The sequence below is a fragment of the Pseudarcicella hirudinis genome, assembly GCF_900115665.1.
GTDB classification, from domain to species: Bacteria; Bacteroidota; Bacteroidia; order Cytophagales; family Spirosomataceae; genus Pseudarcicella; species Pseudarcicella hirudinis.
This window is the reverse complement of the sequence record NZ_FOXH01000006.1, coordinates 1-57,671: the sequence shown is the minus strand read 5'-3', so window position 1 is coordinate 57,671 and position 57,671 is coordinate 1. Positions and strand designations below refer to the sequence as shown.

Annotated in this window: 49 protein-coding genes (1 of these 49 running past the window's edge); 36 read left to right on the top strand and 13 right to left on the bottom strand. The window is 40.2% G+C overall.

The window, feature by feature from the left end; translation table 11 throughout:
- The 6 genes from BM179_RS12115 to BM179_RS25305 all read left to right on the top strand — a co-directional run.
- A protein-coding gene (locus BM179_RS12115; protein WP_092017148.1) for a peptidase domain-containing ABC transporter crosses the window boundary here: on the top strand, window positions 1-1,057 show its final stretch. It extends 1,238 nt beyond the left edge of the window; 1,057 of the gene's 2,295 nt are visible here — the last part of the coding sequence; its start codon lies off the left edge, out of view; it ends in the stop codon at window positions 1,055-1,057.
- A 93-nt stretch (window positions 1,058-1,150) separates the two neighbouring features.
- Complete coding sequence (locus BM179_RS12110; RefSeq protein ID WP_092017146.1) at window positions 1,151-1,864, top strand: HlyD family secretion protein; 714 nt, start codon at window positions 1,151-1,153, stop codon at window positions 1,862-1,864.
- A 126-nt stretch (window positions 1,865-1,990) separates the two neighbouring features.
- Window positions 1,991-2,188, top strand: coding sequence for a hypothetical protein (locus BM179_RS12105; protein WP_092017144.1), 198 nt, complete (start codon window positions 1,991-1,993; stop codon window positions 2,186-2,188).
- Between the two features lie 408 nt (window positions 2,189-2,596).
- A complete protein-coding gene (locus tag BM179_RS12100; protein ID WP_092017142.1) occupies window positions 2,597-2,881 on the top strand; it encodes an acyl carrier protein in 285 nt (94 codons plus the stop codon).
- 169 nt (window positions 2,882-3,050) lie between these two features.
- Complete coding sequence (locus tag BM179_RS25310) at window positions 3,051-3,200, top strand: hypothetical protein (RefSeq protein ID WP_177219377.1); 150 nt, start codon at window positions 3,051-3,053, stop codon at window positions 3,198-3,200.
- Between the two features lie 121 nt (window positions 3,201-3,321).
- Window positions 3,322-3,471 (top strand): hypothetical protein, encoded by a 150-nt coding sequence (locus BM179_RS25305; RefSeq protein ID WP_177219376.1) that lies wholly within the window; start codon window positions 3,322-3,324, stop codon window positions 3,469-3,471.
- A 49-nt stretch (window positions 3,472-3,520) separates the two neighbouring features.
- Here BM179_RS25305 and BM179_RS25300 read toward each other — a convergent pair whose 3' ends face one another.
- Window positions 3,521-3,664, bottom strand: a complete 144-nt coding sequence (locus tag BM179_RS25300; protein WP_177219375.1) for a hypothetical protein — start codon at window positions 3,662-3,664, stop codon at window positions 3,521-3,523.
- Window positions 3,665-3,779: 115 nt separating this feature from the next.
- On the opposite strand from BM179_RS25300, the gene BM179_RS12090 reads away from it, so the two are divergent.
- From BM179_RS12090 to BM179_RS12025, 15 genes are all read left to right on the top strand, one after another.
- Window positions 3,780-5,027 (top strand): M50 family metallopeptidase, encoded by a 1,248-nt coding sequence (locus tag BM179_RS12090; protein ID WP_092017138.1) that lies wholly within the window; start codon window positions 3,780-3,782, stop codon window positions 5,025-5,027.
- Window positions 5,024-6,238 (top strand): arginase family protein, encoded by a 1,215-nt coding sequence (locus tag BM179_RS12085; RefSeq protein WP_092017136.1) that lies wholly within the window; start codon window positions 5,024-5,026, stop codon window positions 6,236-6,238. The genes BM179_RS12090 and BM179_RS12085 overlap by 4 nt, the downstream gene beginning before the upstream one ends.
- 37 nt (window positions 6,239-6,275) lie before the next feature.
- Window positions 6,276-8,498: a TonB-dependent receptor gene (locus BM179_RS12080; RefSeq protein WP_092017134.1), complete on the top strand. Its 2,223-nt coding sequence runs from the start codon at window positions 6,276-6,278 to the stop codon at window positions 8,496-8,498.
- A 36-nt stretch (window positions 8,499-8,534) separates the two neighbouring features.
- On the top strand, window positions 8,535-8,699 hold the full coding sequence (locus BM179_RS25295) for a hypothetical protein (RefSeq protein WP_177219374.1): 165 nt from the start codon (window positions 8,535-8,537) through the stop codon (window positions 8,697-8,699).
- Between the two features lie 161 nt (window positions 8,700-8,860).
- Window positions 8,861-9,304 carry a DUF2141 domain-containing protein gene (locus BM179_RS12075; RefSeq protein WP_092017132.1) on the top strand — a complete coding sequence of 148 codons (444 nt, stop codon included), beginning with the start codon at window positions 8,861-8,863 and terminating at the stop codon, window positions 9,302-9,304.
- A gap of 61 nt (window positions 9,305-9,365) precedes the next feature.
- Entirely contained in the window at window positions 9,366-10,796 is a 1,431-nt protein-coding gene (locus BM179_RS12070; protein ID WP_092017130.1) for a class I adenylate-forming enzyme family protein, read from the top strand.
- Window positions 10,797-10,830: 34 nt separating this feature from the next.
- On the top strand, window positions 10,831-11,487 hold the full coding sequence (locus BM179_RS12065; RefSeq protein WP_092017128.1) for a 4'-phosphopantetheinyl transferase family protein: 657 nt from the start codon (window positions 10,831-10,833) through the stop codon (window positions 11,485-11,487).
- Window positions 11,488-11,499: 12 nt separating this feature from the next.
- Window positions 11,500-12,255, top strand: coding sequence for a thioesterase II family protein (locus tag BM179_RS12060; RefSeq protein WP_092017126.1), 756 nt, complete (start codon window positions 11,500-11,502; stop codon window positions 12,253-12,255).
- A 38-nt stretch (window positions 12,256-12,293) separates the two neighbouring features.
- Window positions 12,294-12,950 (top strand): tetratricopeptide repeat protein, encoded by a 657-nt coding sequence (locus BM179_RS12055; RefSeq protein WP_092017124.1) that lies wholly within the window; start codon window positions 12,294-12,296, stop codon window positions 12,948-12,950.
- 65 nt (window positions 12,951-13,015) lie between these two features.
- Complete coding sequence (locus BM179_RS12050; protein WP_092017122.1) at window positions 13,016-13,765, top strand: 3-oxoacyl-ACP reductase family protein; 750 nt, start codon at window positions 13,016-13,018, stop codon at window positions 13,763-13,765.
- Window positions 13,766-13,785: 20 nt separating this feature from the next.
- Complete coding sequence (locus BM179_RS12045) at window positions 13,786-15,009, top strand: beta-ketoacyl-[acyl-carrier-protein] synthase family protein (RefSeq protein ID WP_092017120.1); 1,224 nt, start codon at window positions 13,786-13,788, stop codon at window positions 15,007-15,009.
- A gap of 46 nt (window positions 15,010-15,055) precedes the next feature.
- Window positions 15,056-15,568: a 3-hydroxyacyl-ACP dehydratase FabZ family protein gene (locus BM179_RS12040; RefSeq protein ID WP_092017118.1), complete on the top strand. Its 513-nt coding sequence runs from the start codon at window positions 15,056-15,058 to the stop codon at window positions 15,566-15,568.
- A gap of 34 nt (window positions 15,569-15,602) precedes the next feature.
- Entirely contained in the window at window positions 15,603-16,841 is a 1,239-nt protein-coding gene (locus BM179_RS12035; RefSeq protein ID WP_092017116.1) for a beta-ketoacyl synthase N-terminal-like domain-containing protein, read from the top strand.
- A gap of 23 nt (window positions 16,842-16,864) precedes the next feature.
- On the top strand, window positions 16,865-17,563 hold the full coding sequence (locus tag BM179_RS12030) for a DUF2306 domain-containing protein (RefSeq protein WP_092017114.1): 699 nt from the start codon (window positions 16,865-16,867) through the stop codon (window positions 17,561-17,563).
- Between the two features lie 14 nt (window positions 17,564-17,577).
- Window positions 17,578-18,786 (top strand): lysophospholipid acyltransferase family protein, encoded by a 1,209-nt coding sequence (locus BM179_RS12025; protein WP_092017112.1) that lies wholly within the window; start codon window positions 17,578-17,580, stop codon window positions 18,784-18,786.
- 23 nt (window positions 18,787-18,809) lie between these two features.
- Here BM179_RS12025 and BM179_RS12020 read toward each other — a convergent pair whose 3' ends face one another.
- Entirely contained in the window at window positions 18,810-19,526 is a 717-nt protein-coding gene (locus BM179_RS12020; RefSeq protein WP_092017110.1) for a siderophore-interacting protein, read from the bottom strand.
- A gap of 110 nt (window positions 19,527-19,636) precedes the next feature.
- On the opposite strand from BM179_RS12020, the gene BM179_RS12015 reads away from it, so the two are divergent.
- Window positions 19,637-20,626: a helix-turn-helix domain-containing protein gene (locus BM179_RS12015; protein ID WP_092017108.1), complete on the top strand. Its 990-nt coding sequence runs from the start codon at window positions 19,637-19,639 to the stop codon at window positions 20,624-20,626.
- 207 nt (window positions 20,627-20,833) lie between these two features.
- On the opposite strand, the gene BM179_RS12010 is transcribed toward BM179_RS12015, so the two are convergent.
- The 4 genes from BM179_RS12010 to BM179_RS11995 form a co-directional block, all read right to left on the bottom strand.
- Window positions 20,834-21,841 (bottom strand): sugar phosphate isomerase/epimerase family protein, encoded by a 1,008-nt coding sequence (locus tag BM179_RS12010; RefSeq protein ID WP_092017106.1) that lies wholly within the window; start codon window positions 21,839-21,841, stop codon window positions 20,834-20,836.
- 318 nt (window positions 21,842-22,159) lie between these two features.
- Window positions 22,160-23,644, bottom strand: coding sequence for a DUF7133 domain-containing protein (locus tag BM179_RS12005; RefSeq protein ID WP_143095216.1), 1,485 nt, complete (start codon window positions 23,642-23,644; stop codon window positions 22,160-22,162).
- Window positions 23,645-23,702: 58 nt separating this feature from the next.
- The gene (locus BM179_RS12000; RefSeq protein WP_092017104.1) at window positions 23,703-24,860 is read right to left on the bottom strand and encodes a plastocyanin/azurin family copper-binding protein; all 1,158 of its coding nucleotides are present in this window, start codon (window positions 24,858-24,860) and stop codon (window positions 23,703-23,705) included.
- A gap of 419 nt (window positions 24,861-25,279) precedes the next feature.
- On the bottom strand, window positions 25,280-25,564 hold the full coding sequence (locus BM179_RS11995) for a thioredoxin family protein (protein WP_092017102.1): 285 nt from the start codon (window positions 25,562-25,564) through the stop codon (window positions 25,280-25,282).
- 435 nt (window positions 25,565-25,999) lie between these two features.
- Between BM179_RS11995 and BM179_RS11990 the strand changes: the two genes are divergently transcribed.
- The gene (locus tag BM179_RS11990; RefSeq protein ID WP_092017100.1) at window positions 26,000-28,696 is read left to right on the top strand and encodes a PQQ-dependent sugar dehydrogenase; all 2,697 of its coding nucleotides are present in this window, start codon (window positions 26,000-26,002) and stop codon (window positions 28,694-28,696) included.
- A gap of 69 nt (window positions 28,697-28,765) precedes the next feature.
- Here BM179_RS11990 and BM179_RS11985 read toward each other — a convergent pair whose 3' ends face one another.
- Window positions 28,766-29,800, bottom strand: coding sequence for a LacI family DNA-binding transcriptional regulator (locus tag BM179_RS11985; RefSeq protein WP_092017591.1), 1,035 nt, complete (start codon window positions 29,798-29,800; stop codon window positions 28,766-28,768).
- Between the two features lie 134 nt (window positions 29,801-29,934).
- On the opposite strand from BM179_RS11985, the gene iolB reads away from it, so the two are divergent.
- From iolB to iolE, 8 genes are all read left to right on the top strand, one after another.
- A complete protein-coding gene (gene iolB, locus BM179_RS11980) occupies window positions 29,935-30,804 on the top strand; it encodes a 5-deoxy-glucuronate isomerase (protein ID WP_092017098.1) in 870 nt (289 codons plus the stop codon).
- Window positions 30,805-30,917: 113 nt separating this feature from the next.
- Window positions 30,918-31,934: a 5-dehydro-2-deoxygluconokinase gene (gene iolC, locus BM179_RS11975; protein ID WP_092017589.1), complete on the top strand. Its 1,017-nt coding sequence runs from the start codon at window positions 30,918-30,920 to the stop codon at window positions 31,932-31,934.
- Between the two features lie 78 nt (window positions 31,935-32,012).
- Entirely contained in the window at window positions 32,013-33,479 is a 1,467-nt protein-coding gene (locus BM179_RS11970) for a CoA-acylating methylmalonate-semialdehyde dehydrogenase (RefSeq protein WP_092017096.1), read from the top strand.
- Window positions 33,480-33,607: 128 nt separating this feature from the next.
- Entirely contained in the window at window positions 33,608-34,648 is a 1,041-nt protein-coding gene (gene iolG / locus BM179_RS11965) for an inositol 2-dehydrogenase (protein WP_092017094.1), read from the top strand.
- Window positions 34,649-34,698: 50 nt separating this feature from the next.
- Window positions 34,699-36,312, top strand: coding sequence for a sodium/sugar symporter (locus BM179_RS11960; protein ID WP_092017092.1), 1,614 nt, complete (start codon window positions 34,699-34,701; stop codon window positions 36,310-36,312).
- Between the two features lie 57 nt (window positions 36,313-36,369).
- Window positions 36,370-37,308, top strand: coding sequence for a class II fructose-bisphosphate aldolase (locus BM179_RS11955; RefSeq protein WP_092017090.1), 939 nt, complete (start codon window positions 36,370-36,372; stop codon window positions 37,306-37,308).
- A gap of 55 nt (window positions 37,309-37,363) precedes the next feature.
- On the top strand, window positions 37,364-39,229 hold the full coding sequence (gene iolD / locus BM179_RS11950) for a 3D-(3,5/4)-trihydroxycyclohexane-1,2-dione acylhydrolase (decyclizing) (RefSeq protein WP_092017088.1): 1,866 nt from the start codon (window positions 37,364-37,366) through the stop codon (window positions 39,227-39,229).
- Window position 39,230: 1 nt separating this feature from the next.
- The gene (iolE, locus tag BM179_RS11945; RefSeq protein WP_092017587.1) at window positions 39,231-40,130 is read left to right on the top strand and encodes a myo-inosose-2 dehydratase; all 900 of its coding nucleotides are present in this window, start codon (window positions 39,231-39,233) and stop codon (window positions 40,128-40,130) included.
- A gap of 77 nt (window positions 40,131-40,207) precedes the next feature.
- On the opposite strand, the gene BM179_RS11940 is transcribed toward iolE, so the two are convergent.
- Window positions 40,208-41,440, bottom strand: coding sequence for an ROK family protein (locus tag BM179_RS11940; protein ID WP_092017086.1), 1,233 nt, complete (start codon window positions 41,438-41,440; stop codon window positions 40,208-40,210).
- A gap of 684 nt (window positions 41,441-42,124) precedes the next feature.
- On the opposite strand from BM179_RS11940, the gene BM179_RS11935 reads away from it, so the two are divergent.
- From BM179_RS11935 to BM179_RS11915, 5 genes are all read left to right on the top strand, one after another.
- Window positions 42,125-45,205, top strand: a complete 3,081-nt coding sequence (locus BM179_RS11935; protein ID WP_092017084.1) for a SusC/RagA family TonB-linked outer membrane protein — start codon at window positions 42,125-42,127, stop codon at window positions 45,203-45,205.
- 27 nt (window positions 45,206-45,232) lie between these two features.
- Window positions 45,233-46,816, top strand: coding sequence for a SusD/RagB family nutrient-binding outer membrane lipoprotein (locus tag BM179_RS11930; protein ID WP_229632941.1), 1,584 nt, complete (start codon window positions 45,233-45,235; stop codon window positions 46,814-46,816).
- A 96-nt stretch (window positions 46,817-46,912) separates the two neighbouring features.
- The gene (locus BM179_RS11925) at window positions 46,913-50,182 is read left to right on the top strand and encodes a VCBS repeat-containing protein (RefSeq protein ID WP_092017082.1); all 3,270 of its coding nucleotides are present in this window, start codon (window positions 46,913-46,915) and stop codon (window positions 50,180-50,182) included.
- 9 nt (window positions 50,183-50,191) lie between these two features.
- The gene (locus BM179_RS11920) at window positions 50,192-51,562 is read left to right on the top strand and encodes a vanadium-dependent haloperoxidase (protein ID WP_092017080.1); all 1,371 of its coding nucleotides are present in this window, start codon (window positions 50,192-50,194) and stop codon (window positions 51,560-51,562) included.
- A gap of 47 nt (window positions 51,563-51,609) precedes the next feature.
- Entirely contained in the window at window positions 51,610-53,058 is a 1,449-nt protein-coding gene (locus tag BM179_RS11915) for an alpha-L-fucosidase (protein ID WP_092017078.1), read from the top strand.
- A 68-nt stretch (window positions 53,059-53,126) separates the two neighbouring features.
- Here the strand turns inward: BM179_RS11915 and BM179_RS11910 are convergent, their stop codons facing one another.
- The 5 genes from BM179_RS11910 to BM179_RS11890 form a co-directional block, all read right to left on the bottom strand.
- Window positions 53,127-54,047, bottom strand: coding sequence for a helix-turn-helix domain-containing protein (locus tag BM179_RS11910; RefSeq protein ID WP_092017076.1), 921 nt, complete (start codon window positions 54,045-54,047; stop codon window positions 53,127-53,129).
- A gap of 68 nt (window positions 54,048-54,115) precedes the next feature.
- Window positions 54,116-55,126, bottom strand: coding sequence for an aldo/keto reductase (locus BM179_RS11905; RefSeq protein ID WP_092017074.1), 1,011 nt, complete (start codon window positions 55,124-55,126; stop codon window positions 54,116-54,118).
- A 306-nt stretch (window positions 55,127-55,432) separates the two neighbouring features.
- Window positions 55,433-56,065: a hypothetical protein gene (locus BM179_RS11900; protein ID WP_092017072.1), complete on the bottom strand. Its 633-nt coding sequence runs from the start codon at window positions 56,063-56,065 to the stop codon at window positions 55,433-55,435.
- 12 nt (window positions 56,066-56,077) lie between these two features.
- The gene (locus BM179_RS11895) at window positions 56,078-56,569 is read right to left on the bottom strand and encodes a hypothetical protein (protein WP_092017070.1); all 492 of its coding nucleotides are present in this window, start codon (window positions 56,567-56,569) and stop codon (window positions 56,078-56,080) included.
- 559 nt (window positions 56,570-57,128) lie between these two features.
- The coding region (locus tag BM179_RS11890; protein ID WP_143095215.1) for an ROK family protein at window positions 57,129-57,671 on the bottom strand (543 nt) is incomplete at its 5' end.

Here is a 57,671-nt window from a genome sequence, read left to right as displayed (position 1 = left end):
GCTGAAAAATATCCTGATCTCTTATGCTTCAGCAATGGCTGTAATGAATCATGAAATTACCCTGGGTGTCATGCTGAGTATTTCATACATTGTCGGACAGATGAACGGACCGCTTTCGCAGATTATTAAGTTTTTGCGAAGCATTCAGGATGCGAAAATCAGTCTGGACCGATTAGGGGAAATTCATAACCGGCCAAATGAGGAAACGGATGATGATAATGAAAAAATGAGCGGGATGCTCTCCGTTCAGGATGTGGCACTTGATCCTAAAGACAAGATCTGGCGCCTGAACAGTCAGCAGAATAAGAAAGAAGAAGGCATTGTACTGAGAGATCTGTCTTTCCGTTATGGGGGAGCAAAATCTCAGCTGATACTTAAAAATATCAATTTACATATTCCTAAAGGCAAGGTAACGGCAATCGTGGGGGCAAGCGGAAGCGGAAAAACAACTTTACTGAAGCTGCTGCTCAAATTCTATGCACCTACAGACGGAGAAATCCTGGTTGATGGAATGAGTATGGGAGAAATTTCCGCCAAAACCTGGAGGAAGCAATGTGGAACAGTGATGCAGGACGGCTATATTTTTTCTGATACTATTGCCAGAAATATTGCTGTGGACGGAACAGCCATTAATGAATACAGAATGCTTGAGGCAATAGGAGTGAGTAATATTGCAGAATATGTCAGGAAACTGCCGTTGGGTTTTTTTACAAAAATCGGCAATACCGGAGCCGGAATGAGTGGTGGTCAGAAACAGAGAATTTTTATCGCCAGAGCTATCTACAAGAATCCGTCTTACCTCTTTTTTGATGAAGCAACCAGCGCATTAGACGCCAATAATGAAAGAATAATCATGAAAAACCTTCAGGAGTTTTTTGAAGGAAAGACGGTAATAATTATTGCACATCGCCTGAGTACCGTTAAAAATGCTGACCAGATTGTAGTGCTTGAAAACGGTGAAATAAAAGAAATCGGGACGCATCATTCCCTGACGAAACACAAGAATGGGACCTATTATGAATTGGTGAAGAACCAATTAGAACTTGAAGCAGCTTAGTTGTACATCAATAATAAAGTTAAGTTCTATACTTATTCGGACGGATCTGCACCTATTACCAAAATTTGGAAATAGTTTTTTACCAGAAATCTTATGGAAACTTTCAATGAAATAGAACATAAAAGCGAAGAAATTCAGGAAATTATCGGACAGATTCCACCCTGGATCGTCCGTTGGGGAATTACCATGATAATCACTGTTTTTATCATCTTTGTTTTAAGCTCTTATTACATCCGTTTCCCGGACGTTCTGCATGCCAATGTGAAGGTTACAGCCAAAGACCAGCCTGTGAAAATCGGCTGGTATAAAACACCGGGACTGAGTTATCAGACGATTGCAAAAGATGCAGAAATGATAAAATCAGGAGACACCGTACTGATCGAACATAATTCTGAAAAAAATACCAATAACTACGTAATTGCGCCGATTGGCGGAAAAATATTTACCCTTAAAGGAGTAGAGAACAACCCGAGGAAGTCCATGATGATTATTTATCCACCCATTACCAACTATGAGGTGCAGTTAAATATTTCTGAAAAAGGCATGGGAAAAACTAAAGTAGGTCAGAAGGTACTTCTGAGACTTGATGCCTATCCGGTTGAAGATTTTGGATTCCTTGAAGGAGAAATAACAGAAATTATACCTGTTTTGGTGGACAATCATTACAGAGCGAAAATTCATTTATTACAGGGTTTTACCACCAATACAGGAAAACTGCTGACGATTCAGCATATTCTGGCAGGAGATGCAGAAATAATGCTCGACGACAAGAATTTATTTCACAGAATTTTCGGAGGAATCATCTGACCTGTTTCTCCAATATTATACCTCGTTACTAATTTAAACCTATTTTTCCGTATACATTTTTACACCTGGATTTTATAAGATCCGGGGAAGGAATTGTGCTTCGGAAAAAACAAGAAAACTATAGAAATGAAAAAGAGCCTTTCAGCCATTATCAGCAAAAGCATGCCTAATTCCGACATGCAGCTCATGCACAAAAACCAGGAAGATTTTGTGATTTTACCTGAAAACATGCTTGACTCCCTTCACGGCGGAGAATATTCCTCTCATAATTTTGACCGGAACTGGCAGGAGCCTGATCTGTCCATAGAAGATAGCGGACTGTAAATTCAGCCTCCGGTTTCCCGGAAAGTATGCAACGGTTTTTTGCCGGATTTTAAAAGCCGGAGGGATTCGTTATGCCCTCATTTTAAGATTGATTTATCAGAGAAAAAGTGTGATAAAAAACAGTAAATAATTGATAGTCAATATATTATACAATAAAATTAAATTTCATCGACAGTTTTGATAAGTTCGTCGAAATGTTTTTTAAAACGACAAAAAACCTGCTTACTTTGATTCAGCAAATAAGGGAAATGATTTAAACATCAATCCTTAAACCAAAAGAAAAATCTCTAAACCTAGTTTTTATAACGACGAAAGTCAACATTCAGTAACCATCACTTTCAGAAAATCACATTGTATTTTTACAGTGTACCGGAAAAATCTAATAAACTCTAAATTTCTAAAAACACTATGGCACAATTAGCAGAAATTAAAGAAAAAGTGTCGTCGATCATCGACAACGTTCTCCAGTTAGATGGTGCAGTAACCATCACCGATGAAACCTCATTCTTTGGTAACGAAGAATCCGCAGGATTAATCCAGGACTCACTGGCAATCCTTGAAATAGCCTCAAGATTAGCTGAAGAATATGGCATTTTGCCTTCAGATCTTGATGAAGCCAGCTTCCAGAATTTACAGACACTCAGCGAAATGATCTACAGTAAAGTAGCAGAGAACAGCCTGGCAGCAGCTTAAATCACCCCGGCTGACAAAATTACGTATAAACAAAAGCGTTAAAACCTGTTCAGTCGCTTCAATTCAGAACCTAAGCCTCCTGTGCACAAACGGATATAGGGAATTAGCTACTCCCGCAGTTTAGTGTTATATGTTTAACTTTTTAATAACTATTTAACTATTCAAAAAAATGGCAAACCAAAAAGGATTAATCTCGGAAAAAGAAGTTAGCGAATTAACAGACGCATTATCAGTTGTAGAATTGGAAGAGCGTTTTGAAATGACTGCTGCAGCCGCTTCATCAGAGCGTTGTACTATCACTCAGGCAGAAGCTGCTTAATCATTTTCCGTCGGTAAACTTCGGATTAAAAAAAGGGTAGTGCACTTTCAGAATGCAAGGGTATTCAAAACGCACTGTTATTTATTTAAAACAAATGTTTAATTTCTAAACTTTAAAGAAAATGTCAAATCAGAAAGAAGTAATCGTAGCAACAGAAGAAGTAGTAGTAAATGATGCATTGTCAGTAGTTGAATTGGAAGAGCGTTTCGAAATGACCGCTGCTGCTGCTGCTTCTGAGCGTTGTACTATCTCTCAGGAAGCTGCTGCTTAATAACAGAACACACATCCTGAGCATGCTCCCGATGTGTTCTGAAGATTGCTCACCCGACCTGCTTGGGTGAGCAACTCTCTCCGGTTCCGGATAATTCCGAAAACCCGGAAGGCAAAACCCCATCATTATTTTTCGTATCGTCACTCATTCTTTCAAGGATACATTGCAGAGCAGAAGATCTCTGAATATCCATATATGTCAAGCCGGTGAGGACATACCCTGTAACGGGGAGAAAGTATCTGAAAATCTTTTCCCCGTTATTTATCAACTTATTCAACTTCTAAATCCAGTAATTAAAACCGAAAATCATGAATGCTACCTATACGATAGAAGAGATTGAGCATAACGGAGATAAGAGAAGTTATCTTCTTACAGTGGGAGGGAAGCCTTACCAGGTTGGAGAACTGTTCTATCTGATTCTTCAGGGAAAATCTGACAAGAAAACCAATGAGGAAATTGTGGATTCTCTGAATAAATGGGCTTCAGGTAGTTATCGTTTTACCATTTCTGAGTTAGAACAGATTATTGAACATAAAATCAAACCCCTCGGAGTATGGAATCCCCCGGCTGTCAATACCACAAGTCTGGCAGGAATCGGGAATATCAGATGGCAAAAAACAGTCTTTACTTTTGAACAAATGCGCTGGCTGCTGGCTATTGTAAAATATGCTTTTGTCCCGGCTTTTTTCTTTCCGGTTCTCATTCTGGCACTGGGAGCTAATTATTATTACATGAATGAGCTGATCGGAATGGGGAGTTATGCTGCTCACAAAGCTGCAGTATCTTCCGACTGCTTAAGAGGATTCAGCTATGTGGTACTTTTTTATCCCCTGATTACTTTCATTCTATTTGCGCACGAACTTGGCCATGCCGCTGCCAGTTATTTATTCGGGGTTAAACCCAAAAATATTGGTTTTGGCATTTACTATATCTTTCCGGTTCTTTTTACAGACGTAACAGGTATCTGGAAACTGAATAAAACAAAAAGAGTAATCGTAAACCTCGGAGGAATTTTCATCCAGGCGATTATCAATCTGGGGCTCATTTACTGGACTTATCACAGTGGAACAAACCCTGAAATCATTGCTATGATCACTTTCCTGCTTAAAATTAACGTTGCCACAATGATTATCAACGGATTGCCTTTTATGAAATTTGACGGATACTGGGTTTACAGCGACTTGTTTACCCTGCCCAATTTAAGACAGCAATCCAATATTTATCTGGTACGTTTCCTGAATCGCTTTTTTCCGAAGTTACCAATCAGAATCCCTGAAAAAGTACTGCAAATGGTAGATCTGAAAAATCCTTTCCTGATTATTTATTCTATAGGGAGATACATTTTCATGGTTTATTTCTACGGAAAAATTATAGTGTTCTTTTTTAATACCATTTCAATGATGCCTTTGGCCGCCAGGAATCTCATCAATGATTTTTCTATATGCTCTGCCGAACCTTTTTTACAGGCTTCATTCTCCCTTGGTTTATTTGTCTACTTTACGACAGTCAATACCAAAACATACAGAAGTTATTTTAAAAACAGAAGAAACGCATGAAAACCGGCGAGATCTATATCCAGTCACCCTTTCTGAACTTTGATCAGTCTGCTCCCAAAGTGGTTGTCAGCAATCTGATCTCAGGAAGATCCTTCGAAATGGGTGAGACAGTGGTTTCAATGCTCCGGTTTTTTAAAAAGCCTCGTTCTCTGGATGAATTCAGTCAGGAGTTCAGCGCCTATAGTGGTCATTATCAGAAAATTATTGATTTTCTTTACCAGAGAGGATTGATTTATGATGCAGAAAGTCCGGAAGCTTTTACCATCGGAACGGTTGCCGTAAAAAACAGACTTTTCGGTGCAGGAATGCTGAACCCTGAAAAGGAAGAAAATCGCATCGTGGTGACAGGCATTCCTTTTGGCAAAGGACACGGGCGCTCAGCTAATGCGGCAGATTTTCCTGATTACCTCAGAGAATATGCGCAAAGAATAGGATTGCAGGCTTTAAGTAATTCCGGCATGCCCTACTTAGGACCTGGCTTGGACTATGATAACTTAAAAACGGTACTTAAATCCCTGAAAGATGCCGGGAACATTTTCATCAATACTAATGAGAGTACCCCGTTTATCTATGAAAAAATCTATCAGGTAGCACGGAATCTTTTTGAAAAAGGGAACCGTCCGGTTTTTATCGGAGGAGACCATTCCGTAAGTTTTCCGCTGATCAGGGCCGCTGCTGAAAAATATCCTGATTTGCACATTTTACATTTCGATGCGCATACAGATACCTATACTTCGCCGTATGACCAGATTGACCATGTGCACAAGGTACACCATTACGGCAATTTCATGCTGCATGTGCTAAAACTGGAAAATGTCAGAAAAGTCTGGCAATTCGGCATAAGAGGTTTACACAATGCCCTGGAAACAGGAAGACCCAAAAGAACCATATACTGGGCAGAAGAGCTTAAGAGCATTCTGGCAAAAGGAGAGAGCATCCCTGACTTATCGGAAAATGTCCCGTTTTATGTAACCTTTGATATTGATGTTTTTGACCCCCCGATTGCCCCGGGAACAGCATCTCCGGTGGTTGGAGGACTAGATTACTCAGAGATCCGTACACTTCTGACATCGCTTCTGAAAAACAGAAATATCATAGGAGCTGATCTTGTGGAAGTACACAAACAATATGATACAGGCGATGTAACAGTTCAGCTTGCCATTACAGTTTTACTGAATCTGCTAAGCCATTTTAAGGTAGATAACCCATGATCTGTTAAATAAATCATAACCTGAAAACCTTATTCAGATGAAGACGTTATACCAAATTATAATACTGACCTTTTGTATCCTTCAGGGAATATGCCTGAAGACAAACGGCCAGACACTTATCTCCGGTGTCATCAGAGATAAGAAAAATAAGCCGATTGAAGGAGCCAGTGTTACCCTGAAAGGAACCTATGACGGTGCTGCAACTGTGGCTGATGGCTCATTTTCATTTGAAACAACGGAAACAGGAGAACAGACCATTATTGCCCACAGTATAGGTTATAAGGATTCTGTCTCTGTACTCAATCTTAATACCCAGCCTAAAAAGCTGGCTCTGAATATCCAGCTTACTGATGCTTTTACTGCCCTCGATGTTGTGACGGTTAAGGGAAAGGGTTCAGACTTTTTGGTAAAGGATGGTTCAATTACCCTGCACTCACTCGACATCAGAGCTATGGGAGGCTCAAATGCTGACATTGGCAATGCTTTTAGAATTATGCCCGGCGTACAGCCCACCAGCGATGCCACCGGCTTACTCGTGCGGGGAGGAACCAGTGATGAAACAAGGGTTTTTGTGGACGGCATGGCTGCTACAACGTTCTTTTACACCGGAGGACCTGATATTTCGCAAAGAAGCCGCTTTTCTCCTGAGTTATTTTCAGGAAACTTTTTCAGCAGTGGCGGATACTCTGCCATGTACGGTCAGGCTTTGTCTTCCACCCTGATTCTTGACACCAGAAAATTACCTGATCGTTCTACATTTAACCTTAATGTGGGCTCGATCGGAGCTAATATGGAATTTAACAAATTGCTGCCTGATAAAAAACAGTCTTTCGGAGCCTCATTGAACTATTCAAATTTACAGCCTTATTATCAGGTTGTTAAGCAATACAGAGACTTTACAACTGGCCCGGCTTATCTGGACGCTACCGTAAATTACCGACTCAAGGTATCAAAAAACGGCTACCTGAAGTTTCTGGGAATGTATGGCAATAATGCAGTAAGTTTTTATGAAAATAACCTCGATCAGGTAAACCTTAAAAATTACCTGGGATTGAAAAGCAAAAACCTGTACGGAAACATCAGTTTCAGCAATTTTATCGGTAACGGCACTTTTATACAAACAGGTTTATCTTATAGTTCGCAAAGGAATCAGTACGAACTCGATACACTTGCGGCCGATCAGTCAGTACAAATGCCTAAAAACCAGAGAATAGTAGATGGAGAGGTATTTCAGGCAAGAGCCGTAATCAGAAAGATTCTAAGCCCTGTGACAGACCTTTATACAGGAATGGAATATTTCTACAGTAATGATGAAATTAATAATATTCAGACTTTAAGCGGAAAGGCTCTCAGCGGTTTGGTAAAAGACCATTACTGGGCAGGATTTGCGGAAAGTAACTGGAAACTGTCTGACAAAATAGAAGGACGAACCGGAGTCAGGCTTGAATATTCATCGGTACTCAGACAATGGGCTTTTTCTCCGAGAGCGACAATCAATTATACCTTTGCACCGAAAAGCAGACTGTTCTTTAGCTATGGTGATTTTTATCAGAAACCACTCAGTGATTATCTGACTGTTGAGCCGGAAAAGCGGACTTTTCAGAAGTCAACCCATTATATCCTTGGATTTCAGAAAGAATACAAGACAAATCTGATCAGGATGGAGCTCTATCACAAAGACTATTCCGGTCTGATCAAAACGATTCCTGATATAAACAGCAACGGGAAAGGATATGCTCAGGGTGCTGAAGTTTTCTGGAAAAACAGTACAATGATCAGAAACCTTGAATACTGGATTTCCTATTCTTACCTCGATACTAAACGGGAATACCTGAATTTTCCGGTGCAGGCCAGACCGAATTTTGCCGCAGAACATACGGCTTCCCTGGCATTGAGAAGATATTTCTCTCCGATTTCAACCAATATCGGACTGACATACACCTATGCTTCCGGCAGACCGTATTTCAATCCGAACCGAAGTGCGGAAGATTTCATGAAGGACAAAACGATTGATTATCATAATATTGGCCTTACAGTAGCACATCTGGCAACAGTTTTTAAAGCCAATGCCATTATTGTAGGAACAGTAAGTAATCTCCTTGGAAATGAGCAGGTCTTCGGTTATAAATACTCGGCGATAGATTTTAGCAAAAGACAGGCAATTACGCCCATGGCAAGCCGCTTTTTCTACCTGGGCATATTTCTGAACTGGGGCATAGACAAAAGGGAAAAAACAATGAATGATTTTTTAAATCAGTAAAACACAATAATTCTTTAACATAAACTCTGAAAATGTATGAAAAAGGTTGAAAAAAAAGCCCATAGACCTTCCTCTTACCTGATGGAATGGGATGCCAGCGGAGACTCTATACTGAATGATGCTGATGAAGCACTTCCTTCCGCAGATCAGCTTAACGAATGGCTTTCTGCCGTTAAAATCTCTTCCGGTTTAGGAAGTTAATAATTGATTATCAAACTTTTAAATGTATTATATCATGAACGAGCAATTTATTTTACCTGAAAAACAACATTACAGCATTATCGACTGGGACGCGCTGGAAGCGGATCTGTTTGCTGAAGATTAATGAAAGTTCATCAAAAAACCTCTAAACCTTAATAACAATGAAAATCCTGAATAAAACTTTTTCAATTCTGTTTCTGGGTACAGCATTTACCCTGTTGACTGCTTCTTTCTCTCCTGTACAGACTTACTCTGTGAAAGTAAGACTGGAAGGGCTGAAAAATACCGACGGCTCCGTGAGAATCGCTCTGGCAACGAAAGATGGTTTTTTGAAAACCAATTACCAGCTGAAGGTTACAAAAATCAGCGGAGAGGATATGGAAGTAGAGTTTAAAGACATTCCGGAAGGAGAATATTCGGTTAGCGTGATTCATGATGAAAATGAAGACAATGTTCTCAACAGAGGGATGAAAGGAATTCCTTCTGAAGGATATGGCTTTTCAAACAATCCTAAACCTAAGGCCGGACCTCCTGCATTCGAAGATGTTAAAGTTGAAGTAAAAAGCAATCAAAGCATACTGGTGAAAATGGTTTACTGGGGATAGTTCAGGCAGATTTACCTCATTATTTTCTTGAAATAAACAGCAATCATAAACTCAAAGTGAAATGTACACCAACGAATTAATAGCAAAGATTCGGTCAAATCATACAGGGCTGCTAGGAAAAACAGCCCTGATTGAAGGCCGGGAGTCCTTGACTTTCGGGGAGCTCTGGGATCTCAAAGACCAATGCTCCGAAAAGTTACTGAGCCGGGGTGTATGCAAAGGAGACGTGGTGGCAATCAGAAGCGCCAACAGTATCAGACTGGGAATTTTTTTCCTGGCATTGGTTGACATCGGAGCGGTTCCTTTTGTAGTAAATTACAAACTGGATGTCCTGAAAATCGACACCCTGAATATCTCGTTTTTTCTGGTGAATAATAAGCTCATGTCTGGTGGAACCAGCCAGGAATTAGCAGAAGAAGATTTCAGAAAAGAAGACTGGGATGATTATTTTACCCTTTTCAGAAACAAAAAACAGTTCAAACCAATCACTGACGGAGCATTTCTTGTAACCAGTTCCGGCAGCAAGGGAAGTCCTAAAATTGTGAAACTGACTGTACAGGGAACCATCCGGAATATCCAGTCGAATACCGAAGCTTTGTCTATCAGAGATACAGATATTACGGTGGTGGCCCTGCCGATGGGATATTCTTACGGACTGGTTGGACAGTTTCTTAGCCACCTGTATGTCGGAGCAACCATTATTCTTACAGACGGGAAATTTTTTCTGGCAGAGATTGGCAGCCTTCTTAATAAATACAGGGTAACTACCCTGTTTATGGTTCCACCGATGATTCGTCAGATCAATTACCTGCAAAGCAAGGGTTTTTATAAAATGAACACCAGCTCCCTGCGCTTTGTGACGATCGGCGGTAACCGGATGGAGCAAAGTTCTATCCTGAAAGCTATGGGTTTCTTTGGCTGCCCTATTGTGAAGACTTACGGTCTGGCCGAAGCTGGCCCGCGTGTATGTACTAACGTTATCCCTTCTCAGGAATATAGAGAAATCAATTCTGTCGGGAAAGCCAATAATGGAATCAAAGTATCAATCATTGATAAATCCGGAAATTCTCTGGCGGTTAATCAACTGGGAACCATCCATATTAACAGTCCCTCGGTGACTTCCGGATATCTGAATGCCAGACTGACCAGATTGATCAAACCGTTCAATGCCATTACGACCAAAGATATAGGATATATTTCTGAAACGGGAAACCTTTATATTATGGGCCGGAAAAAGGAATCTTTTTATATCGGAAAAAGACAGCTGTGGTTTCAGGAAATTGAAAATATCCTTTATTCGCATTTCAACCTGCTGAAATTATCCCTGGAAAAAGAAAACCGGAAAATAAAGATTAAAACAGTTTCCATGTATGATTATGCCGTCAACCCAGACGCCATCATAGAAAAACTCAGTGATACACTCAATACAGATGCGGGGAAAATGTTCAGGATTGAGATGATCAAAACCAATGAATTTTTAAGTGAAAAGTAGAGGATAAGATAGTTTTACTAAAACTGACTGTGGAATGCACCTTTTTTACACCCATATTCCGAAAGACTTTGATGCGACAGAATCTCTTCTGAAACTGCCACTGGCTTTACAGAAAAGACTGAAGCAATGCCCGGGAAAACAGGCAAGAAACAGGTCATTTACGGCAAAGATCCTTTTGGCCGAAGTACTGGCCGGAAAGTCCGGGATGAGCAAAGTCGCTCTGCTCAACAGACTGGTTTATGATATGCTGGGAAAACCGGAACTGAAAGGTATTCCAATGTTTTTCAGTCTTTCCCATGCCGGCAATCAGGTGGTTTGCCTGACCAATGAAATGGATGCCGTCGGGGTGGATATTGAGAGAAATACTCATCAGATCAATAGTAGCACTGCCTTTTTTCTCAGTAAAATAGAACAGCAAAAACTAAGTGCAGAAAACCTTGGGAATACTTATCTGCTGAAGAAATGGGTACAAAAAGAAGCCGTTTCCAAAGCTATCGGAAAAGGGCTGAGCCTTGGTTTTCATACGATTGAGTCCAGCGGGACGTATTGTTTCTGGAGAAATGAAAAATTTATGACGCATGAAGTAAATGTACATCCCGATTATTATTGCTATGTCGCCGGAAAAACAGGAAAAACAAAACCGGAAGTATCAGAAATCAGTTTCGAGAAGCTGTTAAATAACCTTATTTAAACCAGTAAGCACATGCAAAAAGTAAGACTGTTTTGTTTACCCTTTGTTGGCGGTAGTCAGTTTTCTTACACGCCGTTCAGACCGTATATGCCTGAGGGAATTCATATGATTTCTCTGGATCTGCCAGGTCATGGAACCTTGTTTACAGAAAAACCGCTGGATTGTTTGCATCAGATTGCTGATAATTTATTTGAAAGAATTGAGAAATACCTTGACGAACCTTACGGAATATTCGGACATAGTATGGGCTCGATGGTTAGCTTCCTGTTATTGCACCGGATCAGAGAATCCGGGTACCCGATGCCGGTTCATGTTTTCCTTTCAGGGAGAGGCGGAGCCTGTATCCATGAAAAAGAAAGAGGCGTTCATGAATTACCTACTGAAGAATTGCTTCTGAAACTGGAAAAGATGAGTGGTAAGTCTCAGAACCTGGCATCAAGTCCTAAAGCATTATGTCTTTATGAGAAAGTTCTGAGAGCGGATCTTGCAGCCCTTGATTTCTTTGAATATGAGCAGTTTGCGGGAGAGAAACTGGATGTAAACGCTACTATTCTGATCGGAACACATGATCTCTATACTGTGAAAGAAGCTTCTTTCTGGCAGAAAGAGTTCAGACCAAAAATCGACCTGAATATTTTTGAAGGAGGGCATTTCTTTATTTTCGATTACCTGAAAGAAATCTCTGAAATGATGGGAGAACAATTACTATCAACCTCAAATAAATTGATTTTACTGGAAAACTGGAGTTTAGGGAACCGCCTAGCCTGAAAGTTTTCTTTCAAAAAACAAGTTAAACAGATCAGCTCATGAAAAAACTAATTTTCTTACTTGCAGCCTGTTTGATAACCTGGGCCACAAGAGCCCAGTCAGACCGTTACACAACTGCGATGCTGCATAACATTGCCCTGATTGATTCTGCCAGAACAGTGGCAGAATTTCATAAATATTACCATAATTTCCAGAGAATAGGAGATGCGGAGAAGAAAGAATGGCTGCCTTATTATTATGCGGCTTTTTGTGAAGTGAGCGCAGCTTATGAAGAAAAGGATGTCAGCAAAATTGACGGATATTGTGATAAAGCAAGTGCATTACTGGATCATGCGGATAGCCTTTCTCCGCAAAATGCTGAAATCTATTGCCTGAGAGCTATGGTTTGTACTGCCCGGATCGAAGTAGATTTTATGAAAAGAGGAATGGAAATGGTAACACAGTCCAGAACTTATCTGGAAAAAGCCCTCTCTTTTGATGCAAAAAACCCCAGGGCGTATTATCTGCTTGGTCAGAATCTTTATAATATTCCTTCTGCTTTTGGAGGGGGAAAACAAAAAGCGGCACCGTTTTTCGAAAAAGCACTGACCATTTATGAAGAAAAGAAGGCCTCTGAGCAGGAAATTACAGTACACTGGGGAAGACCTCTGGCAAAACAGATGACAGAACTCTGTAAAAATATAAAGGGTAAATAGAAGAGCTGATATTTCATAAAATATTCTTAAAAACAGATCAATAACATATCTAAACCATCAATAAAATGATTTCGCAACCAAACGTAATCCTGGTTTCCGGAGGAAGCAGGGGAATAGGAAGAGCTATTTGTCTGGAATTGGCTTCCAGAGGAAATACCATTGTTTTTACTTACCTGAGTAATGAATCGAAAGCCAATGAATTAGTGCATGAGATTGAACAAAACGGCTGGCCGGCTCCTTTGGCTTACCAATGCGATATGAGCAGTTTCTCTGAAGTGCGTCAGTTGTTTCAGAAAATCAAACAGCACCATAAAAGAGTTGATGCTATTGTCAACAATGCAGGGATTTTAGGGGATGGGCGTCCTTTTATGCTGACTACAGATGATGGCTGGTGGAATGTTATTAAAACCAATGTGGCAAGTGTGACGAATACCTGCAGAGTGGCATTGCCAATGATGATTGCCCAGAAAGGTGGCAAAATCATTAACATGACTTCTCTTTCAGGGCAAAAAGGAAATCCAGGACAATCTGCCTATTCTGCTTCAAAATCGGCAATTGTTACCTTTTCCAAAGCACTGTCAAAAGAATGTGGTCAGTTTGGGGTAACGATCAACTGTGTTTCTCCCGGATTGATCGAAACAGATATGACCAGGGAACTGACTGAAGAATATTTTTCAACCAAAATGGCCAAAACGCCTTTGAAGAGAAAAGGCTCTCCGGAAGAAGTAGCCAATTTAGTAGCATATTTAATTTGTGATGCCCCGGCTTATATTGTTGGTCAGGAAATGACCATCGATGGAGGAATAGGCGGTTGATCTCTAAACCAATAAAAACGATGGAAAGAGTAGTAGTAACCGGATTAGGGGTACATACCTCTAACGGCCGCAACGTGGAAGAATTTAAAAACAGTCTTTATCACGGATTAAGCGGGTTAAGTCCAATTAATGAAAAACGTTTCTCCACAGAAGCGAAATGTTATCTGAATTCCCAGGCTTGTACCATCGACCAGGATTTCTATGAGTCGCTGGCAAATGAAGATGATACGATCCTGACCAAGATTTCTACAATGGTAATAGCCGATGCCTTGAAAGATGCAGCGGTAGATCTGTCCAAAATTAATAAACGCAGGTTAGGTTTATGCCTTGCTACAACAATCGGAGGGTCCTATCCCTTTATGAAGCTTACCCATCAGAGAGTTAGCGGACCTTTTGATTCCGTTGATTTTGATTTACATTTCAAAGGATCAACGCCGACTATTGCCGGAAATTTATTGAGAAACTTTGGTTTTTCAGGACCTACATCAACTATTTCCACAGCTTGTGCTTCAGGAACTAATTCAATCGGAAGGGCTTTTGACCTGATTTCCAAAGGAAGAATTGATATGGCAGTAGCCGGAGGAGTTGATATTTTCTCAGAGCTGACTTACAGCGGGTTTAACTCTCTTCAAAACCTGTCAAAATCTGTTTGCAGACCCTTTGACAAAGGAAGAGACGGCCTGACTCTGGGAGATGCCAGTGCTTTTGTCATTGTAGAAAGTTTGAGCGCTGCTCAAAAGAGAGGCGCTAAAATTTATGCTGAAATCAAAGGATATTCTGCCGCGAATGAAGCGTATCACCCGACTGCACCGAAACCTGACGGAAGCAATGCCAGAACGACAATGTTGCAGGCGCTGACACAAGGAAATATTCCGGTAGAAAAACTTGACTATATCAACGCACACGGAACAGGAACCGGAGCCAATGATGGCATGGAAATTAACGGAATCAAAAGCCTGGTCGGAGATGGACATGTATTCCTGAGTTCAACTAAATCAATGATCGGGCATACATTGGGAGCAGCCGGCAGTATTGAATTGATTGCCACTGTTTTAGGAATGCACCATGGATTTATTCCTCCTTCCTGCAACGTTTCTGAATCATTGATCGGAACCGAAGACAATATTGAACTGGTAGTAAATAAGGCCCTTGACTATGAATTTGATGTGGCCCTGTCCAATTCCTTCGGATTTGGCGGATGTATGGCATCCATTGCCATAGAACGTTTCAGTCAGGCCGCATAAAAGCAGTGTACAAAACGCTTATTATTACACTAAACCTCAAAAAATTATGGCAGCCTCAATTTTCCAGATTCCCTATGCGCAAGACCTGCTTCCGCACCGGGCCCCGATGTTATTGATTGATAAGATCGAAGAATACAAACCTGGCCTTTTTGTCAGAGTTAGTAAGCAGGTAGAAGCAGACAGCATGTTTTTCCAGGGACATTTTCCCGGAGAGCCGATTTTTCCGGGGGTAATTCTGGTTGAAATGATGTTCCAGAGCTGTGGTATTTTCGGTCGCCTTGAAGCGATGTTTACCAAATTTAAAGCACCTGACGGAGAAGCGATGCCGCCGATTAACAAACAGGCTGCTGATGAAAGTGCTAAGAGAACCGTGAAATCGGGAAGGGCGATTAAAATTGATAATGTGTCCTTTAACAAAGAAGTAAGACCGGAAGATAAACTTACCATTACTGTAAACCATAAATACAAAGTGCTCAATTATATGGTTTTTGATGCAAAAGTTGAAATTGACGGAAAGGGTGTAGCCGCGAAAGGAACCGTTACGGTGTTGATTTCATAATATTTAACTTCAGTTACTCTAAATCTAATAAAACATGGAAAACAAGAAGAAAATCGTTATTTCCGGCGGTGGGGTATTATCAAATATGGGGGTCGGATTAGAACAATTCTGGAACAGTCTTGTCAATAATGAAAAAGGAATTACCATCCGTGAAGAATGGAATATGCCGGAAGTCGGGGCTCAATATTTCGGAAAATGCCCTGATTTTAACTTTAAAGAACATTTTGAAAATATCCGTCCTCCTTTTCCGCTGAAATACTCTCAAATGGCAATGGTAGGTTGTAACCTTGCTATCAAAGACGCAGGCCTGGAGGTAAATGACGGGAATGCCGAAAGATTGGGTTTGTTAATTGATACCAGCTTTGGTGCCAGTTCTGCTGTGCAGGGCTTTCTCGTGAAATTATTTGAAGAAGGTCCGGGAAAAGTAAGCCCTTTTAATTTTACCAAAACAACAGTAAACTGTGCTTTGGGAGATGTTGCAAGAAATTTTGGTCTGAAAGGCCCGAGTTCTATGCTCATGGGTGAAAATACGGTTTGTTACGGTTTTGATCTTTTACAGGATGGAAAAGCAGATGTTATTATTTGTGGTGGTTTTGACGAAATCATTGATGTCCCTGTAATTGCCCACGACAAACGTAATTACCTGATTCCTCCGGTTAAAAATGGTGTTCAGGTTCCGTTTGAAGAAAACCTCAGCGAAGAAAGAGGAAAAATTGTTTTCGGAGAGGCTTCGGCATTCGTAGTACTTGAAACACTGGAACATGCACAGGCAAGAGGTGCTAAAATCTATGCGGAATTGGTTGATTATACTGTGATCGGTGATACCAGTTATGACGATTTTCTTTATCAGAGAAGCAATGAAGACCTTGACTATTCAATGACCAGCTTACTGGAAAGAACTGAAATTGATAAAGAAAATGTAGGTTTGGTGGTAGGCGGAGCTTGCCTTCCCTGGCATATCCGTGATTTCGAAGCATCTGTTATCAAAAATATCTGGAAAGATTCTTCAGTCTATTATACTACAGTGAAAGGAAAAACCGGAGAAACTTTCAGTTCTTCACCGATTATTTCTTTGCTGACCGGAGCAATGTGTTTAAGTGAAAATGCAGTAACAGGAACGGGTTATTCTCCGGAAGTGCTGAAAGGTATTGCTGAAAATATTCATATTCCGGAAACGACTTTACATCACGACAGCCAGAAACCTTATGCTTTGGTTAACTCTTTGCATAAAGGTGGAAATACAGTGAGCATTATGCTGAAAAAAGCAGCTTAAAACCTCTCTAAATGACATAAAAGATGGAAATATTTGTCAAAATACTCATTTATATACACGCCACAGCCGGAACGCTGGCTCTGGTTTCCGGTCCGGTAGCTATGCTTACCCGTAAAGGCGGCCCCGGGCACCGCTTATGGGGGCGATTGTATTTTTACGGAATGACGGGCGTTTTTGCAACTGCCGTAGTAGTGGCTGTTTACAAAAACCTGGTTTTCCTCCTGATGATTGCCTTTTTTAGCTATTATCTGGTTTGTTCCGGATACCGGGCATTATACCTCAAGAAACTTTCAAAAGGACAAAAACCGGCAAAGATCGACTGGATTCTGAATGCTGTGACAATCATTTTCTCCTTCTCTTTGTTCATCTGGGGGGTAAATACCTATTTTTTCAGACATGATTCGTTTGGAATGACCGGAATGGTGTTCGGAGCCTTATCGCTGTTGTTTATTTACAGAAATGTTAAGAAACTGTTATTCCAGCCAAAAGATGATTTCCACTGGATTTACAGCCATATTATGGGAATGGGTGGGGGATATATTGCCACTTTTACAGCATTTCTTGTGGTTAATGCCACCTTCAATAGTCCCTTGTTAGTCTGGTTGTCTCCTACAGTTATTGGTACTCCCATTATCATGTACACCAATGCCAGATTACGGAGAAAATACGTCCTCAGAAAACGTTTGGAAACAGTCGCTACTAAACCTAGTCTTGTTGTCTAAAATCATAATTTGTCATGAATCAGATATCTTTTCATATTCCGGAAGCCATGACTGCTTCTATTGAGCAGGAATATGCGCAAATGAAAACTATAATTGCTGATCGGGAAATCGTAAAAAAGAGGAGCCATCAGGTGAAAGATATTCATTTCCTTTCGGCTAACCTTCAGAGCTTTATGCCCGAAATAGAAGAAGAGGAGCATGAAGGTATTTATCTGAGACTGATCACGAATCATGCCATTCGTTCCAAAGATATCGGGTATCTGCAAAGCGGTAATCTCACCGGAATGAATTCTGTACAGGGATTATCCTTTCTGAAGGAATATACTGATAAACCGGGAATCTTCTGTACCTATCACATGGGTGCATATCGCGGGATTATCGGGATTCTTGCTTTCAATAATATTAATATTGCTTTGGTTGTAGATACCAAAACAAAAAACAGACAGGCAGATGAGGTTCTCAAAACGGTTTCTGACATAAATCGCCAGACAGGATTGAATACTCAGGCCAGGGTTCTGGATGCAGAAGCACTGGACATTGGGGTACAGCTTACGAAAGCCATTCAGGAAAAATATTCCATTGTCATCTTCCTGGACGGAAACTCAGGAAATGGCGGAGTTTATAAAAGAGACACAAAATCCCTGAAAGTGAAGTTTCTGAACAGTTATATCTGGTCGAGAACGGGAGTTGCGCTCATTTCCTATGCCACAAAAACACCAGTTATTCCGGTAATTTCCTTTTATGAAGCGCAGGAAGGAAAGACCTTACCAAAATCGACGTTCAGATTTTTTGATCCCATTGTTCCTGATTGGGGAAAGGTTCGTATGCAGGAATACGTCCATAATACCACCCGGCAATTGTATGGTGTTTTGGAAACTTATCTGAAGAAATATGTTGACCAGTGGGAAAGCCTTTTCTATTTTCATAAATTCATTGACCTTGAGTCAATTCCGTCTCAGAATAAGCCAGAGCTTGTTGAGTTTGAACAGGTAGATCCTGCGTTGAGGTTTAGATTTCATAATAAACAGTTTGGATTATTCAAGCTGAATGATGATTGTTATTTGCTGAATAAAAGAACCTATCAGACTTTTCCGTTGAAACCGGAAAGTTATGAGGCTTTATTCCGGTTGAATCAACCGATTTCCCTCAGAGAGATACAGACATTTTTATCTGAAAGCCAGATCAGAACATATCGGGAAACCGGGATTATTATCAGCGAATAGGAAAGAGATAATAAGGAAAGGTTTCACAGACCATGTTTCCCGTTGGCCCAATAGGGTTCAGTCTGAATATTCTGACTTTTTACCCCTTTTTTTCGTAACATTTTTCTGAAAGATTGGATAGATCCTGCTCTCCCTGAGAGATAGAAAGTGGCATTCTGCCAGTTTTTCCAGCATTTTTCATTGAAATCATTAAGATAAGTCTGCAGGTCTTCTTCAGACTTATCAATTACATCTGCTGTTAAACCTGAAAGAGAAACCCAGTTATGGTGTTCTTTTTCCAGCTCGAGCAGACATAAATATTCCTGCTGGTTTTGCAGAATAGACTCTTTCAGGCATTTAAATAAGCCCAGAGAGGTTTCATCTCCCCACAAAAAGTGGTATTTACTCTCTTCTTTGTATTTAAGAAATCCACCCGGTCCGAGAATTTTTGAGAAATCTCCTATCTTCAGATTTTCTGCCCATATACTGCCAATACCCTTACCATGCAGGTAAAAAAGTACTTCACAAATTCCCTGGTTGATGTCGTATTTTACCGGAGTGTAATGTCTGTACTCTGTATCACTGATTCTGAATTTAACCACCTGACCTGGTGTAAAAGGATTCTCTCCTAAATTTCCTTTAAAAACAACTTTTTTCAGTTTATCGGAAAGATATTCAACGGCTGAAACTTCTACGGGATGTATCTGGTTCCTGAACACAATTTCTATGGTGTCTCCAACCCATTTCGGAACTTTTGACATATTTGAACTAATTATGACGTTTAGTAATTAACTTTATACAAAGTTGCCAGTTTTTACTTAGCCGGAATTTACGTCAAACGGATTAAGTATTACGCTAAACGGATTATGTTATGCAATTTCGACTTACAGAAACCTCTTGCAATGAAATATTATATGAAGGCTCTCTCCCCGATGATTTCCATTCTGAAAAAGGACTGGAAGAACAAAAAATATTGCTTGACCACCGGAAGGGAAAAGCGGAAGTGACTGAATCCTGGTTCAGAGGAATGCACATCAATAGCGGAACCTTATTGTTGTATGATGATTTAAAATTGAAAGCAGAAACAGATACCTCTGTTTTGGAAATGCACTTTAGCCTGAGCGGAATCAGCGAGCAAAGGTTTGAAGGAGAAAGTAAATTATCAAGTTTCAGCCATCTTCAGCATAATTTCTATTACATGCCCTATGTAGAAGGAGAAGTTAGTATTAAGAAGCAAAATGGCCCCTGCCAGTTTTTTGAGGTACATCTGAGTGAGGAATATTTTAAACGCCTTGCTAATGAAGATTGCAGGATTCTGAGCAGGATGGCTGAAATGATAGACCGGAAAAGCGCTGTCATTATGTCTAAACAAAACCTGGTAATTACTCCTCAGATGCAGATGATTATTCAGGAAATAGTAAATTCTCCGAAAAAAGGGGTATTTAAAAGACTTTTTCTGGAAGCGAAAGTATTGGAGTTGCTGATGTTGCAGATAGAGCAGTATGAAGAAAATAACTCTTCCAAACTACAACTATTGACGATTCAGGAGAGCGATATGGCCAAATTACATCATGCGAAATTTCTGGTAGAACAAAACCTTTCCCATCCTTTATCTCTGAGAGAATTAGCTCATGAAGTCGGGCTAAATGATTTCAAACTCAAAAAAGGATTTAAGGAGTTATTTGGGTATACGGTTTTCGGGTATCTCCATGAATTGAGAATGCAGGAAGCTACCCGTCTTTTGCAGGATCGCCGGAGGAGTATCTCCGAGGTGGCAGAATATTGCGGATATGAATATGTGCAGCATTTTAATACTGCCTTCAAAAAGAAATTTGGATTAACTCCCGGAAATTACAGATAGGATAATAAATTGGCTCAGGCTGTTGGCAATCAGCTGTCGGCATTAACCTATTTTACAATATAAAGCATAAAAGTCCCTGGAATTGCCTTAGTATTTAGCAATTTCAGGGACTTTTCGGTTTTTCATTATTTTGAAAATAAAATGATTGCACACAAATAAAAAACTAATGCCGACGGCTGACAGCTGATTGCCGAAAGCCAAAGTAATTTACAACAATGCTTTTTCAAGTAAGGCTTTTGTGGCTCTGATTCCTGCGTCTTCATCCAGGTAATTTTCAGTTGCTCCCATCATTTTCATAAAACCTCCTTCATATTCAATTCCGATAAAACCTTTGAAATTTTTGCTGAGACCTGCTTTAACAATTGGCATCATTCGGGCAAAATCTGTATCGGTGCAATTTCCTTCACTGTCGAATGTATGGGTTTTAGCACTTACTCCCTTAGCAAAAGGCATCAGCTTTTTAACGCCATCGTATTTATCATATTCATGAAGAATTTTAGCATTTTTAAAACCTTCCAAAGTCATGGATTTAGGCTTTTCACGTTCTGTAAAATTGCCGAAATCAGGCAGACAGCCTGCATATGGATTTTTTACCTGTTTCAGCAGGCTCACAAGCCAGTCAGGATTGGTAGAAACGGTAATATGATTTTCGATGATAACACCTATTCCGGCTTTTTGTCCGTATTCTACCAGTTTTCCATAACCTTCCACACCAGCTTTCATAATTTCCTCCGGAGAACCATCGCCATCCATGTTGACTCTGATAGAATGACAGCCTAAAAACTTAGCAGCATCCACCCATTTGTAATGGTTTTCTACTGCTTCAAGGCGTTTTTTAGCATCACTTGCTCCTAAATCACCTTCGCCATCTACCATGATCAGGACGTTTCGGACGCCAAGATCGGAAGTTCTTTGTTTTAATTCCTGAAGATATGCTTTGTCAGCACCTTTCCCGTTCCAGAAGCCGGATACGTATTCTACGGCACTGATTCCGAAATCATTTTTGGCTTTGGCCGGAAAATCCATGTTTTTCAGTTTACCACTGAAAAGAGATCCTGCCAATGAAAATTCCGCCAGGGAAATCTCAAATAATGGTTTGGGTTTGGCAAATACCGATTCGGAAAAAGCAGTGGCGGCGGCGATCATACCAACCTGACTTAGAAACTGACGGCGATTAAAGGAATTTTTCTCTGTGGCTCCGGCTAGATGCTCCATGAATATTGAGATGTTGTTTTGTGTGTATGGATAAGTTAATTTTTTCTGAATTTTTTGGTAGAAAAATACCAAAAGATAGTATTATTTATATTCATTGTATCATTATGAAACAATAGTACTGCTTTTTCTTAAAGCTGCCAAATCCAATAGAAAATTTACCTGATTTTTTGAGAATCAGAATGTTGCAGCGTTTTACAAAAAGCCAGAAAGAAGAGGGGATTTCCGGAAAGGATAACGGAGAAGGAACGTGATTCTGAAGCGGAAGGAGAGAATTACAGCCCGGATGAAAAGTTTGAAAGCCTCATCCGGGCTGTTTTACTATTTTTTCAGTCTGTTAAGAGAGTAGCACAATAATCTGTTAATCAGGCTTTTATTGCCATTTTCAGAAGTGATGTCTCCTGCCTTTAATTCATATACATAACCTGGTTTCATTTCTGCCAGCTCCAGGGAAACCTTTTTCCCATCAGGAGAAAGTACGACAGATTTGACCGCAACATCCTGCACATCGAATTGCTTTGAACCGTATGCCTGATGATATTCATAATAAAATCTTCTGAATTTATAATTGGCTAATTCCAAAGCCGTTTCTTTATCTACAGGCAGCGTGAAAGTCAGGTCAAAACCTTTTGGCGTCAGATTCATGGCCATAACATCAAGCGGAGTCTGACCTTTCCAGCTGATTCTCTGAATACCTCTCGCTCCGGCCCAGCCATGATCATTTTGTCCTACCCAAAGGCTGCCATCCGGTGCAAAAACCAGGCGGTTATTACCAATTCTCATTTTAGCGCCGAAAGATAAAGGAACACAGGCTCCCTGCATAGCTCCGTCAACTTCCTCCATTAATAACCTGATTACATATTTATGATCCATATCGCCAATCAGCATCTGGCCCGAAAAAGGGCCGAATTTGCCTCCCGTATTATCTAAAACAGGTTGGGTAGGAGAGTTGGCAAAATAACCATGAGGAAACTGAATACTTTCCTTAGTCCTCATACTGTCCAGTTTTGCCACCGGAAGAGTGATCGGGACAACTCTCGGAAAATCTTCTTTCCAGATCAGACCAGCAGGATGTCCGTAAAACTTGCCTTCTTCTACATGAAATAACTTACTGGTTCCGAGCCAGTCGCCCTGGTTATCAGAAACATATAATTTACCCTCAGCATCAAAACCCAGACCATTCGGTGAGCGGAATCCGACTGCAAAAGGTTTTAGTTTTCCGTCTTTTCCCAGCTTCATCACCCAGCCACGATAAGGCACGCAAGAATACATTCTGCCCGGGCGGGATAAAGAATCATATTTTCCACGAATTTCCGGACGAATTCCTGCGCCGTTGGAAGCAAGATTAAGTGAAATGTACAGATTTCCCTGTTTATCAGCAATAGGACCGAAGGCAAATTCATGGTAGTTGCCGGACAAACCGAAATCATCAGTAACTGTCTGATAGTCATCTGCTTCTCCATCACCGTCAGTGTCAGTGATTCTGGTAAGTTCCGGTCTTTGCATGACCAGAATTTCATGGTTATTTACTACCAGAACTCCCAGAGGGTCATGCAGCCCTTCCGCAAAGCGTTTCCATTTTTTAGTTTTCGGAGAATACATCATAACTTCTCCCCGGTGAAAACATGCCACAAACCTTCCGTCAGGCATAAAGCCAATTGCTCCCGTTTCGGCAATAAGTCCGTCGGGTAAAGGAATATTTTCTACCTCATAATAAGTAGCTGCGGAATCCTTTGGTGCTAATGCTTTTGCTTCCGGAACTTGCCAAAATAAAAAAGCAACTGATAACAATTTTAAAATTTTCATTGTCATATATTTTCAACATGCCGGAAAAAGAAGCTGCTCCGGCATAAGTTTCATTTCGTTAAATTCTGGTACTTGTAATTGTTAATCTGGCTGTTCCGGCCGGGATTTCAAGTACGCCGTTTTTATATTTTCCGGTAGAAAAGGTGAATTTTATTCCGGCAGGATTTCCGGTTGTGAAAAACAGTACGTCCGGATTATTTTTGAAAGTAAACTCCCGGATAATACCGTTTCCCTTTGCTGATAATTTAACCGTTTCACTAACTGAAATCTCATCCAGCATATAACGAAAGGCAGGAAGCCTTTTGGTTAAGTGATAACCTTTAAAATGTACTGTCGGAATCTTCTGGTTTTTCCCTGCTTTAAACGGAAATCCGGTTTCGTCTTTCCAATAAACAGATCCTACGATTTTAGCCAGTTTGTTACCATTTCCTTTCCAGTGATCAGTATTGTCAACAAAACCCCCTGACCAGGCATAGCGCAGATAACATTTTCCGGCATCAAAACAATACGATTCATTCGGGTTAAGTGCTACCGCTATCGCAGCAGGCCCGCAATCAGGCATGAAAGTCCGGTAAAGCAACGGATATTCAAGCGGATAAGGATGTGGTGATGCGGGAGCCATATGATGTCCGCTATGGTCCGCCATATTGGGAGTTCCCAGTCTTTGCCCTTCCGGAACATTTAAATCTTTTTCGAGGGGAGGCAATGCTTTAGTGGTGGCATACATTGCTCCGTACATTACATAGCCATGACCAGGGTAAGTACATACATAGGGATAGATGCCTTCGTTCTCAATTAGAAAGGAAATGCTTTCCGTTCTTCCCGGTTCAAGGATTTTAGTATGTGCTAAAATCAGAGGTGAGTTGGGGACATAATCCATTTTTGCTCCCTTATCGCCCAACTTCAGGGCTTCATCAACTACTTTTAAGCGGGAGTTTGGTTTGGTAAAAACTACATTATGAGCCATATCATCATGATTATCAAGGATAACCGTAACTTTTGTGTTTGGCCGGACGGCAAAACGTGGCAGATCGAATTGTAATCCCCCCAGTACTTTGAGGGTAATAGTAGTGTCTCGCTGAGCAAAAGCAGTTTGATTACTCAGAAAAAAAATTGTAACAGCACAGATTAAAAAAACCTTTAACGACTGTTTCAAAATCCCCGGGAGATAAGAATTAATCTTTGGACAACACAAAGCGCTTACCTTGAATATCATATAATTTTTTCAATTAACATTAGGAACTAAAGCATAAACTTACAAGACAATTGTCATGAAATTTTACCCATTCTAAGGGCAATTTCTTATAAAATTTTAGCATTGATGTAGGGTTTTATACTTTTTTCCCTAAATATTGTCGAAATCCGGTAGAATTCTGTCGATAGTATCTCCTTCTAACCCATGCTCTGTGACTCACAGAGCATAAAGTAAGTAAGGCACCGTGATCCGTAAGCCAGGGGCTACGGTGCCGGAAGGCTACTAGCAGAGAAGTGATATTTCTGAGTAATAAAAAATAATAAAACAAAAAACCATCACATCGGAAGATGTGATGGTATAAGGGTAATAGTACTATTAAATGTAATCCAGTGTGGTTTATTAAAACGGGTTAAGTATTTCTTTATGAATGGGTTATTGAACTAACAGATCGTTTCCGGAACAGCAATTTTACGTTTGACTAATTCAATGGTAAAATCTCCGGAATGGCGCCAATACTCCTTGCCGCTGATTGTCGCCACTAGAGTGGATTTTTCAGATAAATGAAAACTTTTTGCTACAACCGGATATTCCGTAGTATTCACCAGAAGATAATTGGCAAGATCAGGATAATCTTCCTTTAATTTCAGAAAGTGTTTTTTGATGTCAGGGTCAGACCCGTCATCAAAAAGCATCAAAACCGGAATTTCTGATTGAGGCTTACACATATCATTTATTTTTCAATAACTACTCAGGACAGTTTCGAAACAAAATTGAAGAATTTTCAGGTACAATGGTATGAGTTTTCCGGCTTTTAAAACTGATAATTATCAGTTTTAAAAATGCTGAATGTAGATCGGGAATAATAGTTTGAGGATAACAGCTGAAATCCGGAGTTTTCTTTGAATAAATATTTTTCGGGGTTTACCCCTTAGATTATGATAAAAATCGCTGAAAAGAGCCGTTCATTTGTATCCGGATCAAATTGAATATTTTATGATATGCGATGTTAGGGTAAAATACTTAAAACCCGACTTGATATAAAATGCATTTTGACAAAACATTTAATCTAAAGAATCAGTCGGTACAAAAATGAAACCGGGATGCTGTTTTATGATTTGTTCAGATTGTTCCCGTTTCATTCTCTAATTAACAATTTTTCTATGAGTAAGATTAACAGTTTAAGTAAGATAGGATTGGCAGGCTTGCTGCTGACATCTCTGATGGTAAATGTTCAGGCAAATAACCTGATGCCGGCTGCAAAAGCTGATACCACAGGAAAAATTTCGAATGGAAAAGTTCCGGAAGAAAACAGATTTACCAAGACGGTTCTTTCCGATGACCTGAATGAACCGATGGAATTGTCGGTCGCTCCGGACGGCAGGGTATTTTTTGTGGAGCGTACCGGAAAATTTTATGTGTATGATCCTAAACTTAAAAAAACCAGATTATCGAGAGAATTCCCGGTTTTCGGCGAAAATAAGTATGGCAACGGATTGCTGGGGATGACCATCGACCCGAATTTTAAAACAAATCATTATTTGTATTTTTTCTATACCCCGCAACTTAAAGATCATCTTAAACAATATGTTTCCAGATTCGTTGTGAATGATGACAGTTCACTGGATGAAGCTTCGGAGAAAGTAATTATTGAAATACCGATTGATATGGAAGTTAGTGCACACACAGGAGGTTCGCTTGCCTGGGATGCACATGGTAATTTATATATTTCAACCGGAGATAATACGGTGCCGTTTGAATCGGATGGTTTTGCTCCGATTGATGAGCGGGGAGGGCGTCTGGTATTTGATGCGCAACGTTCTGCAGGGAATCCTAACGATCTGAGAGGGAAAATCCTTAAAATTCATCCGCAGGCTGATGGTTCTTATACCATTCCGGAAGGGAACCTTTTTCCGAAAGGACTGGCAGGAACCCGTCCGGAGATTTATACAATGGGTTGCAGAAATCCCTACAGAATTTCGGTTGACCCCGTTACTTCAATTGTTTACTGGGGAGAAATCGGCCCGGATTCAGGAACGGATGGCAAGCAGGGACCAAAAGGATATGATGAGTTTAATCAGGCTAAAAAGCCCGGAAATTATGGCTGGCCTTATTTTGTAGGAAATAATAAGCCTTACAAAGATTATGACTTCAGCAATAAGGCTATCGGTGAATATTTTCAGGCAGATGCTCCGGTGAATAATTCCCCGAATAATACCGGGATGCAGAATCTTCCGCCGGCACAAAAAGCAATGATCTGGTATCCATACGATTTATCGCCTGAATTCCCTTCTATCGGTACAGGCGGAAGAAGTGCAATGGCTGGTCCGGTTTATCATTTTGATCCTTCCCTGAATTCTTCAGTAAAGATTCCGGCATATTACGACAAAGCTTTATTCATTTTTGACTGGATGCGTAACTGGGTTTTTGCAGTTCGTCTGGATGAAAACCAGAATTTTACCGGATTAGAACGTTTTATGCCTGAAGCCGGAGATTTCAGACGTCCGATTGATATGGAGTTTGGACCTGAAGGTTCAATTTATATGCTGGAATATGGCTCAGTATATGGAATAGACAATGACGATGCCCGTTTGGTCAGGATTGACTTTAACCCCGGAAACAGAGCCCCTGTTGCGAATGTAACAGCCAAAGATACCATCGGCCTGGCGCCATTGAAAGTGAGTTTCAACAGTTCGAAAAGCTATGATTTTGACGGAGATCAGTTGAGTTACGAATGGAGATTCGAGGGAAATAAAGTTGCTTCGCATGAAGCGAATCCTGAATATACTTTTAAAAAGAACGGTATTTACAAGAGTATTTTAAAAGTAACCGATCCTGCCGGAAAAAGTGCTTACGATACCTTAATCATTCGGGTAGGAAATACTTTACCGCAGGTAAGCATTAAAACTAACTCAAACAGCACTTTTTATTTCGACAATACACCTTTGAATTATTCAGTAAAGGTGGCTGATAATGAGGATAAAGTAATTGACCCTAAAAAGATCAAGGTTACGTTGAATTATTTAGCTAAAATTACCGGAAATAAGGCCACTTTAGGGCATCAGCAAATAAGTGGCTCTTTGAATCTGGGTAAATCCCTGATGGCAGCAAGTGACTGTAAGGCTTGCCACCAGATTGAAAAGAAATCGGTCGGGCCGGCATTTATGGAGGTTTCCAAGCGATACAGAGGAGATAAATCGGCGATTTCAAAACTGGCAAATAAAGTAATTGTCGGCGGTGGCGGTGTTTGGGGAGAACATGCTATGGCGGCTCACCCGCAGATTTCAAAAGAAGATGCTACTGAAATCGTAAAATATGTTCTTTCCCTTGGTAATCAGCAGCCGGAAGTCAGACTTCCTAAACAGGGTTCCCGCATTTTGAAAGACCATCTCGGAAAAGGAGATCAGGGCAGATATATTCTTACTGCGTCTTATACCGACAATGGCGGGGCTATTAAGCCGTTAACCAATTCCGATGTTCTGGTACTTCGTTCAACCAAGGTTGAAGCAGAAGATGCTGATGAATTATCAAATATTAAGGATCAGGAAAAAGCATTGGGAGAGATTCATGATAAATCCTTTTTTGTCCTGAAAAACATTGATTTACAAGGAGTAAAGGAATTGACATATCACTATTCTTCGCAAAACAGAGATGCTGCCATAGAAGTGCATACAGATTCTCCGGATGGCGCGCTGATCAGTACTTTAAATTATCAGGCAACCGGAAAATGGGATAAATATGCAGATGCAAGTACTGCTATCCGGAATCCGGGCGGAAAACATGATTTATACTTTGTGTTTGTGAAAAAAGAAGGGCCGAATAAACATCTCTGTTCATTAGACTGGATTTTGTTTAAATAGACTTTCTTATGATACAGAAAAGCAGGGCTTCAGATAAATTTCCATTTATCTGAAGCCCTGCTTTTCTGATTAAAAATTCAGAGAGGATTCTCTGATGATAAGTTCCGAAGGAAGAACAATCCTTTCCACACCAAATTCATCTTCAGAAGCATTGAGGTAGTTTAAAAATAACCTTGAAGCCTCAGTTCCAATTCGTCTTCCGGGTCTGGCAACAGAAGTAAGAGAAGGAAAAATATAAGGTGAAATCGGAGAGTTATCAAATCCGATTACTGCTACATCTTTCGGGATTTGCAAACCTCTTTCCCGGATAACTTTCATAGCACCGATCGCAACCTGGTCATTTACTCCGAAAATAGCATCAGGAGGGTTGGGCAGATCAAATAACCGGGTAGTTGGTACAATACTGCTTTCCACTCTGAAATTCGTGTTAATAATCAGATCCTCGTCAATCGGTAAATTGTATTTCTTCAGGCAATCAATATACCCTCTGAACCTTTGTTCAGAAACAGTCAGTCCGTTCGGACCCTTCAGATGAGCAATTCTTTTTCTTCCGCCAAGAACGAGGTGTTCTATGGCCGCAAACGCTCCGAAATAATCATCAATCGTTACCCTGCTTGTTTCAAATCCTTCATATTCCCGGTCAATAAATATCAGAGGAACCTTCCGTTTTATAACATTTTCAAGGTGCTCATAATGTCCGGCGTCATAAGTTTCCTGAGAAACGGACAGGAAAATACCTTCAACCCGGTTCGAAAGCAGCTTTTCTACATATTCCGTTTCAAGGATATATTGTTCGTTAGTCACACAGATATTCAGGGTATAGCCAAGTGGCTGAAGTACAGAATGAAGGCCGTCAATCATGGCTGATTCCTGATAACTGCTGATGTTGGGGACAATCACTCCCAGCGAAGCGGTTTTCTTATTTAAAAGACTTAAGGATACAAGATTACGTTGATAACCAACCTTTTGTGCATATTCCTGGATGTTTTTACGGGTATCTTCATTAATCAGATGATGGTCATTCAATGCCCTTGAGACAGTCGAAGGAGAACATTTAAACTTTTTGGCAATGTCTTTTATGGTTACAGGTCGCTGACTGTTCATCTCAGTTTTATGGTTTTTTATTACTCCGAAGTTGTTGCAAATTTTTTCAAACGTTTGCAATAAACATAGATATATTTAAATTTTTTATTTGCTAAATACAATCATATACTTGTACAAAAGTATCAAATAAAGACATGCAAAAGAGTCCTTTACTGGTTGAAAGTAAAAAAAATCAAACAACGTATCATCATCTGACAGCAGATCAGGCAGGGTGGGAATTCCTCAATTTTCAGGCAAGAAATATGTCGGAAGGTGAACAATTTTCTCAGAATACCGGAGAATATGAATTTTGTATTGTGCTCCTGGGTGGAAATTTCAGCGTGGTTTCTGACAAAGGTTCATGGGAAACTGTCAATGGCAGAAAGGATGTTTTCAGCGGAATCGGCCATGCCTTGTATTTGCCGAGAAGAACGGAATTTACATTAACTGCACAAGCTGAACATACCGACATTTCCATTTGCTGGGTGGCAACGGATGAAGATCATCCGGCTCGTATGAAAAGACCTGAAGAAGCAGCGATAGAGTTCAGAGGCGGCGAGAATGCTAACCGACAAATCAACAGCCTGCTTGAACCCGGATTCGATTGTCATAAAATAGTTTGTGTTGAAGTTTATACCCCGGCAGGAAACTGGAGTTCTTACCCGGCTCATAAACATGACGAACGCAAGGTAGACGAAGACGGGAACCTTTTGGAAGCAGAACTGGAAGAGATTTATTTCTATAAAATTGATAAACCGCAGGGATTTGCCATTCAGCAGGTTTATACCGAAGACCGCTCACTGGATGAGATCGTCAGAGTGAAAAACAATGAAGCCGTATTAGTACCGAGAGGTTATCATCCGGTTGTGGCAGGGCATGGATTTAATGTGTATTATCTGAATTTTCTGGCAGGAAGTGACCAGTCGCTGGCAAATACGCCTGATCCGGATCATGAATGGCTTTTCGGAACCTGGAAATACCAGGATGCCAGATTACCGATGGTGACAGCAGAGATGAATGGCTAAAACCCGGAATCTGAAAAATCCTGTGGAATCTTCAAAAGTTCAATGAGCAGAAGGTCGTCAGATTGTTCTCAAAATATCAGGGTTTTTGAGCCTCTTTCCCCAAATTAATGAATATGAAACACGAAAAAAAATACGATTTATTAACCATAGGCCGATCTTCAATAGACCTTTATTCAGCTAATATCGGAAGTCCTTTTGTGGATATTTCTGCCTTTAATGCCTTTGTGGGAGGCTGCCCGCTTAATATTGCAGTAGGGAGCGTGCGTCTGGGAGTAAATGTGGCTATACTGACAGGTATCGGGAACGACCAGGTAGGGCTTTTTATCAAGAATTTTCTCAGCAAAGAAGGAGTAAAAACAGAATGGATTCCAACTATTGACGGTACAAGAAGCTCTGCGGTTATTTTAGGTATCGAACCACCCGATAAATTTCCGCTGGTTTATTACAGAGATAATTGCGCTGATATTAATATTAATCTGGATCATGTACAGAATGTGCCTTTTGAAGATTTTAAGGCAGCGATTTTCTCGGGAACAGCGTTCAGCAAAGATCCGAGCCGTACGGCCATGCTTTTTGCTTTGGAGCTCGCAGCAAAGAATCAGGTTACCAAATTGTTAGACCTTGATTTCAGAGCAGATCAATGGCATGATATCAGAGCTTATGGGGTAACAATCAGAACTGTGATGAACCAGTTTGATGTGGTAATCGGGACAGAAGAGGAAATTCTTGCCGCCTATTTAACAGATATCAACCAGCTCGAAATCAAACACCAGCAAATCTCGGCCCCCGAAATACGTGGAAATATAGATGAAGCGATCAGACAGATTATAGCATCTGGTGTTGAAACACTGATTGTTAAAAGAGGAAAGGACGGTGCTTCTATTTTCCAGAAAGACAAAGAAGAAGTAAAAGTTCCGGGTTTTCCGGTTGAAGTATTAAATGTACTTGGTGCCGGAGATGCCTTTGCCGGAGGTTTTTCATACGGATTCCTCAATGGATGGGATCTTTACAAGAGTGTCCGCATGGGGAATGCCTGCGGCGCCATTATTGTTACCCGCGAAGGATGTGCCAATTTTATGCCTTCTAATCAGGAGGTTATGGAATTTGTAGAAGCCAGAGGCGGATTCTAATTATCTGTGAAATTATAAAGGAATGTTTCTTCCTTGAAAATACAGTCATCAAAACCCAATTTAAATACATTGAAATATATGGAAAAATTACAGAATTATATTAACGGGGAATGGGTAAGCAGCAGATCGGAAACCTTTTTAAACGTAGTCAATCCTGCCAGTCAGGAAGTGCTGGCGCTGGTTCCTTCCGGAAGTGTGAAGGATGTTGAAGCAGCAGCCGTTGCCGCGGAAAAAGGTTTCAGTGAATGGAGGAGAATGCCTGTATCCAAAAGGGTACAATACCTTTTTCAGTTGAAAAAACTGCTCGAAGACAATATTGATGATATTGCCCGTACTATCGTGCTTGAATCAGGAAAAACTTTCATTGAAGGGAAAGCCGAAATGGTAAGAGCTATCGAAAATGTTGAAAACGCCTGTGGGATACCTACCTTGATTCAGGGGGAATTTTCCGAAGATATTGCGCAGGGAATCGATGAATACATGATCAGACAGCCTTTAGGGGTTTGTGCCTGTATCGCTCCGTTTAACTTTCCCGGAATGATTCCTTTCTGGTTTCTGCCTTATGCGCTCGCCTGCGGAAACTCGTATATCCTGAAACCTTCTGAGAAAGTACCATTAACCATGACAAAGGTAATTGGTCTGATGGATCAGCTTAATCTTCCGAAAGGTGTTATCAACATGGTGCATGGCGGAAGAGAAGTGGTTGACGGTCTGTTGGAACATCCGGTAATCAAAGGAATCAGCTTTGTCGGATCTTCATCTGTAGCTCGTTACGTATATGCTAAAGGGGCAGCCAATGGAAAGCGTGTTCAGGCACAGGGTGGCGCTAAGAACCCGGTAATTATCCTTCCGGATGCGGATATCGACATGACCACACAGATTGTGGTAGATAGTGTTTTTGGATGCGCAGGACAAAGATGTCTGGCCGCTTCTACGATTATTACTGTCGGAGAACATTCAGATATTACGGAAAGTCTGGTAGAATCAACCAAAGACAGAAAGACCGGATTTGGGCTGGAAGAGGGTGTTTTAATGGGGCCGGTTATTTCGGTTGAAAGCAAAAACAGAGTAAATGGCTTGATTTCCAAAGGATTGAACGAAGGAGGTAAATTACTGGTTGATGGAAGAAATGCAGAAATATCAGGTTTTGAACAAGGAAACTTTATCAAACCAACCATTCTGGAAAATATTCCTTTAGACGGGGAACTTGCCGGAACTGAAATATTCGGTCCGGTAATGAGTCTGGTTCATATTCAGACAATAGAAGAAGCTATTCAGTTTATCAACAGCGGCAAATATGGAAACATGGCCTGTATTTTTACAAGCAGTGGTTTGCATGCCAGAAAATTCAGACACGAGGCTGAAGCCGGAAATATCGGAATTAATATCGGGGTTGCTGCTCCGGTGGCACAGTTCCCGTTCTCAGGCTGGAAAGAAAGTTTCTACGGAGATCTTCACGGACAAGGGAAGCATGCTGTTGAATTCTTTACCCAGACGAAAGTGGTAATTGAACGCTGGTTAAAAGAATGGAACAGGAAATTCTAGGTGTAAATTTCCTGAAGTAAACCCCGTATAAATAGCAGCCGGATTTATAGGGGGCAAAATGCAAAGAGCTGAAAATCAATGTTTGAGTATCCCAATTTGAAAAACTATTTAATTATTTTTCTGAACGAATGGCAAAGAATTTAAAAATAGGTCTTATAGGTCTTGGCAGAATCGGACAAATTCACCTGACTAACTTAATAAATCATATTCCGGGTGCAGAAGTGATTATTGCATCTGATGTTTCGCCTCAATCGCATGAGTTTGCTTTAAAGGCCGGAGTTCCGAGGGTAACTTTTGAAGCCGAGGAAGTATTGAACCATCCTGATGTTGAAGCGGTAATAATCTGTTCTCCGACGCCTTTCCATGTACCATACACGGTTCAGGCAGCAAGGGCGAAAAAACATATTTTCTGCGAAAAACCTCTGGACACATCTATTGAAGCTATTCTAAGTGCTAAAAGTGCCGTTGAAGAAAATGGCGTAAAACTGATGCTGGGTTTCAACAGAAGATTTGATGTTAATTTCTCTAACATTCAGAAAGTTGTTGAAGCTGGCGGAATAGGTGAACCGCATATTCTGAGAATTACCAGTCGTGACCCGAATCCTCCTTCTCTGGAATATCTGAGATCTTCAGGAGGTATTTTCCTTGACATGTCGATTCATGATTTTGACATGGCGAGATTTATCACAGGAAGTGAGGTAAAAGAAGTTTTTGTAAAAGGGGATGCCCTGATTAATCCGGCTATCAAAGATTTTGGCGATATAGATACAGCAGTAATTGTACTTACTTTTGAAAACGGAGCAATTGGTGTTATTGATAACAGCAGAAAGGCTGTTTACGGATATGACCAGCGACTGGAAATATTCGGATCAAAAGGAATGGCAAATGCGGATAATAATAAACTTGATAATGTAACCATTTATGACGACAAAGCCGGACATTCTGCCTTAACGCAGCCTTTCTTTCTGGAAAGATATGAGCAGGCTTACAGAGTTTGTCTGAAAACATTCATTCAGACTATTCAGGAAGACAAACCTTCGCCGGTTGATGTTCATGACGGACTGATGGCTACTGTGATAGGTATTGCTGCGCAGAAATCATTAAATGAGGGAAGAACAGTAAGTATAGAAGAGGTTCTTGACTTGAGTACCATTGGTTTAAACCTCTGACAGACTAGCTGACAGCGGAGTCTGAATGACATTTTATTAAACATTTTCCTATGAAAAATACAGGGCTTCAATCTCTTGATATAGTAGTTTTTCTGATTTATTTTGTTGCAATTTCTACTTATGGAGTTTGGATTTACCGAAAAAAGGCCAAAAAGGAAGAAAGTTCCAGAGACTATTTTCTCGCAGAAGGTTCATTAACTTTCTGGGCAATCGGAGCGTCATTGATCGCCTCCAATATTTCAGCGGAGCATTTTATCGGCATGTCCGGTTCAGGCTTTGCCATCGGAATGGCCATTTCCTCTTATGAATGGATGTCAGCCGCAGCACTGGTTGTTGTTGCGATATTCTTTGTTCCGGTTTATTTGAAAAATAAAATTTATACCATGCCTCAGTTTCTGAGGCAGCGGTATAATCCGCTTGTAGCTACCACAATGGCTGTTTTTTGGCTGCTTTTGTATGTGTTTGTCAACCTTACTTCCATTTTGTACCTCGGTGCGTTAGCACTGGAAGTTACAGCAGGTGTAGACTTTACAATGGCAATTGTGGCTTTAGCCTGCTTTGCTATTATCATTACCATCGGCGGAATGAAAGTGATCGGTTATACCGATGTAATACAGGTAGTTGTATTGGTAATCGGTGGTTTAATTACCACCTATCTGGCAATGGATCTTGTGGCAGAACATTTTCATAAACCCAATGTAATAAGTGCTTTTGGTACCTTAAAAGAACAGGCTGATTCGCATTTTCACATGATTCTGAACAAGGATAATCCTTATTATAAAGACTTACCGGGTCTGTCTGTTATCATTGGGTCTATGTGGATTAACAACCTGAATTATTGGGGATGTAACCAGTATATTATTCAGAGAACCTTAGGCGCTGATCTGAAAACCGCCCGTACCGGGATTTTATTTGCCGCATTTCTGAAATTGATGATTCCATTGATTGTTGTTATTCCAGGGGTGGCTGCTTTTGTGCTGCATCAGAACGGAATGTTCCAGACTGAAATGATGGATGCCGCCGGGAACCTGAAACCCGATCATGCATATCCGGTATTGCTCGACTTGCTTCCTTCAGGATTGAAAGGTATTGCTTTTGCCGCTTTGACTGCTGCAATTGTAGCCTCTCTTGCCGGAAAAGCGAACAGTATTTCAACCATTTTTACCCTGGACATTTACAAACAATACATTAAGCCGGAAGCTTCAGAAAAGCATCTGGTGAGAGTGGGAAGAATGACAGTCTGGGGAGCAATGGCAATTGCAGTGATAATTGCGCCGAAGTTGAAAGTACTTGATCAGGCTTATCAGTTTATTCAGGAATATTCAAGCTTTATTACACCCGGGGTATTTGCTATTTTCTTTCTGGGGATGTTCTGGAAAAAAACAACCGGAAATGCGGCCTTACTGGCAGCTGTGATGACTATTCCGCTTTCGGTTGTTTTTAAATTCTCGATGGGAGATATCCCGTTTTTAGACAGAATGGGAATAATTTTCCTGATTCTGGTCGCTATGATTGTGGTTGTCAGCCTTGTTGAATCAGGAAGTAAGGATAACCCGAAAGCAATAGAAATACAATCATCAGATTTTACGCTCAATAAGAGTTTTATGATTTGCTCGATCCTCATTTGCGGGATTCTTGCAGCCCTTTATTCTGTTTTCTGGTAAAAATGATGCGGTTTTAAGAGGCATTTATTTGAAAAAATTTAATAAGTATCTGGAAACATGTTAGTAACGACTAAACAATTATTCGATAAATGTTATGGCAAATATGCCATTCCGGCAGTAAATGTATTTTTCATGGAAGAAATTCATGGACTGTTTGCTGCTGCGGAAAAAGCAAATGCGCCTTTTATTGTACAAACCACCCCTTTTGCCAGAGATTATGCCAAAGCAGATATGTTATTGTCGATGATAGCTTCTGCGGCCAGAATATATCCTAAAACCGTTTTTGCCATTCACCTCGATCATGGCTATGAAGAACATATCTGGGATGCTATCGAGAGTAATCAGTATACTTCAGTAATGATTGATGCCTCTCATGATGATTTTGATAAAAATGTTGCCAGAACAAAAAAGGTAGTTGAAAAGGCTCATGCTAAAAATATCAGTGTTGAAGCTGAATTGGGGATTCTGGCAGGAGTGGAAGATGACCTTACTGTAGATGCGGCACATTCATTTTATACCAATCCCAATGATGTGGAAGCTTTCATAAAGGCTACAGACTGCGATAGCCTGGCGATAGCCGTGGGAACCAGTCACGGGGCCTATAAATTTTCAGGAGGGCAAGGTTTACAGTTTCAGATTCTTGAAGAAATTCAGGAAAGGCTTCCCGGCTTTCCATTGGTTTTGCACGGAGGGTCAAATGTAAGTGAGGAAGTAGTGCAAAGAATTAATGCGGCCGGAGGTAAACTCAAAACAGATGCAAAGGGTGTACAGGAGGATGAACTGAGGAAAGCCATTCCGCTTGGAATCTGTAAAGTGAATATCGCAACAGATACCCGTTTGCTTTGGACGATGGTAGCCAGAGAGTTTTTCAGAGATTTCCCTGAAGAATTTGCTCCAACTACTCCCGGCAAAACATTTATGAATCTATATCAGGATTTTATGCTTAAAAAGTTTGAATTGATGGGAAATATCGGAAAGGCATCGATTGATTTTTAATAACCGGGGCATAATCAGAAAAGAAGGAAACCAATAATTTATTCCCTTATAAAGAATGAAAAAGAGATTAACAGTTGCTCAGGCAACTATAGAATTTTTAAAAAATCAGTTCATCGAAAGAGACGGAGTAGAACAACCTTATTTCGGGGGCTGCTTTGGCATTTTCGGACATGGAAATGTGGCAGGTTTAGGTCAGGCCTTGCAGGAAAACCCTGATTTTACATATTATCAATGCCGGAATGAGCAGTCAATGGTTCATACAGCGGTTGCTTATGCCAAGGTAAAAAACAGGTTAGGTGCTTTTGTTTGTACTTCCTCAATCGGGCCAGGTGCAACGAATATGATTACCGGAGCGGCATTAGCTACGATTAACAGACTTCCGGTTCTGCTGTTACCCGGAGATATTTTTGCTACCAGAGAACCAAATCCGGTTTTGCAGCAATTAGAAAGTTCTCAGACGCAGGACATTTCTGTAAATGATTGCTTTAAGCCTGTTTCAAAATATTGGGACAGAATCAGCCGGCCTGAACAATTGATTTATTCTTTGCCAGAAGTCATGAGAGTACTTACCTCGCAGGCAGATATGGGAGCAGTTACGCTTTCTATGCCTCAGGATGTGCAGACACATGCCTACGACTTTCCTGTAGAATTATTTGAAAAAAGAGTCTGGCATATTTCGCGTCCCAGACCGGATGTTCCTACCTTGCGTAAAGCAGTAGAATGGATTAAAAGTTCTAAAAACCCTGTAATTGTGTCAGGCGGTGGTGCCATTTATAGCGGAGCAGACCAGGTTTTGCATGAATTTGCCTCGAAAACGGGTATTCCTGTCGGAGAGACTTTTGCAGGAAAAGGCTCTGTACGTTATGACGCCCCGTATTGTCTGGGTGGTTTGGGAGCTACCGGAACAAAATATGCGATTGAAGTTGCCAATGAAGCGGATGTGGTAATCGGGATTGGAACACGATACAGCGATTTTACAACAGCTTCAAAATCAATTTTCCAGCATCCGTATGTTAAATTTATCAATATCAACATTTCTGAATTTGATGCGTTTAAACACCATGCGCTTCCGTTGGTAGGAGATGCGAAAGTGGTTCTGGAGGAATTATTGGAACTTTTGGGAGATTTTGAAGTTGAAAAAACTTACAGAGAAAAGATTGAGCACATGAATCATGCCTGGGATGAGGAAGTGACCAAAATATATGCAGAAGGAAACGGAACAGTACCGCCGATTGACCAGGCTATTGTAATTGGTACCCTGAATGAATTTATGGATGACCGGGATGTAATGATCAATGCCTCAGGAAGTGCTCCCGGAGATCTTCATAAGCTCTGGCGTGCAACGGATCCTAAAAACTTTCACCTGGAATACGGCTTCTCGACAATGGGATATGAAATTGCTGCAGGTTTGGGAGCAAAAATGGCTGATCCGACACGAGAAATTTATGTTATTTGCGGAGACGGAGGATACCTGATGAATAACCATGAGATTATTACTTCTATTCAGGAAGGTTTCCGGATGACGATTCTTTTGTTGAACAATAATGGTTACGCCAGCATCGGAGGATTGTCGGAAAGTATCGGAAGTGAGAGATTCGGAACAAGATACGTTTACCGTGACAATGAAAAAAATCAGCTTGCCGGGGATTTCCTTCCGGTAGATTTAGCAAAAAATGCAGAAAGTCTGGGTGCAAAGGTAATCAAGGCAACCACGAGAGCATCTCTGGAAGAAGCATTGGAAAGTGCAAAAAATCAGGATCGTACAACAGTAATTTATATCGAAACCAGTTTGTACAGAACGGTTAAAGGTTACCATGCCTGGTGGGAGGTTCCGGTTGCAGAAGTTTCTACTTCTCCGGGAGTTCAGAAAGCATTTGAAACCTATAAAGAAAATAAGCAGCAACAAAGAATCTATCTATAAAATGAACTTTGAAAATATTGAACTTGGCGTTGCTCCGATAAACTGGACCAATGATGATATGCCTGAATTAGGCGCCGAAAACTCGTTTGAAAAATGTATTGATGAAATGCAGCTTTCAGGGTTTACGGGTTGCGAGGTTGGAAATAAATTTCCGAGAGAAATACCCGTTTTAAAGGAAGCACTAGCACAGAGAGGCTTGCAAATCTGCAACCAATGGAATAGCTATGAGCTGACGACAAAGTCGCTTATTGAAAACCGTAAGAATTTCGTGAAATTACTCGACTTTCTGGAAGAAATGGGTGCAAAAGTAATCGGCGGGGGAGAAGTTGGTAATAGTTGTCAGGGTCAGGTGAATGTTCCTGTTTTCGAGGGGAAAGGCCTTCTGAAAACGGAAAGTGATTGGCATACATTTACTTACGGCTTGAATGAATTAGGGAAGATTGCCCGGGACAGAGGTTTGAAACTGGCTTTTCATCATCATATGGGAACTTGTATTCAAACCGAAGCAGAGACAGACAGATTGATGCAGGAGACTGATCCTGAGAATATTTTCCTGAATTATGACTGCGGACATTTCTATTTCGCAGGCGAAGATCCGGTTGCATGTCTGCAAAAATACATTTCCAGAACAGCCCATATTCATTTGAAAGATATTCGTCCGAATATTCTTAAAAGAGTACATGATGAAAAAATGAGCTTCCTGAATGCAGTAAGGGACGGGGTTTTTACTGTACCGGGTGATGAGGAAGGATGTATCGATTTTCAGGCTTTATTTCAGATTATCAGACAAAGCAATTATAAAGGCTGGCTGGTTGTAGAAGCAGAACAGGATCCGGCAAAAGCAAATCCTTTGGAATATGCACTGAAAGCCAATAAATATATCAGAGGATTAATGGCTTAAAGAAATCTCAGACGTTCTGTTTAAAATAGTTCATACATAGTAACTCTTCACCGGGGTACTATGTATGTTTATTCTATTTACTTTTCCAGGACTTTCCCCATTACATATACCTGCGTACCCAGCAGTCTTGAATTTTCTCCTAATTCTGAAATTTCGATGGTGAGATCATTTTTGAAATCTGCCAGACAATATTTATAGATAGCCTGTTCAATCGGATTACTGATAAATTTTCCTGCTTTTGCCAGTACACCGTTGATAATAATAGCTTCCGGATTGAAAAGGTGAACCGCAATAGAAAGTCCTTTTCCCATTTCCTTACCGATATCGTGCAGTAAATCAATGGCTAAAGCATCACCCCGGTTGGCAACGTCAATGACCATTTCAATGTCAATTTGTTCAATATTCTTTTCTGCAAGTTTGGAAACCTGTCCCAGACGAAGTCTTTCTTTCACTCTTCTGATGAGTGATGAAGCAGAAGTAAGTGTATCCAGGCAGCCTACCTTCCCGCAATGACAAAGCTCTCCGTCAGCCTTTACCTGAATATGTCCCAATTCTCCTGCAAAACCCGAAGCTCCCTGAAATACTTTTCCATTCAGAACAATCCCAAGACCGACTCCCCCCCAGTCCATATTGACAGAAAGGACATTTTCCATTCCCTTCGCCAATCCGAACTGATGCTCACCCAGAATAGTGGCCTGGGTATCGTTAATGATATAAACCGGTAAATCGAGTTCTTTTTCCAGCCATTCTACCAACGACTGCTTGTCAGGATTAAGCTTTTTATAAGTATAGTTGAAACCATTTTTAGGATTAATAAGTCCTGGCATAGAAATACCGATGGCAATCAGATCCGAAGCGGAGATTCCGGATTCAGCAAGTACATGATGAAAACTTTCAGCGAGTTTAGCCAGATGAGAGATGTTATCTTCCAGCGAAAGATGAAGGTCGATTTTAAAAAGGATCTGGTTCTGTAAATTAAGGATAATTGCCTTCGAGCCGTAAGTAGTAACGTCCAGAAGCATGGTGTATCTTCCTTTAGGATGCAGGCTGTATAAAATCGGTTTTCTGCCAAACTGCACATCAGCCGGGCCAATCTCTACAATCCAATGCTCGTCCATGAGTTCTTCGAGGAGCACCGTAACAGAAGGCACACTGGTATGGAGCTCACGGGTAAGTTGAGCGATGGTTCTGTTGCCTCTTACATACAAGTCCTGTAAAAGGCTTTTTTTCAATCTGCTTTTTTTAATATCAACGATTGATTCTTTATCTAAGACCCCTGCATCGGAGGCATTTTTTGGAATAAGAGACATAGGGCCTGCATATAATTAACCTGCAAATTCAGAAACTGAATGACAGGTTGTATGGATTTCTAATAAGAGTTAATAGGGGTAAACCACTGTAAAATCACACAAATGAAAGTAAAATTTATATTCTCTACAACAGGGCTTATGTGGTTTTGGGAAATGTAACAGCGGAGTACTCGACTAATAACATAGATTATTAATATTTTTTAATAATGTAATGATATTTAAAAATATCATTAAAACAGCTCATTTTCATCAAATTTTTGATATTTATTTTTAAATCGGTTTAAAAACCGCTCAATTTTACAAAAATCCCATAAAATTTGAATCTTTTTGCCTATTTGAGAGGGTGTTTTTGTGAGTTTTAATACTTATTCTTTCAACTATTTTAAATATTATTATTTTAATTTATTTTAAAATTAAATCTATTTATTTTAATTTGTTTTAAAATTGCAAATTCAATAGTAGTTTGGAGGAATTGGAGAGGGAAGGATGTATGAAATTTTCATAAAATTTTCGAGATGAATATTATGAAAAGATTCTGAAAATATTAAACCAAAACAAGAATATCAGTAAAACCCAAGTGAATATATATGAAAAAAATAACCCCCATCCCCCCTTGATTAAAAAGTGAATTGACAATCGTCACAAAATTTAAAATTCCATTTTTCCACTGTAATCTAAACGAAAATGAAAGCAAGTAAATTTACTATGTTCATTACTGCATTACTATTTCTTTCATGGCAGCAGATCTATGCTCAGCAAGCCATAAAAGGGAAAGTATCTGACAGTAATCAATCAGGGTTGCCTGGTGTCAATATTCTTTTGAAGGGAACTTCAAAGGGTACAATTTCTGACGCCAGTGGTAACTATTCAATCAATGCAACCAAAGGCGCTACTTTAGTATTCCGCTCTTTAGGTTATGCAACCAAAGAAGTAGTAGTAGGCGATCAGACGTCTATCGACATTGTTCTCGAGACAAGTGATAAAACACTTGAAGAAGTTGTGGTAACAGCCTTAGGTGTTGCAAAAGATAAAAAATCACTTGGATACGCCGTTTCCGAATTGAAAGGCACCGAATTCACTCAGGCTCGTGAAGTAAACCTTGGAAATGCTCTTTCAGGTAAAATTGCCGGGGTTAACGCTACAAGTACAGCGACTGGTCCTGGTGGTTCAAGCCGTGTAATTATTCGTGGTAATGGTTCTTTGGGGGGAAATAACCAGCCTTTATATGTAATTAACGGGGTACCTATCGATAATACAAACGTAAACTCAGCTGGTATGTGGGGTGGTTTTGATACCGGTGATGGTTTGAGCAGTATTAACCCGGATGATATTGAATCTATTTCAGTATTGAAAGGTGGAGCATCTGCGGCACTTTATGGTTCACGTGCAGGTAGCGGGGTAATCCTTATTACAACAAAAAGCGGTAAAGCTCAGAAAGGTTTAGGTGTTGACTTCACTTCAACTTATACAGCGGAAACACCTTTGAAAATCTCTGACTGGCAATATCAGTACGGAGCAGGTACAAGAGGTGCAAAACCAGCTACTCAGCAGGAAGCAATTGATAACGGCGTAATGTCATGGGGTGCTAAATTGGACGGAACTTCTGTAATTCAGTCAGATGGAGTATCTCGTCCATATGTAGCTCAGAAAGATAATATCAAGAATTTCTACAATGTAGGAAGCACTTTCTCTAATACAGTAGCTGTTTCAGGTGGAAACCAAACGGTAAACTTCCGTTTCTCTGCTTCTAATTCGGATGCTCAGAGTGTGGTACCTAACTCTACGTTCAGCCGTAAATCTTTCAATTTAAGTACAAATGCAAACCTTTCAAACAAAGTAGTTTTTGAAAGTGTAATGCAGTACAACATTGAAAATGGTGAAAACCGTACTTTCTTATCTGATACGCCTAAAAACCCAAACTTCGCGGCACAAATGCTTGCAACAAGTACGGACATCCGTATTCTCGCTCCGGGTGTAGACAGCAGAGGGTATGAATCTCTATGGAACTCAAACGTGTATTCTCAAAACCCGTATTTTGCTACTACCAAAGTAAAAAATACGGATGATCGTAACCGTTTCATGGGTAATTTCAGCTTAAGATATAACCTTACTGATAACCTTTATGTAAGAGGTCGTTTGGGAACTGACTACAATCAATTGAAATACTGGAGTATTGAGCCTACAGGTATTGCTTACAGTACTCGTGGTAGCTTAAGCCAAAGCACCAGAAAAATTGTAGAAACCAATGCGGAACTATTGGTTGGCTTTAAAAAGGATTTCGACCAGATTTCTTTGAATGCATTGATCGGAGGAAACAAAATGCTGAGAACCAATGAAGGACAGGGAATCAGCGGTGGTCAGTTTAACGTACCATTTAATTATTTCCCAAGTAACCTTATTACAAGTAACTGGAACTACGATTATACTAAACTGGGGATTAACTCTTTATTCGCTTCAGCTGATTTAGGGTACAAAAACCTTGTTTTCTTAACGCTTTCCGGTCGCCAGGACTGGTTCTCAACGCTTGCTAAAGAGAATAATAGTCTCTTCTATCCTGGAGCAAGTTTAGGCTTTGTATTCTCTGATGCGATGGCAGAAAGACCATCATGGTTGACTTATGGTAAACTTCGTACTTCATGGGCACAGGTAGGTGGAGCTTATCCTACTCCATATGCACTTAACCTGACTTATGGTTTACAGTCGAACCCATATAATGGAATGCCTTTGATGAACATCGGAACGAATACTATTCCAAACAAAGCATTGCAACCAAACACCACTACTACTACGGAGATTGGGGTAGAATTGAAAACGTTGAATAACCGTTTAGGAATCGACCTTACGCTTTATAACCGTGTTACTACAAACGATGCGGTTCAGGCTTCTACTTCTTCGGCAAGTGGGTATCAGGCAGTTCTTTTGAACGTGGGTAAAGTACAAAACCAGGGTATTGAAGTTTTATTGACAGGTACTCCTGTCAAAGCTGCTTCAGGTTTTGGCTGGAATGTTAGTTATAACTTCGCTTATAATGACAACAAAGTTATCAAGATCGCTGATGGTTTAACGGCCCTTTCTATGGATGAGTCAAGAACCCGTAACGGTTATGTCTATAACTTTGAAGGACAACCTTTCGGTATGATTGCTGGTTACAGAGCAAAACGTGATGCAGCGGGTAATATTGTTTATAACAAAGATACAGGATTACCAATGCAGGGTGAATTTGCTGCATTAGGCAGAGGCGTACCTCCGGTAACAATGGGTCTTACCAACACATTCAACTACAAAAACTTCCAGTTGAGCTTCCTGATTGATGCTAAATTCGGCGGTATGTTGTACTCTGCGACCAATGCTTTTGCTACCAGATATGGTTTGGCTCAGAGAACTGTTGCCAATGACGTAAGAACTACAGGGGTGACTGTAAAAGGTGTTGATCAGAATGGTGAGGCATTTACTAAAACGATCAGCGCTCAGGACTACTTCTCTGGTATCTCAACTACCATTACAGATGAGTTTGTATACAAGGCTGATTTTGCTAAACTCAGACAGCTGACATTCGGTTATACTTTCCCTAAATCTATGTTGGGTAAAACACCAATTCAGTCACTAAGCTTATCATTCGTTGCGCGTAACTTGCTGATGTTATATAACAGCGTTCCTAACGTGGATCCTGAATCAACTTATAACAATGGTAATGCACAAGGTTTAGAAATGTTTGGTATTCCTACAGTCCGTAGTTTTGGATTGAACCTGATGGCTAAATTCTAATTGTTTTACTTAAAAACTTAAGAAATAATGATACGATATATAAAACAAAAAAGAGGATTAATGCTGACAGGTATGCTAACAGCGGCATCAATGTTAGTATCATCTTGTGACGATGGTTTTGTGGATATGAACACAAACCCTAATGCCCTTACCAGTCCGGTTTTGGAAAATGTGTTTACTTATAACATTGTAAAAACTGCCGGAACCGGGTATGAAAATCACCGTGCAAACCTTATTTACTGTGGCGCAATTGTACAGCATTTTGCTTCATTGAATACTTACTGGTCTGGTGATAAGTATCTGTCGAACGTAGAATATTACAGTGCTTATTTCGATACAGGTTATCAGAACCAGGTAAAAGAGATCGAACAGATCATTTCTTTGACCAAAGGAGATAACAATCTTGTCAATAAATATAACATTGCCAGAATCTGGCGTGCTTATATCTATAGCCGTATGACTGACCTTTATGGTGATGTTCCATATTCTCAGGCTGGACAAGGGTATCTGAACAATGTTTACTCTCCAAAGTATGACAAGCAATCGGCGATTTATGCTGATTTATTGAATGAGCTTGATCAGGCTTCAACCAGTTTGGCAGCAGGAAAAGATGCTTATGGTACTGCTGATCCGATTTATGCAAGTGATATCACAAAATGGAAACGTTTTGCGAACTCTTTGATGTTGCGTCTTGGAATGCGTTTAACTAAAGTGGATGCTGCTTCAGCTCAGACTTATGTTAAAAAGGCGATCGCAGGTGGTGTAATGCAAAGCAATGATGATATTGCTAAATTGAAGCATTATGATACTAACGATAACAACCGTAACCTGGATGGTAATACCTTGAAAACGCAGGAATATGATGCGGCAAACCTCAAAGGAAAAGCAAACAGCAAATTGAGTAAAACGTTTGTTGATTTCCTTCAGAAATCTGCGGATCCTCGTTTGCCTTATATCGCAACTTTATGGCAGGGGAATGCTGACGCATCTACTTTCGCTACAAGTTCTGATCCGGCTGTTCAGAAAGGTCTTCCGAACGGATATGACAACACGACTATCAAAACGTTAATCCCGGGCTGGAATGATAATTCAATTACAACATATTCTGAAGCAAACCTTAACTACGTAGCAAGCAATACTGCACCAACGATGTTCCAGACTTATGCAGAGGTGGAATACCTTTTGGCTGAAGCTGCCTTGAGAGGATGGGGAGATGGACAGGCTGCTGCTCACTACAATAAGGGTGTGGCTGCTGCGATTGATATGTTCTCTCTTTACGGAGCAAATATCCCGGCAAGTGCAACTACTGCATATCTGGCTAAGAATCCGTTTACAACTGTTTCAACAGAAAAACAAATGGAACAGATTGCTACTCAGTATTGGGTGGTAAACTTCCTTAATTCCTATGAAGCATTTGCTAACTGGCGCCGTACAGGATATCCTGTATTGACTCCGACAAATTATGCCGGTAATGATACAGGAGGAACGATTCCGCGTCGTTTGAAATACCCGCAATCAGAAGCCAGTAAAAATGCTGCACAGTACAATGCTGCTATTGCACAGCAAGGTCCGGATTTGTTTACAACCCGTATGTGGTGGGATAAACAATAATTGTTGATTTTTTTGTACTTTACTGATCAAAATGCCTCTGAAGTCAGAGGCATTTTGATATTTGATTTGCCTAATCCGTCCATTAAATAATTCCGTATGAAGTATTCTTTATCCATAAAGTCAGGGTTCTTCCTGATCGGTTTGATAGGATTCGTCAGTCAGGTAAGTGCACAGTTTACCCTGCTGAATGCTAAGGAATCCGGTATTTCTTTTGTAAATAAACTTACCGAAACGGAATCTAAGAATGTACTTGCCTACGAATATTTCTATAATGGGGGCGGAGTTGCCGCAGGAGATTTAAATAATGATGGTTTAATAGATCTCTATTTTACCGGAAATATGGTTCAGGACAAAATTTACCTTAACCTCGGACATTTACAGTTTAAAGATATTACCCAGCAGGCCGGAATCGAAAAAGCTACGGGCTGGAAAACAGGGGTCACTCTCGTTGATATTAATAAGGATGGCTGGCTCGATATTTATGTCTGCTATTCCGGAGATGGTGACCAGAATTCAAGAAGAAATAAGCTCTACATCAATAATAAAAACCTTACGTTTACTGAAAAAGCCGCTGTCTATGGCTTAGATTCCCCAAGCAATTCAACCCAGGCCGCTTTTTTTGATTATGATAAGGATGGCGATCTGGACTGCTTTTTACTGAATCACAGCATAAAAGACTATAAAAGATTTGATGCTTCTGCCATGAAAGCTATGAGAGATGAGTTTGCAGGAGATAAATTACTGAAGAACGAAAACGGAGTATTTATCGACGTAAGTGCCGCTGCCGGAATAAAAGGAAATCCCCTTGGTTTTGGTTTAGGAGTCGCTGTTTCAGATATTAACCACGACGGCTGGCCGGATATTTATATTTCAAATGATTACCTGGAACAGGATTACCTGTATATCAATAACGGAAACGGAACCTTCAGCGACAAGCTTGAGGAGTCTGTAGGTCATTTGAGTTATTTCTCTATGGGTAACGAAGTAGTCGATATTAATAATGATGGGCTGGCAGATATTTTCACACTGGATATGCTTCCGGAAGATAATCATCGCCAGAAATTGCTCTATGGTCCTGAGAATTATGAGAACTATAAAACCGTAGTTCAAAATGGTTTTTACCATCAGATTATGCGTAACATGGTGCAGTTGAATAACGGGAACGGGACTTTTAGTGAAATCGGACAATTAATGGGTGTTTCCAATACCGACTGGAGCTGGTCTCCGCTGGTAGCTGATTTTGACAATGATGGCTGGAAGGATCTGTATATTACGAATGGCTATCTGCGTGATTACACCAACATGGATTTCATGAAGTTCTATGCTGATAAAGAATTAAAGGCGGCTCAGGGAAACCCGACAGCGATGATGGATATTCTGAAAGAAATGCCTTCTACTGCTACCAGGAATTATATTTTCAGAAATAACGGAAATTTAGGCTTTGAAAATAAAGTGAAAGAATGGGGCTTTGACCAGCTTTTTCTTTCAAACGGAGCAGTTTATGCAGACCTTGATAATGACGGAGACCTTGAAATTATTACTAATAATGTAAATACTGAAGCATCGGTTTATAGAAACGACAGCCCCAAAACCCAGAACTTCTTACAGGTTAAATTAGGGGAAAATAATCCTGCTGAGGCGATCGGGGCGAAAGTCTGGCTTTTTAACAAAGGCAAACAACAATACAGAGAATTTTACCCTACAAGAGGCTTTCAGTCTGCTATGTATATCCCCCTGCATTTTGGAACGGGAGACGACAAAATGATGGATAGTCTTAAAGTCATCTGGTCTGATAACAAAACAGAAGTACTTTATAAAATTGCAACAAACCAAACCATTACACTTCATCACAAAGATGCTTTAAAGTTGTGGACTCCCACAGCTTTGAAAGTACCTTTTTTCACCACAGCTACAAAAGATACACTTCCTTACAGCAATGTAGAAGATGATTATAACGATTTCAAAAGACAACTGCTTATGCCGAATATGATTTCATATTCCGGCCCGAGAATGGCAAAAGGTGATATTAACGGCGATGGATTACTTGATTTGTACATCGGAGGATCAAAAGGACAATCAGGCGCTTTGCTCATTCAGGAAAAAGATGGTTCATGGAAAGGGACAGAACAGCCTGCGATTGACTCGGATATCATGAGTACTGATACAGATGCTTTGTTTTTTGATGCTGATAAAGACGGAGACCTCGACTTGTACGTGGTAAGCGGGGGATTCTCTTATTTACCAGATGATTTGTTATTGCAGGACCGGCTTTATTTAAATGACGGAACAGGGAAGTTTTCTAAAACGGAGGATAACCTTCCTGGAGATTTAAGCAGTGATTCCTGCGTTACGCCGATTGATATTGATAATGACGGTGATCTGGATTTGTTTGTCGGAGGACGGGTTATTCCCGGAAATTATCCCCTTGCTGCCAGCAGCCGAATTTTAATTAATAACGGTAAAGGCATTTTTACAGAAGGAAATGCCCAAATTGCCCCTTTTCTTGAGAAATTCGGGATGGTTACAGATGCCGTTACACTCGATGTGAATAAAGATGGCTGGCAGGATCTGGTGATTGCAGGAGAGTGGATGCCCGTAACGGTTTTACTCAACCATCAGGGAAAACTGACAAGAACTTCAGCTTTACCCGATTCAAATGGCTGGTGGAGCAGAATCGCTCTGGAAGACCTTGACAATGACGGAGATCAGGATATTATTTTGGGAAATTATGGCCAGAATACACAGATGAAACCTTCCGGGACTGAGCCTGTTTCGATGATTTATGGAGATTTTGATCAAAACGAAGCAATTGATCCTTTTCTGACTTATTACGTTCAGGGGAAAGCGTATCCTTTAGTGAGCAGAGACGAAGCCTTGAATCAGGTTTTTTCGCTGCGGAGAAAATTTACCAGTTATCTGTCATATGCCGATGCATCTATGAAGGAGATTCTGACGCCGGAACAATTCAAAATGGCTGATACGCTTATTGCAGAAACCTTTGCTTCTGTAGTACTGGAAAATAAAGGAGATGGTACTTTTATCAATCATCCTTTACCGATAGAAGCTCAATTTGCTCCGGTTTTCGGAATAGCCTTGCTGGATGTAAATCATGATGGATTAAAAGATTTGGTTTTAGGAGGAAACCAGACTTATACCAGAATTAAAATCGGGAAAATGGATGCGAATTACGGGATGCTGTTCTTAAATAAGGGAAAATTTTCTTTTGAATACGTACCACAGAGTTTGTCAGGATTTAATATCCGGGGAGATGTAAGAGATATTGTGGTAATACCCCAGCAAGGAGAAACAAGGATTTATTTCGGAAGAAATAACAAGTCAGTAGCTGAATATATTTTGAAAAAATAGGCAAAAGAAATGAAGATGGTGATTGAACAAATAAAGTTTTTCACAGAACTGAAACAAATAGTAAGGGTCACATTGCTTTTGACTCTTGGGCTTTTCTATTCGTTTTCGGGCAAAAGTCAGAAGCCGGAATTTAAAGCGGATGCAGCGGTTTATACCCGAACGATGAAAAAACTGACCAATGTAATGGTCGAAGATGTTACGGGACCTTGTGCTGCGGCAAGGTATTATGCTTATGCCGGCCTTGCACCTTATGCGATTTTACTTCAGCAGGCAAAGCCAAAGAAGTATTCAGAACTTTATGGAAGATTAAAGGCATTTCCGGATTTAAGCTCTGTTAAACCCGCTAAAGAGATTGATTTAAATTTCGCTGCGCTATATGCATTGCTTCGCATGGGAGAAGAATTACTTCCTTCTGGTTTTACCCTTGAAAAGCCCAGAAATGAACTGATTAATGAGGCGAAACTGAAATACAGAATCAGTGATGAAACAATAAGGGAATCAAGAGCTTATGCCGATTCAATTGTTAAAAGGCTGGTTCGCTATGCGGCTAAAGACGGTTATGTGAAAACAAGCGGATATCTGCGTTATACTCCAGGTAAAAAACCCGGTTCATGGAAACCAACTCCTCCTGCCTATACGGAGGCATATGAACCGCACTGGCGAACTTTGAGACCGTTTTTACTGGGAAGTGCAGATCAGTTTAAACCTCTTCCTGAAGTACCTTACAGCACCGAAAAAGACAGCAAATTCTTCAGTTTGACAAAGGAAGTATATGATACAGTAAAGGTTCTGACAAAGGAGCAAATGCATATTGCCAATTTCTGGGATTGCAATCCTTTCTTTCTGAATCAAAAGGGACATATAAGTTTCGGTACCAAAAAGATCTCTCCCGGCGGTCACTGGATTGGAATTACCGGACTGGCTTGTCAGCAAAAGAAACTTAGTTTTGAAGAAACCGTAAGATGGCATGCCCTGGTAGGTATTACTATGGCTGACGCCTTTATTTCCTGCTGGGATGAAAAATACAGAAGTAACCGGATCAGACCGGAAACGGTTATTAATGAGCAGATTGATCCAGCCTGGCGATCATTTCTTCAAACCCCGCCATTTCCTGAATATACCAGCGGACATAGTGTGGTTTCAGCTTCGGTTGCTACACTCCTGACAAAATTGTCCGGCGGCGGATTTGCATATACTGACACCACTGAAGTAGAGTTTGGCGTTCCGAAAAGATCTTTTAAATCATTTAAGCATGCGGCGTCTGAAGCAGCCATTTCACGTTTGTATGGTGGAATTCATTTTAGAGATGCCATTGAAAACGGGATGAGACAAGGCGAAAATATTGGCAATTATGCCATTAGTAAGCTAAATGTCCAGTAAATGAATGATTTGAATCTGCATTATTTTTTAAAATTTAACATACAGTAATGAGAAAATTACCTTTAATCCTTGGGTTGTTGATGGGCATAATGTCAGGCTCATCAGATGTGATGGCGCAACAACATTCAGAACAAAATCATAGTAAATATATTGCTCCGAAAGATAAGCTGGTGCAGGAAAAACTGGCGCACTGGCAGGATGTTAAGTTTGGATTATTAATGCACTGGGGAACTTACAGCGAATGGGGTGTGGTAGAATCCTGGTCAATCTGTCCGGAGGATGAAGGCTGGTGCGAGCGCAGAGGACCTTATTCAAAAAGCTGGTTTGAATATAAAAAAGCTTATGAAAATCTTCAGACAAAATTTAATCCGACCCGTTTCGCTCCTGAGAAATGGGCAGATGCCGCTAAAAAAGCGGGGATGAAGTATGTGGTTTTTACTACCAAACATCATGATGGATTCTGTATGTTCGATACTAAATTCTCTGATTATAAAGTAACCTCTCCTAAAACACCGTTTTCTGCAAATCCTAAAAGTAATATTGCAAAGGAGGTATTTAATGCTTTCAGCAAACAGGATTTTATGGTAGGGGCTTATTTCTCAAAACCTGACTGGAATACGGAATCATACTGGTGGCCGTATTTCCCGCCAAAAGACAGAAATGTAAACTATGATCCAAAGAAATATCCGGAGAAATGGCAGCAATTCAAGGACTTTACCTACAACCAGATTCAGGAATTGATGACAGATTATGGTAAAATTGATATCCTTTGGTTAGACGGAGGTTGGGTGCGTCCTAAGGAATCAATTGATACTACGATCAGCTGGCAAAAAACAATTCCCTATAATCAGGACATTGACATGGCAAAAATAGCAGCTATGGGTCGCAAAAACCAACCTGGTTTACTGGTAGTTGACCGTACCGTTTCCGGGGAATTTGAGAATTATGTAACGCCTGAACAAAGTATTCCGGATCATTATATGCCGATTCCCTGGGAAACCTGTATGACTATGGCAAACAGCTGGTCTTATGTTCCGAATGATGAATATAAAACTACCAAAAAACTGATTCAGACACTTATTGACGTAGTGGCAAAAAATGGCAACCTTTTGCTAAATGTCGGTCCCGGACCAGACGGAGAGTGGCATCAGGATGCTTACAACAGAATGCAGGAAATCGGGAAATGGATGGATGTAAACGGAGAGTCGATTTACGGAACAAAACCTAAAGCACCTTATCGTCAGGGGAAATGGGCATTTACTCAGAAAGAAGCAGTTTCTTATCTGACATACCTTCCTGAAAACGGAGAAAACCAATTGCCTTTGGAAGTGACACTTCCTGTTTCAGCTGTGTCGAAAAAAAGTATCATCTCGATTCCGGGTATAAAAGTTCCGTTGAAATGGAAGGCATCTGCTGAAGGAATCAAAGTGGTTATCCCTGAAAAAGTAAGTAAACAATTAGACAGTCAGCCTGCATGGGTTTTTAAAGTCTCTTAATTCAGTCAGTCTGGCATTAAATAAAAATCGTCTGTCCGGATTAATCGGGCAGACGATTTTTTTACAGATCAGTTAAAAGAATGTCTGAATTCAAGCGGAGACAGATTGGTTTTACCCTTAAAGAGTTTACTGAAAGACTGAGGATATTCGAAACCAAGCTGATAAGCAATTTCGCTTACTGATAATGAAGTGGTGGTTAATCGCTCTTTGGCTTTTTCAATTAATTTGTTGTGAATATGCTGCTGCGTATTCTGCCCTGTCAATGACCTCAGCATATCACTCAGATAACTTGAGGATACGTTCAGCTGACCCGAAATATACTGAACCGTCGGAAGTCTCATTTCCTGTACCTTTTCACTGTTGAAATATTCGTTTAATAATGTTTCAAGATTTGCCAGAAGGTCGTTGCCTGCATGCTTGCGGGTGATAAACTGCCGGTTATAAAATCTGTTGGAATAGTTAAGTAATAAATCGATATGAGATACAATTACATCCTGGCTGAAGCCATCAATATCTGAACGATATTCCTGTTCGATATTTTGCATGATAGAAGTAACCATGGTCTCTTCTTTTTCAGAAAGATGAAGCGCTTCATTGGTGGCATAACTAAAGAATCCGTAATCTTTAATACTTTTAGATAAGGGATAATTTCTGATGAAATCCGGATGAATCACCAGCCACCAGCCCGAAAGTGCAATATCATCATCAACAACTGCTGAAATTACTTGTCCCGGTGAAAAGAAAGTCATGATCCCTTCGTCAAAATCATAATAATTCTGTCCGTACTTCACCTTTCCCTTAAAATCTTTTTTAATGCAGATCGAATAGAAATTATAAATGACACTTTTCATATTTTCATCGAAATGACAATTGATGTCCTTGAGATTGACAACACTCACCAAAGGATGATTTGGTTTGGGTAATGCTACCAGGCGATGTAATTCTGAAATCGAATTGACGATGTATGGATGATTTATCTCTTTTTTCATGGGATTTTCTCTTAAACAGACTATAGAAAAGCGTACCTTAAAAAGAGCTTTTCCATAGTCTGAGAATTTTACTGATCTATAGCTGTCATTCCGGCAGCATCATATCGGTCTCCGGTTAAAGTACCCAATGGAATAATCGCTTCCAATTGTTTCAGTTCTTCACAGGTTAATGTAATACCGGCAGCAGCTATATTTTGTTCTACATATTTAACGCGTTTAGTTCCGGGAATTGGTAAAATACCTTTTGAAACGATCCATGAGATGGCTAATTGAGAGGGCGTAATTTGTTTTTCATCAGCCATCTTTCTGATTTCATTAAGCAATCTGATGTTATTATAAAACATTTCACCCTGATAACGGGGAATATTTCTTCTGAAATCATTTACAGGAAAATCCTCCGGACTTTTAATATCACCTGAAATAAATCCTCTCCCTAAAGGTGAATAAGCAACAAAGCCGATGCTAAGTTCCTTAAGTGTGTTTAAAATGCCGGATTCTTCCGCACTTCTTTCAAACAATGAATATTCTGTTTGTATTGCTGTAAGGGGATGGATTTTATGTGCTTTTTTAATGGTTTCTGAAGATACTTCAGAGAGACCGATGTAACCCACTTTTCCTTCTTTTACCAGTTCGGCCATCGCTCCGACGGTTTCTTCGATGGGAGTGTTCGGATCCAGACGATGAAGGTAATAGAGGTCAATGTAGTCGGTTCCCAGATTTTTAAGAGAGCGTTCAACGGCCTTTTTTACATAATCCTTTTTCCCGTTGATTTTCCAGGTGAGCTGCTCGTTATCATCAATTTCAAATCCGAATTTAGTAGCAATAATGTATTGATCCTTGTTTCCTTTGATGGCTTTGGCGATCAGTCTTTCATTTTCCAGGGGACCATACAAATCGGCGGTGTCCAGAAAATTTCCTCCTGATTCCAGAGAGCGGTGAATCGTGGCAATGGCTTCAGCTTCGTCCGATTGTCCGTAAATATCTGCTCCGGCAATTTTTGTCATTCCCATACAACCCAAACCTATATTTGGGATCACAAGTCCCTGACTTCCCAATTCAATTTTTTTAATACTTTCCATTATGTATCTTTTTAAAATTAACGAGGCAAAGTTCAGCAAACTATCAAAGGAAAAAGTATCCAAATTGGGTATTGTTGTATCCAAAATGAGTTCAGCCGGATTCGGGTCAAAAGATAAAGCCTGCCAACTTTGTTAATTGACAGGCTTCAATGATAATCTGGCTATGAATGATATTTTGATTTAACAATCCATGACAAACAGATAGTCGAAATATCCGTATGGGAAAGCGGGCATAACCAAATTTTACAGACCGGAATCATAAATAATATGAGCCGCAAATCGCTGAAAATGACCATGTCAGGTTCTTTACAGCAATTTATCAGCTTTTTTGATAACCTTTTCTACCCTCGATCTCTTGGTTTCTTTTTCAATTTCGCTAAGTCTTTCAGTTAAAGTTCTGATAAAAACAGATTTGTTCTTCTGATTGATTATCGGCAGTGCATTTTCAGCATACATTGGTAATTGATTGGTTGGACAAATTACCAGTCGTTCAATTAATAGAGGAAATACATCTTCTGCATAGTTGGCCATAGCACAGAATTTTATCAGAATCCCGACACAATGGTCATTAGTAATCACCGAACCTCTGTCAGCGGCCGCGATTATCCCGGGTAAAGCTGAAAAAATTTCCCCGGGCTTTTCGTTTGTAAGTATATCCAGTGCCGTCATGGCACCCCATTGTAAACGGTTATTTTTATGATCGAGCAACGCAATGAGCTGATTAGTGAAATCTGCTATCAGGAGTGGTTTTAGCGTTCCGATCTCATAAATCACCTTTATGCAGTCGTTTTGAATGTTTTTATTTTTGTTATTCAGATTTTCAACTAATTCTTTAATGGCATCTTTGTCATTTTTTGAAACGATTTGTTTGGCCAGCTCCTGATTAGGAATCTCATCTTTTCGTCCCAGTGACGATGCTAACAAGGATATAATACTCATCCGAATAATAGTTTAATGATTCTTTTTCTTTAAGGATATTACCTGTAAAACAGAACCGATGAGGAAAAGAACGAAACTAATACCGACACTTGTTTTTACAATAGGATCATCCGGGCCTGAAGCTAAAGGAGCAGAAAGTGGCAGCCTGGTGAAGCTCTCTGTAAAGCCTGGTACAAGATGAAAGAAAAATGTCATGGAAAAGCTGACGATAGCAATAAACGGAGAGGCTCCTCCCAAAGGTTTAGATTTTTTAGAAGCAAAAAGGGCAAGTCCGATTACTAAAAGGGTAATAATTCCTAAAACATGTGGTTTACCGAATCCGCCGTGCTGATAAATTCCGAAACCCGTCAGGCAGGTTAAAATGGTAGTTATTACGTAAATTTTCCCGACTTGGTTATTATATGAAATCTCTCTGTAACGGATCAGAGAAATGAAACCGGTAGCTAAAGCTACAAGACTGATTGCGGTGTGGATTACACCAAGATAAGTAAGACCTGCTATCATAACTTCAGATTTTAAATGTGAGTGTGTTTATCGTTAAAGGTTGTAATGCTAAGAGTCCTGCAATGTGATTACAGGTTGATGGTTTTACGTTTTAGCAATAATCAAAAATTTCTTCGCTTCGGTTCTGACTCTCTTCCTGGTTTCTGCGGATTCAGAATACGTATTAATACTTCAGAATCTGGTTGAGAAAAAGTACTTTGCAAGTGTTGCATGTGGTGCAGAAAAGGATCTTACTAATATACGAATTTTCATTATGCCAGGAAAAAATCCATCATTTTTATAATGTAAAAACCCCTCATTTATTGATGATTATAAAATATGTTTAGAGTTTTACAGGTCATAAACTATTGGATCTACATTAACGGTTGATGTCTTGTTTTCTAAAATAACCACCACATTTTCGGATGTGTTTACAAGACATAACAAAACCGGGGCAAAAATCTAAGATTTCTACCCCGGTTTTGTTTATCCTGAAAAAGCTTAACGAATTGAAATGATGATAGTTGACAAAAGGTAATCAGATTGAATATCTTTGAAAAGTATATATAAAAGCGTTATGCTAGCTGACCTTTTCGAGAACCTGATCCACTACGTAAACATGTGTACCTAAAAGCCTTGCATTCTCTCCCAGTTGAGAAACGTTAATGATTAAATCATTTTTAAAATCTGCCAGACAATATTTGTAAATAGCCTGTTCAATCGGATTACTGATAAATCTTCCTGCTTTTGCCAGTACACCGTTGATAATAATAGCTTCCGGATTGAAAAGGTGAACTGCAATAGAAAGTCCTTTTCCCATTTCCTTACCGATATCGTGCAGTAAATCAATGGCTAAAGCATCACCCCGGTTGGCTGCATCAATAACCATCTCGATGTCAATTTCTTCGAAATTATTTTCTGTAAGTTTGGAAACCTGTCCTAAACGAATTCTTTCCTTAATTCTTCTGATGAGTGAAGAAGCAGAAGTAAGTGTATCCAGGCAGCCTACTTTCCCGCAATAACATAACTCCCCATCTTCTTTTACCTGAATATGTCCTAATTCTCCTGCAAAACCCGAAGCTCCCTGAAATACTTTTCCATTCAGAACAATCCCAAGACCGAC

Coding starts and splice junctions, on each gene's coding strand:
- BM179_RS12110 (WP_092017146.1), top strand. CDS start 1,151: ATGGAAACTTTCAATGAAATAGAACATAAAAGCGAAGAAATTCAGGAA.
- BM179_RS12105 (WP_092017144.1), top strand. CDS start 1,991: ATGAAAAAGAGCCTTTCAGCCATTATCAGCAAAAGCATGCCTAATTCC.
- BM179_RS12100 (WP_092017142.1), top strand. CDS start 2,597: ATGGCACAATTAGCAGAAATTAAAGAAAAAGTGTCGTCGATCATCGAC.
- BM179_RS25310 (WP_177219377.1), top strand. CDS start 3,051: ATGGCAAACCAAAAAGGATTAATCTCGGAAAAAGAAGTTAGCGAATTA.
- BM179_RS25305 (WP_177219376.1), top strand. CDS start 3,322: ATGTCAAATCAGAAAGAAGTAATCGTAGCAACAGAAGAAGTAGTAGTA.
- BM179_RS25300 (WP_177219375.1), bottom strand. CDS start 3,664: ATGGATATTCAGAGATCTTCTGCTCTGCAATGTATCCTTGAAAGAATG.
- BM179_RS12090 (WP_092017138.1), top strand. CDS start 3,780: ATGAATGCTACCTATACGATAGAAGAGATTGAGCATAACGGAGATAAG.
- BM179_RS12085 (WP_092017136.1), top strand. CDS start 5,024: ATGAAAACCGGCGAGATCTATATCCAGTCACCCTTTCTGAACTTTGAT.
- BM179_RS12080 (WP_092017134.1), top strand. CDS start 6,276: ATGAAGACGTTATACCAAATTATAATACTGACCTTTTGTATCCTTCAG.
- BM179_RS25295 (WP_177219374.1), top strand. CDS start 8,535: ATGAAAAAGGTTGAAAAAAAAGCCCATAGACCTTCCTCTTACCTGATG.
- BM179_RS12075 (WP_092017132.1), top strand. CDS start 8,861: ATGAAAATCCTGAATAAAACTTTTTCAATTCTGTTTCTGGGTACAGCA.
- BM179_RS12070 (WP_092017130.1), top strand. CDS start 9,366: ATGTACACCAACGAATTAATAGCAAAGATTCGGTCAAATCATACAGGG.
- BM179_RS12065 (WP_092017128.1), top strand. CDS start 10,831: ATGCACCTTTTTTACACCCATATTCCGAAAGACTTTGATGCGACAGAA.
- BM179_RS12060 (WP_092017126.1), top strand. CDS start 11,500: ATGCAAAAAGTAAGACTGTTTTGTTTACCCTTTGTTGGCGGTAGTCAG.
- BM179_RS12055 (WP_092017124.1), top strand. CDS start 12,294: ATGAAAAAACTAATTTTCTTACTTGCAGCCTGTTTGATAACCTGGGCC.
- BM179_RS12050 (WP_092017122.1), top strand. CDS start 13,016: ATGATTTCGCAACCAAACGTAATCCTGGTTTCCGGAGGAAGCAGGGGA.
- BM179_RS12045 (WP_092017120.1), top strand. CDS start 13,786: ATGGAAAGAGTAGTAGTAACCGGATTAGGGGTACATACCTCTAACGGC.
- BM179_RS12040 (WP_092017118.1), top strand. CDS start 15,056: ATGGCAGCCTCAATTTTCCAGATTCCCTATGCGCAAGACCTGCTTCCG.
- BM179_RS12035 (WP_092017116.1), top strand. CDS start 15,603: ATGGAAAACAAGAAGAAAATCGTTATTTCCGGCGGTGGGGTATTATCA.
- BM179_RS12030 (WP_092017114.1), top strand. CDS start 16,865: ATGGAAATATTTGTCAAAATACTCATTTATATACACGCCACAGCCGGA.
- BM179_RS12025 (WP_092017112.1), top strand. CDS start 17,578: ATGAATCAGATATCTTTTCATATTCCGGAAGCCATGACTGCTTCTATT.
- BM179_RS12020 (WP_092017110.1), bottom strand. CDS start 19,526: ATGTCAAAAGTTCCGAAATGGGTTGGAGACACCATAGAAATTGTGTTC.
- BM179_RS12015 (WP_092017108.1), top strand. CDS start 19,637: ATGCAATTTCGACTTACAGAAACCTCTTGCAATGAAATATTATATGAA.
- BM179_RS12010 (WP_092017106.1), bottom strand. CDS start 21,841: ATGGAGCATCTAGCCGGAGCCACAGAGAAAAATTCCTTTAATCGCCGT.
- BM179_RS12005 (WP_143095216.1), bottom strand. CDS start 23,644: ATGAAAATTTTAAAATTGTTATCAGTTGCTTTTTTATTTTGGCAAGTT.
- BM179_RS12000 (WP_092017104.1), bottom strand. CDS start 24,860: ATGATATTCAAGGTAAGCGCTTTGTGTTGTCCAAAGATTAATTCTTAT.
- BM179_RS11995 (WP_092017102.1), bottom strand. CDS start 25,564: ATGTGTAAGCCTCAATCAGAAATTCCGGTTTTGATGCTTTTTGATGAC.
- BM179_RS11990 (WP_092017100.1), top strand. CDS start 26,000: ATGAGTAAGATTAACAGTTTAAGTAAGATAGGATTGGCAGGCTTGCTG.
- BM179_RS11985 (WP_092017591.1), bottom strand. CDS start 29,800: ATGAACAGTCAGCGACCTGTAACCATAAAAGACATTGCCAAAAAGTTT.
- iolB (WP_092017098.1), top strand. CDS start 29,935: ATGCAAAAGAGTCCTTTACTGGTTGAAAGTAAAAAAAATCAAACAACG.
- iolC (WP_092017589.1), top strand. CDS start 30,918: ATGAAACACGAAAAAAAATACGATTTATTAACCATAGGCCGATCTTCA.
- BM179_RS11970 (WP_092017096.1), top strand. CDS start 32,013: ATGGAAAAATTACAGAATTATATTAACGGGGAATGGGTAAGCAGCAGA.
- iolG (WP_092017094.1), top strand. CDS start 33,608: ATGGCAAAGAATTTAAAAATAGGTCTTATAGGTCTTGGCAGAATCGGA.
- BM179_RS11960 (WP_092017092.1), top strand. CDS start 34,699: ATGAAAAATACAGGGCTTCAATCTCTTGATATAGTAGTTTTTCTGATT.
- BM179_RS11955 (WP_092017090.1), top strand. CDS start 36,370: ATGTTAGTAACGACTAAACAATTATTCGATAAATGTTATGGCAAATAT.
- iolD (WP_092017088.1), top strand. CDS start 37,364: ATGAAAAAGAGATTAACAGTTGCTCAGGCAACTATAGAATTTTTAAAA.
- iolE (WP_092017587.1), top strand. CDS start 39,231: ATGAACTTTGAAAATATTGAACTTGGCGTTGCTCCGATAAACTGGACC.
- BM179_RS11940 (WP_092017086.1), bottom strand. CDS start 41,440: ATGTCTCTTATTCCAAAAAATGCCTCCGATGCAGGGGTCTTAGATAAA.
- BM179_RS11935 (WP_092017084.1), top strand. CDS start 42,125: ATGAAAGCAAGTAAATTTACTATGTTCATTACTGCATTACTATTTCTT.
- BM179_RS11930 (WP_229632941.1), top strand. CDS start 45,233: ATGATACGATATATAAAACAAAAAAGAGGATTAATGCTGACAGGTATG.
- BM179_RS11925 (WP_092017082.1), top strand. CDS start 46,913: ATGAAGTATTCTTTATCCATAAAGTCAGGGTTCTTCCTGATCGGTTTG.
- BM179_RS11920 (WP_092017080.1), top strand. CDS start 50,192: ATGAAGATGGTGATTGAACAAATAAAGTTTTTCACAGAACTGAAACAA.
- BM179_RS11915 (WP_092017078.1), top strand. CDS start 51,610: ATGAGAAAATTACCTTTAATCCTTGGGTTGTTGATGGGCATAATGTCA.
- BM179_RS11910 (WP_092017076.1), bottom strand. CDS start 54,047: ATGAAAAAAGAGATAAATCATCCATACATCGTCAATTCGATTTCAGAA.
- BM179_RS11905 (WP_092017074.1), bottom strand. CDS start 55,126: ATGGAAAGTATTAAAAAAATTGAATTGGGAAGTCAGGGACTTGTGATC.
- BM179_RS11900 (WP_092017072.1), bottom strand. CDS start 56,065: ATGAGTATTATATCCTTGTTAGCATCGTCACTGGGACGAAAAGATGAG.
- BM179_RS11895 (WP_092017070.1), bottom strand. CDS start 56,569: ATGATAGCAGGTCTTACTTATCTTGGTGTAATCCACACCGCAATCAGT.